This is a genomic window from Ktedonobacter robiniae, from assembly GCF_016587375.1.
Lineage (GTDB): Bacteria > Chloroflexota > Ktedonobacteria > Ktedonobacterales > Ktedonobacteraceae > Ktedonobacter > Ktedonobacter robiniae.
Window position 1 is genome coordinate 3208358 of record NZ_BNJG01000001.1, and the last position, 57671, is coordinate 3266028.

Below are 57671 nucleotides of genomic sequence, written 5' to 3' on the forward strand. Positions count from 1 at the left end.
CTGTTGCTTGATGGAGAGGGATCTGGATTCTATGACAAAGCAAGCAAAAATTATAGTCACAATTGGGTTGATGTTGGGGATGGCGCTGACGGCATTGGATACGACGATTGTAGGAACGGCCATGCCGAGCATTGTGGGAAAGCTTGGGGGCGTCACATTATATGCCTGGGTCATTTCTATCTATTTACTTACATCTACTGTTACGGTACCTATCTATGGGAAGCTCGCAGATCTGTATGGACGCAAACTGCTGCTCCTGGGTGGCACGGCCATTTTCCTGGCTGGCTCAATTGCCTGTGGTCTCTCCCAGAACATGGTGGAGTTGATTATCTTTCGCGCCATTCAAGGCCTGGGGGCGGGCGCGGTGCAGCCGCTGGTCTTGACGATTATCGGAGATATCTTTGCCCTGGAGGAGCGGGCGCGAGTGCAGGGTCTCTTCAGTGGGGTCTGGGGTCTCTCCAGCATCGTCGGCCCCGCCATTGGTGGCGTGATCGTGGATCGCCTCTCCTGGAGTTGGGTCTTCTATATTAATATTCCTTTTGGTCTTCTCTCTGCACTATTGCTGATTATTGCTCTCAAAGAGAATGTCACGCGCTCGAAGCACCAGCTAGACTATCTGGGGGCGGCGACCCTTACTGGTTCGGTGGTGGCGCTCCTCTTTGCTATTCAAGAGGGCGGCAGTACCTGGGCCTGGGGTTCGCCACAGAGTATAGGTCTCTTCGCCGTGGCAGTGCTACTGCTGGCGCTCTTCCTCCGGGTGGAGGCGCGGGCGAGCGAACCTGTACTGCCACTCGCGCTCTTCAAGAATCGCTTTGTCACGCTGGCGAGCATCGGCGGCGTGATTTTGGGAACGGTCATGTTTGGCGTCAGCTCATACCTGCCGCTTTATGTGCAGGGCGTGCGGGGTGGCTCAGCGACCGAGGCGGGCCTGATCTTGATGCCGCTGCTCGTCTCCTGGCCTATTGCCGCTGTCTTGAGTGGACGCCTCGTTATGCGCATGGGCTATCGCTTTCCCGCGATCCTGGGCTCTCTGCTGTCAATGGTGGGCGCGCTCTGTGTCGCTCTCTTTAACATGCAGACCTCATATATCCTGGCGATCTTTCCCATTATCGCCATTGGCGCGGGCCTGGGCCTGATCAGCAATGTCTATATTCTCTCGGTGCAGAACTCGGTGCCCTGGAATGTGCGCGGTGTAGCAACCGCGGCCACGCAGTTCTTCCGTACCATGGGTGGTACAATCGCGATTGCGGTCATGGGAACCGTACTCAACGCGCAAATGGGGGCGCGCTTCGCGACGATCCTAGCCCGCTTCCCTGGAGGGATTAGTCATGCGGCGGCCCAAGACTCTCCAGCCAATCTGCTGGTGCGTCCCGAGACGCGGAGTCTCTTCTCTTCCTCGTTGTTGGTCCAGTTGCAAGATGCTTTGATGCAGAGCCTCTTCTGGGTCTATCTCTTGACTGCGATTGTGGCGGCAGGCGCCGTTATCGTGGCCCTGTACGTGCCGCACGGTCGTGCTGAAGAGCATGCCTATCGTGAGGCAAGCGGAGATGAGGCACCTGTTTCTGCTCCAGTGGTGCATGTAGATATGGGCTAAGGTGTGAGCTGTATAGTAAAGAGGGATTGGTGACGCTGCTGAAGCACGCGTCTACATATGATGGTACGGGGCATATCGCGCCATTATATGTAAGTACGTGCTTCAGCAGCATCGGCCAACACGGCTCAATACTACCATATATTACGTTGAGAAGAGGTGACTTATTGATGAAGACACAGATCCTTGATGCCAACGTGCGCTCGTTTCTGCTGCATGAAACGCGCACAGGCAAACTGGCGACAGTATGCGCTGATGGACGGCCCCATGTCGTTCCTGTCTGGTACCACGTGGACGGCGACGACATTATTTTTATGACGGGCGATAAAACCATTAAAGCAAAGAATATGCGACGCGATGGGCGCGTAAGCATGTGTGTAGATGACGAAAACGCGCCCTACGCCTACGCCCAGGTCGAGGGGACGGTCAGCTTTAACGAGGACCCACAGGAGCTATTACACTGGGCAACCGTCATTGGTGGTCGCTATATGGGTCAGGACCGTGCCGAGGAATACGGCAAGCGCAATGGCGTGCCGGGGGAGTTGGTGGTGCGCCTGCATCCAACAAAGATTCTGTTCGAAGAGAACATTGCCGGGTACTAATCCATAGAAAAAGAGGAGGGGGCCGACGCGTGCGTTTAGCAGCGTCGGCCTCTCTTTGCACTCTATTATAGGCTAATGTGTTGAATGCGTCTTACGCAGGAGCGCGTCTCCCTGATTGAAGAGATTTCCTTGCTGGATATTAGCCTCGTTGTGGTGGCTATTGCCGCCAAACTCGGCGTTTTCAAGCAGGGTAATCATCTGCAAGGCGAGGGCGTCGCGTTGCGTGGTCAGGCTGGTAATGGCTTGCTCCAGATTCTGGTAGGTCTCGTCATTCGTTGAGGAACTGGCGAGAGCTTGCGTGGAGATCTCAAGCGTTGTCAGGCCGAAGTCACCCACTGGCGCGTTGATCTGTTTGTAATACTGGGCCAGCCGAGTGTAGAAGGAGCGGTTATGCTGAATGACGGCTGGGAGCGCCTTCTCGTTCAAGGCTTCGAAGAGTACACGCCCATCATGGCGATAGTCATCTTTGAGGCCCAGTAGGAGCATCATCGTGGGGCGCACATCGGTGTGGTCGGCCCAGATGCTATCGTTGATGCCCAGGTGCGCGACGCCGGGACCCACCAGTCCCAACCAGGTGCGGTTGATGTCTGGCGCGACATCACCATGATTCCAGGCAAAAGCTGGGCTCTCATAGACGCAGGCACTGGTGCAATTGGGCGCGCCCGTAGTCCCGTAGTAATCGGGCTTGGCGAAGAGCGTGAAGTTTGGTGTGCGCGCCGGGTCCGAGGTGATCATATGCAGGGTATTCATCTCGACCGGGTCGGCCAGGTAGTTGGTGAGCTTTTCATCCTGATTGGTAAGCGGATTAGTCACCTGGAGGCTAGCCGTATCCTGCTCCAGCTTACGCGTCACCTGGTCGCCAGGCTTGGGATTGCCGGTGATATAGAAGTTGGGAGCGGAATCCGCGTGTACCAAGAAGGGCGTGGTGTTCTGCTTCTGTGTTGCTAGCAAGCCCGTCAGGTTTACATTGACCTCGCCAATCTGGCTGTAAGAGCACGGGACCGTGACGCCATCGCAGTTGGCGGGCGTTGGCGCGCCACCCACAAAGTGGTCGCCCTCGTCGGCGGTGAAGACGAAGAGGGTATTGTTGGCGTTAATACCATCGGCGTTGAGGCGCTGGAAAAACTTGCCAAAGGCCTCATCATACGACTTCAGCGCGCTAACATAGCCCGCCGAGCCTGGGCCATAGGCCCCTGCGCCTTCGTGGTTGTCATGCGCATCTGAGATATAGGCATAGGTGACGGGAATGTTATGCTCCTGCATCGCGGCCACGTAGGCCAGCGACGTGGAAGCGCTCATGCCATCAAAGCCTGGGAAACCAACGTTTCCCTTCGCGCTTTGAATCACATTGCCATCCAGGTCAGTGAGAGGCTGGTCGGGGCTGATCTGAGGGGCGACATACTTATGGCCAAAAAGCCCCTGATAGTTGGTATAGCCACCCGGCTCGTTAGGGAGTACATCTGCCTGACCTTTCGCGCAGACAGAAGAATCTTGTGCGCAGTGGACGGCGATACCAACGTAGTCAGCGGTGGCCTGGTCGGGATTGGTCTTTACCTCAGTCGCTTCAGGCGAGTTCGCGCCAAAGACGGTAGGAATATCGACGCCAATATTCTCCAGTACCGTATTGGCAGTTGCGACGGCGCCAAAGTTACACCCGGCCCGCGTGTATGATACCCACGGGGCTGGTGTATTATTCCCCTTCTCATCCAGCATAGTGTATTTGGTATCGCTGGGCGTTGAGGTGCTGTAATCGTAGAGGGGCGAGGTCCAGTAGGCAAAGGAGACGGCGGGATTGCTTGTGCCGTTCGGATTAAAGTAACGATAGCTATTGCTGACAGGCACGCCGTTCCGGCTTGGATAGACGCCGGTCAATGTAGTCAGAATATCGGTTGCCGTATGCGCGATGAGAGGTGTATGTTGATTTGAGAGCATCGTGCCATGACTGGTAATGAAGTTGAGGAGATTCGGCATCTGCTCCAGGTCTGAAGGAACATTCTGGTTATCGCGCGAGAGGTGGACATTATCGAATTGCAGATAGATAACGTGTTTGACATTGCCTTGGGGAGAATTAATCTGGCAGGTATTCTCTTTGGCTTTGGCAATCGCCGAAGTGGGTGATGCAAACCCGGCTGCCAGTGATAAGAGACACAGTCCTACGAGTGTGACCAGGTGGGGTAGATGGGCGCGCCAGCTAGATGTGCGCATCGTTCCTCCTCTGTTTTCTCTGCTGTTACTGTGGGTTCTGTCATACAAATGTTAATAAATGGTTAAGTTGTTTTAAAAGAGTATTTTACATTATGAATACTCTTTTACCACTGAAGAGTATAGCATATAAGGGAGAGAAATAGTAGTGTAAAAAGAGAGGGGCATCTGCCTACCCTCTTTTTACACTACTATTTCTCTCCCTTATTTTTCGTCATCATCATCGTCGCCATCGGCATGTCCAGGCTGGCGAAGTGGTTTGGCGGCTTCAGGCGAGGTCCCAACGGGTGGATGGATCCAGGCCTTGGCGCGCAGGTAGAGGGCCATCAGGCCGGTAAACCAGAGGCCGCCATACATATAGCCAGCCATCACATCGCTGGGCCAGTGCGCGCCCAGGTAGACGCGTGAGGGACCAATACAGGCGATGAGCAGCAGGCAGGCTGTAATAAGCGTATTGCGTAGTTTGCCGTTGCGCCAGTTGGAGGCTAGCAGGTAGGTCAGCAGGCCATAGAAGTTGGTATAGTGCATGACGTGGCCACTGGGAAAGCTGGGTTCGTTAATGACGCGCACCACCGTCACAAGCTCATCCGTGGGTCGTGGACGCTTGATCACGCGCTTGACGATCGCGTTGAGCAGCGTCGAGGAACTGGTGAGCAGGATAAAGAGAGCTTCCAGGCGGAAGCGCAAGGCCCAGAAGATACCCGCTGCCGCCACAGTCTGAGGCACGGCCCACTTGGGAAAGCCAATCTCTGAGACGCCATAGAAGAAGCGGCGGAGCCAGGGTTGACGCCGTTTCTGTAGTTGCGCCGTGATTGTCATATCGCCTGGAAAGAATTGTGTGCGTTGGGCGATAAATGAGAGAATGATAACGCCAGAGAGCAACCAGAGATAGAAGGCCATATACATGGTGCCACGTGAGACCGCTTTCCGGCCTGAATACGATGTCTCCGCCGCTTTGCGCTGGGCCTCATTGACCACGGGCGCCAGGTCCGGCAGTGGCGACGGTGGTGGAGCGGCTGCCTCCTTGGGTGGGGTAATATTGGGTATGATCTTATTAGTTTTATCAAAAAGCCTGAACTTGTTGGGCATACAGTATACTCCCCTCTAGATGATGGTGAAGCGTGTGTCCTATGTATAGGCACGTCGAGCAGGCGTCAAAGGTTGATGTTGTGAGATATTTGCGCTATCGATCACTCGCTGGGGTATGCGCACACGTAGCGCCGCCGGGATAATCTCAATTTTGGCTGGCGTCGTGCCAATCTGTTCGCCATCTGCGTGCAGCGACAAGGGTGTCCTGGCTGTAATATACAGCTTTTTGATGCGTCGGCGTTTCACTTTTGGCTCAAATACGCGCCGTCCCTGGCTGATAGCGATGGCGTGTAGTATGTATTCCAGTTTATTAAAGTTCTGGTAAATAAGAATGTCGAGATAGCCATCATCCATAACCGCCTGGGGCGCGAATTGGAGATGTGCACCGTAGAAGGGCGAGTTACAGACGCTGACCTGGAGTGCGCGGTAGCTACGCGTATGCCCATCATCAAAGGTGATTTTCACGCGTTCCGGGTGGAAAGAGAAGAGTGTGTGTATTCCATTGATCATGCCCCGTATCGTCTCGCGAAAGCCTGAGCTTTTGATGTCTTCAGCCGCGGGGAAGAGGGCAGCCTCCAGTCCGATACCAGATACCTCCAGGAAGATCTGGCCATTGATGGAGCCCACATCGATACAGCCGGTTTTCCCTTCGGTAATGATCTGGCAGGCCTCGTCAATATCTTCACTGATATGCAGGCTGTGCGCGATATTATTCATAGTTCCGCATGGAAGTATACCGAGAATGCTTTTACTGCCTATCAGGCCGCTGGCGACCGAGTGGAGTGTACCGTCGCCGCCAGCAGCAATGATGAGCTTAATACCTGCCTGTGCAGCTTCGCGCGCGAGACCAGCGCCAGGATCATCCGCTGTGGTATAGCGTACCTCTGCCTCAATGTGATAGTGACGCAGATTGTTCAGGATGCGATCCTCGATCTCATTCTGTCCTACCGGGGCCGCCTGGTTCGCCATAGGCGAGGAACCGGAGGTCGGGTTGCGTATGATGATAGCGCGCATAATCTTCCCTCTGCCATACGTGTTCTCTTGCTCTCTTTATGCTCTTATGCGGAAACCAACGTCACTGGCGTGGCGAGCGCTTCCCCCATTCGGGGACAGGCGCGCTCAGGTTTCCGAATAGGCAGTATCTAGAAGCTCGCTTAACTCTGCTTATAACACGGATGTGCAGCCGGGTTGGCCTCAGAAAGGCCGGTTTAGCCTTTGCCAGGGGTGGTACGCACGCTGGCCCAGCGAACGCTCTCGCTGAGCGTTGGATACTGGATGGTGGTCAAGGCCAGCTGTTCGACACCCAGGTTATTGCGCATAGCCAGGACAATAGGTGTGATCAGATCGTCGGCACGGTCACCCAGGATATGAGCGCCGAGCACCTGGTTCTGCTCGTCGATCAGGAGCTTGATGAGTCCTGTGGTACGTCCATTGACGATGGCGCGTGCGTTCTCCTTAAACAGGGTACGCCCCACGCGATAGGGGATGCCACTGGTGCGTAGCTGCTCCTCTGTGCTTCCCACATGTGCCAGGGGGGATCGGTAAAGATGACCCAGGGCACCACCTGGAGATTAAAGTTCTGTGGATGATGTGAGAGAGCATTGCGGGCTGCGGCCTTACCTTGCGCGCTGGCGACATGCGTGAGGCGCATCCCTCCGATAACATCGCCTGCCGCCCAGATATGCGGAACGCTGGTGCGCAGGGTTGCATCTACGAGAATGCGATTGTTGTCTGACCGGACATCCGCTGCCTCCAGGTGGAGTGGGGCCAGGTTGGGTTCGCGTCCCGTAGCCAGCAGTATGTCCGTGACATCTAGCTCACGCTGGCGCCTGGACGCGTCTTGAAAACGCAGACGTTTCCCCTGAGGGGTAAGCTCGGCCTGCTGTAGTGTAACGCCCGTCTCGATCTGGACGCCCTCCTGGCGCAACACCTGTTCGAGGAGCTTGACCAGTTCGCTATCCTCGTGTTCTAGGAGGGTTGGCTTGCTCTCCAGCAGCGTTACCTCGACGTCGAAGCGGCGGAACATCTGCGCGAACTCAACCCCTAAGGGGCCACCACCAATGATAGCCAGGCTGTGTGGTAGTTGTGGGAGTTTCATGACATCAACATTGGTCAGGAAACCCGTGTGATCCAGTCCCCGAATAGGTGGGGTAATGGTATGGCTGCCGGCGGTGATAATGATGCGCGCGGCTTCATAGAGGCGACCGCCTATGCCCATCTCATGTTCTGAGATAAACTCGGCCTCGCCCTCGATAACTTCGATGCCACGCTGGCGCAGCTTTTCGCGTGCCTGGATGGGCGTGCCGCCACGGACTTGCTCTATCACGCCCTGGACGTAGCGCTGGATGCCGGGCCAATCTATATCGGCACTGGGTATCTGTATCCCATACATAGCGGCCTGCTGAGCCTGGTGATGGATGCTGGCGATATGCAGGAGGGCCTTGGTTGGATCACAGCCATAATTGAGATAGGTTCCTCCCAATTTGTCACGTTCAATCAATCCAACACGCATGCCGTGAGCCGCCGCCTCGTTCGCTGCACTGCTGCCAGCCGCTCCGGCCCCGATAACCATGAGATCATAGCGCGTAAGGGTCATTGCTGCATCTGCCTTTCTTAGATCTTATGCCGAAACCCAACGTCACTCGTGTGACTAGCGCTTTACCCCCATTCGGGGACAAGCGCTCAGGGTTTCGGAGAAGAAGTAGACGTCGTAGAGACAGAAACGCTTGCTGGCATGCCTCTCGCGTTTCTCAGCAGATGCCAGCAAGCGTTATGTACGGTAGGGTCCTATATCACGACGATACAATCGTTTTACCTAGCGCGGTGGTTGATCACGATAGGGTTGCTGTGAGAATGATCTCCGCTGAAGCTGTTCATCGGCCTGTTTCGCGGCGGCTGCCTGAGCGGGAGTCATGCCACCAGGGGCCATGCCACCAGGTCCGCCTGTCATGCCACCAGGGGCCATGCCGGGGCGCCCTTCAGGACCATAGGCGCCAGTTGGAGGTTGCATCGGCTCCTGTGCTGTAGTGGGACGACCAAACCGACCCTCTGTGCGCTGTAGCAGCTGTTGCGCAGATTCACGCCCACCCAGGCCAAAGGCTAGACCAAAGGCTAGAGCCAGCGCGCCCACGATGGCGGCAAACAGGGTTTGCAGAATGGCTGGTGCGATCTGAAGCTGGTAGAGCGCAAGCAAGGCTGCAAGCGCGATAATAGCTACGCGTGTGATGGTCGAGAAGACGCGCGGATTACCAACACCACTCGATGCTGTCGCTCCTAAAACGATATCTCCCACAAAGGTCGCGAGGAGCGTGCCCAGGAAGAGCGCGAGAATGGCTACAAAGACGTTTGGAATGTAGGCAACAATCGTACTTAGTAGATTGCTGATTGTAGGCAGTCCGAGGCTGTCGGATGCGGGTACAAGGAAGATCAAAAAGACGAACCAGAAGGCAACTCTACCTAGAATTCTGGCTACATTTATGTCTGTATTCAGACGTCGCTCCAAGTTCACAAGACCAGCACGTTCGGATGCCGCGTCGACGTTTGCGCGTTGGCAAAGCCAGACCACGGCCTTCTCCACCAATTTGGCTATGATAAAGCCAATTAAGAGAATTACCAGGAAACCAACGAGTTTGGGGATAAAGGCAAAGACAGCTGCTAAGACTCCCACCAGGGAGTTCCATACTGCCGCACCCCAATTGCCAATCGTGTTCACTGCAAACTCCTTTCTCTCTCTCATGCGAGGATCAGAAAGATGTTGTATACCTATCGATAGCATATTTAGTATAGCCATTATCTTATAGTCGTGTTTATGTTGTATTCCCTCTGGTATGAAGAAACTTTTCCATAAAGCTGCTCGTGATGTACATGATAAAGGAGTTGCTACGCGTCTCCTCTGCCTTGTGATGTGCTTTAGTAATTGCCCACGCAATTGCGTGTACCAAGTTGTTGTGTACGCAAAAAAACAGGCGTTCCCGCCTGGAAACGGGGGAAGGATGTTGTATGTCGTTTGAGGATAAGGCCCTGGTTCACACAAGCACGCTCTTCGCCAATCCCTTTGACCTTGCGGACCTGGAAGTATTTGATGATGCCACGCTGCAAAGGGTATGTGTGGGTGAGCATGCGAGCGTACCTTTTGAGATCCTGGCCTTGAGCTTGCGTGCTGCTCCTGAGAGCCTGTTGCGGCGCATTGCGCATTGTCTTTCACCTGCTCAATGGGCGTACTTTCAGCATGTGCAGCGCCGCTCTTGCCCTTCTCAAGAGGATGTCGAGCACGCGCGACGCCTGCTGCTAGATCGCCTCTTCTGGGAGTTGACATACTGGAAGACGCCCGAACTGTACGAGGAATTGACGGAGGGTGAGCACCTGCACCCAGAGATCTTTCCGCGTCTCGCGCCAGACATTCATGCGAAAGAGGTGCTGGATGTTGGAGCTGGGAGCGGGCGGGCGACTATTGAGTGCCTGCGTTATGGCGCGGCGCATGTCTATGCGGTCGAGCCTTCTCCGGGTCTACGTCGCATTCTAGAGCAGAAGTTGCGGTATATGCCTCAGCCCTCACGCTTTGTCTCGTGTAGTGGCAGTTTTGAGGATCTCCCGCTAGAGGATCAGAGTGTGGACCTTGCGCTTTCCTGTTCCGCCTTTACGGCGTTGCCGGGACAGGGAGGTGAGCCAGGACTGAGCGAATTGAAGCGTGTAACCCGTTTTGGTGGCAAGATCGTGCTCATCTGGCCTCGGTATGAGGACCGCGCCTGGCTGGAGGCGCATGGCTTTATGTACGTTACCCTACCTATGGATCAGGAAATGCGTGTTTGCTTTCGTTCGCAAAAAGCTGCCCTGGAGTGTGCGAGGCGTTTTTATACATACAATCACGAGGCTGCGCGCTATGTCCTGATGCATCAGAGCGCGGACATTCCTTTCTCGGTTATTGGCCTCAATCCCCCATGTGAGTACTGCTGGCTTCAGGTGTAGTGCCAGCTGCGCAAAAATCTTATTCCGAACCGCAACCCCCATTCGGGGGCGCGCGTCACTGGCATGCCTAGCGCTTCCCCCATTTGGGGACCACCTAACCCCATTCGGGGGCACAGCGGCCGCGCGCTCAGGGTTTTCGGAACTAAGAAGTGTATGTTCGAAAGGATGAGAGATACATGGTTGCAGAAACACAGTCCCCAACGACGACAAGCTGGATTGATACACCACCCCGTAGTCCAGCCCTGCGTAAGTACAATGCCGAGCTTATCGAGCATATGCCCTGGTTAGAGAAGGTGGCTAACCCGGTCCAGGGCTGGCTCCATAAGCTCTTCGGTCAGCCAGGTGAGCAGTCCTACAAAGTGAAGGACCTGCTTAACGGTGTCTGGCTTGGTCACCCGGTGCATCCAGCCATTGTCACGATTCCGCTGGGAGCCTGGACTGCCACGCAGGTACTGGACCTTGCCTGGCTGCTGAATGAAGATGATGGCATCGCTCGTAGCGCGGATATCACGCTCTGGCTTGGCCTGACAGGCGCGACTGGCGCAGCCCTGACGGGGGCATCGAACTGGGTAGATACCGATGGCCCGGAGCGCCGTACCGGTATCTGGCACGCCCTGCTCAACAGCGGAGTCACCGTACTCAACATTGGCTCGGCGATTATGCGCGTGACGGGACAACGCAAAACGGCAATTACGCTCTCGTCCCTGGGGCTGACGATCTCGCTCTACTCGGCCTACCTGGGCGGCGAGCTCGCTTATTCCAGCGCGATTGGTGTCAATCGCGTGGCCCCTGAAGGCGGCTCAGATGATTTTGTGCCTGTGCTGGACGCAGAGAAGCTGGAAGAGAATAAGCTGACGCGTGTGGATGCAGCCGGAATTCCCGCCGTTCTCTACAAGAGTAATGGAAAAACCTATGCTATTGCCGCTACCTGCTCGCACCTGGGTGGGCCGCTGGACGAGGGACGCTGTGAGGCTGGCGTCGTCTACTGTCCCTGGCATAATTCAGGTTTTCGCATGAGCGATGGAAGCGTTGTAAATAGTCCCGCGGTCTACGCACAGCCTACCTTTGATGTTCGTGTGCGTGAAGGAAAAATTGAGTTGCGTCGTCGCGAGCACGCCTAATCTGTCTTTTCTTCTCAGCACCTGCGGTACATCGCATAGAGTCAATTGTGGTGACTGGCTGGCTCTGCCAGCCAGTCACCACAATTGACTCTATGTCTTCTCATCTACTCTTATATAACCTCTCTCTACCTGGATTCTCCGGCTTCTCTGGCTGTTTTATATACTATAAATTTTTCTGTTTAAAGTTTAATGTAGAGTTTATATGCAATGAATTCTAAGAAATGTCTTAGATTCAATTTATCTAGTTTAGGATCTGATTATAACTACGTACAGTAGGGGTTATCAGGGGTAATTTCTATTGTATTTCTTGTAAGGAGAGTATACCCTAATTACAGAGAAAGAAAGAAATGGCCATAAATGGTATGTACATAGATGCTTGCACTGTGGCTGACTAGAGAGAAAGAGGAGGATAAGCGTGCAATATAACCAGAGCTCTGCCAGCAATAAACCTTCACTTGAGATGACAGATGCTATTCTTGCAGATATGATCCTTGCTGGCGATAGTCAAGCTTTTGAAATAATAGTGCAGCGCTATCATACATCGCTGTTCAACTTTATTTATCACTTCCTGGGCGACTATGACCAGGCATGTGATACCTTGCAGCAAGTATTTGTGCGTTTCTACACGTCTTTGCCTCGTCTGGGGACGAGTGAACCCTTCAAACCCTGGCTCTTCCAGGTTGCACGTAACTGCTGCATTGATGAACTCAGGCGCCGGCGCCGCTATGCCATTCAGTTTTCCCAGCTTGAGTCCTCGGGCGAGAATGGCGAGAGCGAGACCTCGCTGTTGAGCGAGATTCCCGATACCAATCCTCTGCCCGAAGAGGAGATTGAGCGCCTGGACATGCAGGATATGCTGCAAAGCGCCATTCAATCTCTGCCTCCCAAGTTTCGTTCCGTCGTGCTGCTACGCTACATCTCGCAGCTCAGCTTCTCAGAGATTGGCCAGGCCTTAAGTATGCCAGAGGCGACCGCCAAGACCTACTTCCATCGCGCGAAGAACCTTTTACGCAAGACCTTGGCGCCCCAATTTCAAGCCACTTACGCCAGTTGAGTAACGTCATATATGCATCCGCTTGACCACTCGCGCTTGCAGCGCTCGCGCAGGTAGCAAATGCGAGACACTCTGGCGGGCCGCTGGCCCGCCAGAGTGTCTCGCATTTGCTACCTGGGTGTAGGCTCGTCAGAGAGCCTCACGTTTTCTCCTAAGAATCAAAAAACAATGTGCACATGGGGTTTTGTGTGCGAAAAAAGATAATGGCATGAATACTAAGTATGAAGGGGAAGATTGCATGCAGATCCAGTCCGCGATTTTTGATATTGATGGCACACTGGTGGATACCAATGATGCTCACGCACACGCCTGGGTGCGCGCCCTGGCCGCCTATGGCTATAATGTTCCGTTTGAGAAGGTGCGCCCATTGATCGGTATGGGGGGTGACAAAGTCTTGCCGGAGGTGGCTGGCATCTCCAAGGAGAGTGAGGAGGGGCAGAAGATCAGCGCGCGACGCAAGCAGATCTTTCTCCAGGAGTATATCCCACATGCGCATGCCTTTCCAGGTGTGGTGGAACTGCTGACACGCTTGCGCAAGCAGGGACTGCGCCTGGCTGTGGCGACCTCAGCTGAGCAAGACGAACTGCAAAAGCTGCTCGCTGTCATCGATCCTCATGCCGGAGATTTCTTTGAGCAGATCTCTTCCTCCAAAGAGGCGCAGCAGTCCAAGCCTGATCCCGATGTAATTCAAGCTACCTTGCAGCGCACTGGTTTTGGCCCGGCTCGGACGATTATGTTTGGCGATACCGCCTATGATATTGAGGCGGCGGGGAAAGCTGGTGTGAAGACCATTGCGTTTCGCTGTGGCGGTTGGAGCGACAAAGATTTGCGCGGGGCGCTCGCCATATATGATGATCCGGCTGACCTCTTGCAGCACTACGAGGAGTCTCCCCTGGTAAGGGGTATAGAATAGTGTGATGCGCCCGGGCAGTCGTAGGCTGCTCAGGCGCATCACACTATTCAACTCATATTATTTCTTATGGAGGCTTAGAATCCGAGGTAGGAGCGGTATTTATTCCACTGGGCTACGAGGCGGTTGCGCATCTCTGAGCCGGGATAAGGGGCGTAGAATAGCGCGACGACGATACCTGCGACGAGGCCGAAGCGGAATAGTGCGCGTGCACGTGCGCGCTTGTGCTGGTAGTGTTTATACTGGCCCTGCACGGAGTCTTTGAAGTCTGCCGCGTTGCTGGCTGCGTGGCTCCAGGTATCTCCAGCCTGCTTCGACCCTTTACTAATCAGGTCAACGGTTTTGGAGATCTTAGGGGCGGCTACGCTCCGATACGACTTGTTAAGGTTCTTCTGGGCTTTCTTCAGGTTCTTCTGCGCCAGCCTGGTGTTGTGCGCGAAGACATCCTGAGCATTTTCAAGACCGCTGCTCAGGGCATCCTGGGCGGTTTCAATGCTCGATGTAAGCACGTCCTGTGCCTTCTCCCAGCGGGGCTTAACTTCATGCTTCATGGTCTTCCTGGCATTTTTGCGCGCCTTCTTCAGGTTCTTCTGTGCCTGCTGCTGGTTGAGTTTCATCAACCCTTGCGCCAGGCCGATGCCCGCGATGAGCGCAGTCTGGGTTTTGTTCAGGCCAAAGCTTACCCGGTCCTGTACATCAGCATACCTGGACTGAGCGACATCTTTTGCCGTCCCATACTGGTTCTGGGCTGAATCCTTCAGATTACTCACGACACCCTTGGCTTTGTTTCCAAGCTCCTTCGTCTTATCCTGACTTTTGTTTAAGCCTGTTGCCATCTCTGCTCCCTCCTTTGCTTGTATATCTTTCCGAAGCCTGCTACGTGACTATGCCAGGTACAGCAATGGTGGCCTTAATTCAATGCATACCTGCTGCGCCTGTTACGTAAAGGCTTATCCTTTCTCGTTTGAGGCTGGATAGTTAGATTAACGCACCTCAATTGCTTCTTTACAAAGCTGAGGCGTGTAACCCTTGATCTATTGTTATATAGAGCACGCATGAGATAAGCTACTAGTTTCACCATGCACGGGTAAGAAGAAGTTTCTTTTGTTGGTAGGGTGGGCGAAGCTTTTTTGCTATACTCTTTTAGAAGGTCTATCGATAATTTAAAGGAGTGATATATGGCAATGCAAGATTCTTCTGCCATGATCGCAGGGATGCGCACTGATGCGGTGGTCCCTGGGACACGCATCCCTATTGGGCCGGGGGCGCTCTCCCATTTACGGATGCCCAGCGATGTACATATTAATCCCGATGGGACACGTGTAGCCTTTGTTATTTCTGAATTTGTAGGTGAGGAGGAGCAGCGGCGCAGCCAGATCTGGATGCTGGCGCTCAATGATGCCCAGACCCGCCCCGTCCCCTTACTACGTGACATAAAGCAGGCGAACAATCCACGCTGGTCCCCTGATGGCAGGTGGCTGGCCTTCGCCGGGGTTGCCGAGGGCGAGCGAGAGAAGTCGCAGCTCTACCTGGTAGATGCGCAGGGTGGAACGCCTCGCCGTGTGTGTACGATGCCGAATGGTATTCTTGATCTGGAGTGGTCCCCTGATGGGAGCTGCCTTGCCTTTACCTCCTTCGAGGGCGAGGAGCAGAAACATGATCCGCTCGTATTGAATCTGGGGCGCCATCGTCGCCTCTGGACTATTTATCCGCAGATCTCTATCCCTCAGCCTATTACTTCGCCAGAGTTGAGTGTGTGGGAGTTTTCCTGGTCCCCTGATAGCAACCAGCTTGCCCTGTATTACTCCACATTGCCGGATGAGAATGGATGGTATGGTGGCCAGGTTGGTGTCGTGACGGCCAATGGTGGCGCGGTACGCCAGTTAACGCTGCTGGATCGACAGGCAAGCAACCTGGTATGGCATCCTGATGGCAAGCGCCTGGCTTATGTCTCGGGTGACTGGAGTGATCGCTGTCATGGCGCAGGCGACCTGTTCCTGCTGTCCATGGATGGGATCAGCGAGGTTCGTAATCTGACGCCGGGCGCGGAATATAGCGTGCACTGGTGCCAGTGGTTGGCAGGGGGAGAAGAATTGTTCTTCCTTGCCGTTAAGGACCTGACCTATATTCAGGGTATTCACGTTGTGGAGAGTGGGCAGGTGACTATCCTTGAGGAAGATTTTTCTGTGCAGGGTGGGCGCCTCTCGCTCTCTTCTGATGGCGCCACCTGCATCGCTATTCACTCATCGCAGCAAGCGACCCCTGATGTCTGGGCTGGCAAGGTGCGACGTGAGGAACAGCCTCATATCGCCTGGCGGCGCCTGACCCAGGTAAATGCGGTCTTCGAGGCGACCTATGCCCTGGCTAAGAGTGAACGCCTTAGCTATAGCAGCGTCGATGGCTGGCGTATAGACGCGCTCTTTACCCATCCCCTGGTGCGGAAATTTGAGGGAGACCCGCCCTTGATGGTGCTGGTGCATGGCGGCCCCTCGGGCATGTGGCTCGACGACGCCTCGCTCTTCTGGACACAGCTCTTCGCCTCCGTGGGCTATGCCGTGTTTCGTCCCAATGTGCGCGGTAGCTGGGGCCGAGGCGTGAACTTTACTGATGCCGTCGTAGGCGACATGGGCGGCAAAGATTTTCAGGATATCATGTATGGTGTTGAGTACCTGATTACCGAGGGCATGATTGATCCAAGCCGGATTGGTGTTGCCGGGTGGAGTTATGGTGGCTTCATGACGGCCTGGGCCGTAACACAGACCAACCGCTTCCGTGTGGCGATTATGGGTGCCGGTATTACCGATTGGCATAGCTTCCATGCCGAGTCGAAACTCTCTGACTGGGACCGGCACTTCCTGGGAGCTGATATGCTCGATCAGCCAGAGGTCTACCGTGAGCGCTCCCCGCTGACCTATGCGGGAAAGATTACGACCCCAACGCTGATCTTACATGGCGAAAAAGATACGGTCTGCCCAGTGAGCCAGGCCCACGCCTTCTATCGTGCACTGATGGATGGTGGCGTGCCCGTCGAGGCCGCGATCTATCCGGGCGAGGGGCATGGTGTACGCAGTCGCTCCCACACACGCGATATCGAGGAGCGAATTGTGCACTGGCTAGAGACCTACCTCTAGCAAAGGAACGCTCTCCGAGCGAGCGTCAGCCAAAATAATGTACACTTAAATGGTACGGTATGGTAATCAGTGTGCATGTTGTTTTCGGATTCCTGGTAGGTGGTATGCCCTGACAGCCTGCAGGCTGTCAGGGCATACCACCTACCAGGAGCGAGCGCCGCAGACACAAGTATGAAAGGATGTAGTGCTATGAGTGCAGAGCCGGGCGAGGCGAAACCTATTTTTCTGCCCCTCTTCGAGGAATTGCGCGGGCAAAAAGTGGTAATTCGCCCCTTTCGGGAAAGCGATGTGGCTCCCTATTATGAGGCGATTGAAGAGTCACGGGAGCATCTGGGTCCCTGGCTCCCTATCGCAAACTTTTATCATTGTGAGGCCGATGTGCTTCCCTGGATTCGCCGTGGCATGGCCGACTGGTTCTTGCGCGAGGATTTAAAGCTGCACATGTGGGATGCGCAGACGGAGCGCTTTCTGGGCGGATGTGGCATGCACCCACGCGATTGGCGTATCAAGAGCTTTGAGATCGGTTACTGGTTGCGGGCCAGCGCAACTGGAAAAGGATATATGACCGAGGCGGTGCGCTTGATGGTCGACTATCTCTTTGATGTGCTCCAGGCGCAACGCATTATGATTCGTTGTGAGGAGCAGAATCATCGGAGCGCCGCAGTCCCCAGGCGCCTGGGTTTCGTCTATGAAGGAACAATGCGCCATGTGATTCCTGGTGCTGATGGCACCCTGCGCAATGCGATGATATTTTCGCTCATTCCCTCTGATCGCCAGTAGCGAGCACCTCTTCTTATAGCGAAGCAGGGACATGGTGGTTGAACGCGACCTGGAAAGGAGAGACCCGTGTTCATTGAACACCCGACTTCACTTCCATTGCTGGACGAATTGCGTGGCGAGCGTGTGCTGGTACGCCCATATCGCAGCACGGACGCAGAGGCGCTCTACGCGGCGGTTGAAGAATCACGTGAACATGTGGGGCGCTGGCTTGCCTGGCCGCAGAGCTATAATTCTGTGCATGATGCGCATCTCTCAATTGCGCGCTGGAAGATGCGCCATTTTCTGCGCGAAGATTTTACCTGTTGTATTTATGCCCTGGACGGCACTGAGCATGGAGGCCAGTTTGTGGGGAGCTGTTCCCTGCGCCCGATTGAATGGAGCATCGGCTACTTTGCGCTTGGATACTGGGTGCGAGTCAGCGCCAGTGGCAGGGGCTATGTGACCGAGGCGGCGCGTCTCCTCATTGCCTGGGCCTTTCGGCAGTACCAGGCGCAGCGCGTGGAGATTACCTGCGATGAGCGTAACCTTGCCAGCGCCGCGGTTGCGCGTCGCCTGGGTTTTGTGCAAGAGGCGTGCCTGCGCAATTCTCGGCCCACCATGATGGGTCAACCGCGCAATACGCTGGTCTTCTCGCTCTTGCGCGATGAGCACAACGCCGAATAAGCGTTGCGGCCCCAGAGTTTAGCGTGCTAATCGTTGTGGTGTCTTGCCTGGACTGAGTGGGTCTGGGCAAGATGCGCTGGCTCCTGCTGAGCGAGATGCCAGCAGTCACGCGCAATCTCCCAGTCTTCTTCGGTATGCACGACCAGGACGCGTACCGCCGAGTCGAAACTGGCGATATCTGTATCAACGGGGGAGGCATTGTTTTTCTGTTGATCGAGCTTGAGATGCAGATAGGGGAAACCCGCGCAGGCGCGTGCGCGTATCTCCGCCGAGTTCTCTCCCACGCCACCGGTAAAGAGCAGGGCATCGAGTCCTCCCAGGACCGCGACCATGGCCCCGATAAAGTAGCGCAGGCGATACACATAGATATCCATGGCCAGTTGTGCACGCTCGTTGTGTTGGGCCTCCTCCATGACCTGGCGTACGTCGCCAGAAATGCCCGATATGCCGCGCAGGCCTGATTGTTTGTTGAGTAGGGTTTCCAGGTGATCCGTGTCATAGCCATGCTCGCGCTGGAGATAGAAGAGAATGCTGGCATCGATGGTTCCCGAGCGCGTCCCCATCATCAGACCCTCCAGAGGCGTAAAGCCCATCGTCGTCTCGATACTCTTGCCATCCTGGATCGCTGCCAGCGAGCAGCCATTGCCCAGGTGACAGGAGACAAGGCGTAGTGACTGGGCATCGCGCTGGAGGACCTCGCTCGCGCGTCGCGAACAGTATTGATGGCTGATGCCATGAAAGCCGTAGCGCCGTATTCCCTGCTCATAGAGATCATAGGGGAGTGGGTAGATCGCGCTGTGAGGCGGAAGGCTGCTATGGAAGGCGGTATCGAAGCAGGCGATCTGAGGTACATCTCCCATGAGCTCTTCAATAGCCTGTATTCCCTCGAGATTGGCCGGGTTATGGAGTGGGGCAAAGCTCTTTAGCCGGTCGATAGTCTGTTTGACCTCGCGGGTGATCCAGACGCTTTTTTGATAATGAGGGCCGCCATGTACGACGCGATGACCCACGAGTGTAATCTCGGCTGGCGAATTAATGACGCGTGCCTCCCCTTGCCACAGCGTCTGGAGCAGTTGTTTGACGACCTGTCCATGCGATCCAGGCTTCAGCTTCGAGGTATGCTCTTTGCCTGTGCTGGTCTTAACTTTTAGCTCGACCTGGCCTTTCTCCTTCGTCCAATCGGCGTGTGCCTGCCACAGTGGACGGGGTGCCTCGTGAGGCAAGGCGCTATCCACCTCATAGAGACAGCTCTTCTGGCTGCTGGAGCCCGCATTCATAACCAGGATTTTCATAGCTATGTTTACTCCTTGCTTTGCTCACATGTGCCTGGTAGGTTATGTCTTGTGGCACTGTTCTCAGTACTTGCGGCGCTGAGAACAGTGCCACAAGACATCTTATTATTTATAGCACGTTGAAGTGGTGTATCGGGATGTTGAAGAATATCTGTACGTTACGCATTTACAATCTATAGAGGAGCAAAAATCCGATGTTTTTCTGGTAATTTGACTTATACATGAATTACTCTGTATATATCCGTATCAAATTATCTTAAAATCGCGGTTGGTAAATATTTAGTTTCTGGAAAAGCTGTAACAAAACGACTTGCTGGATTGACTATCTTATGTATCTGAAAATCTTGGAGAAGCAGTATTGGAGAAATAGATTGTGAGATATTGCAATATCTCGTGTTGTTTTCTTTTGTCTAAACGTCAAATGTAATGCTATGTGTGTATATGCAGGTGAGCAAACGTGTGAATCATGACTGGATTTGCTGATCGCATATTTTCTATAGATGTGGTTGGGTAAAGACATGCTACAATCGGAACACCCATTTGTTGAAGCGCGAAGGAAGGGGGCGCGGGTCACGGCGCAACAGCGTCGCAAGCGATTTTCTCCAGTCCTCATCTGTATGATTGGTGTGACGCTGCTGGTCATCGTGGGAATTATTTATAGCTCTGCTGAGGCATTAAACGAAGAATTCTTTCATTTGCCTGTGTCTCAGGAAGAGGGGCTGACGCAGCCGTTTTTGCCAATTACGCAAGAGCGCGTCATTGATGGCTACCATGTTTCGCTGTTGAAAGCCTATGCCGATGTCAACCAGGTCGTGGTGCTCTACCATGTTACGGATGCGAAGGGTAATCCCGTGGCGGCGCAGGATCTGCTGCCTACGTTGAGCGCTGCCGGGCAAGAGAAACTCCCCTGGCTCTCCCACGCCGAGGAGGAATGCAAGTACCTGTTGGCCGGACGTAGCGCATTTATTTTTGACGCAGCGCGCCTGCCCGCGACTGGCGGAATGCTGCAATTTCACCTGCAAATCAAGCATGTTCCACCTCCGGCTTCTTTAGTGCAAGTTGACGATGCGTTAAAGGTTCCAGTCCCAGTTGCGGACTTTGATTTTACCCTTCCAGTCCATACGGGGCAATTGTTACAGGTCAATAAAAGCTTCACGCGTGATGGAGAGACCCTGACCTTGACACATGTATTGTTGACGGAGACAGGAGCGCGCCTCTTCCTTACACTCTCTTCAGCCCGCCCGGGACAGAAGATGCAGCTTACGGAGAAGGGGGTGCAGGTTCAGGTGGATATGAGATACTTTGATGGCTTTCCATCTCTGGTGAGTGGAAGTCCCGGCGAGACCTCCTACCTCGTAGAGGATATTTCACGGGATAAGCTGGGTCTCTGGGTGTTGATGGCACGCCCTCGCTTTCCTCATAGCGAGGATGTCATTCCCTTGAGCCCTACCTGGCGGATCTCCTTTGAGATGCAGTATCCCTGAGGAAACGCTACAAAGCAGGTGCCAGCGTGCTTCTACGCTGGCACCTGCTTTGTGTCTGGAGACATGGGTTGTGTATTTTTAGGGCTAGGGTTGCTGAGGATTTTGCGGGTCGGGTGGATATTGCCCCTCTGGCTGCGGTGGATACTGTCCCGAGGGTTGTTGTGGATACTGCGGAGTTGGCGGTCCATACTGCTCACCTTGGGGATACTGTGGGTATTGAGGGTACTGGCCCTCTGGCTGCTGTGGTGGATAGCCAGCAGGAGGGTACTGGCCTGATGGCTGTTGCGGTGGATAGCCAGCAGGAGGATACTGTCCTGGCTGCATGTGTGGCTGAATTGCGGTCCGTGGTATCAGTGGGAGTGCGCCACCAGCGATAACCGCGAGCATGCCAACGATAAAGATCCAGCCACCAGTCAGGAGACTGGCCGAGATATCGATTGAGAGAAATGCCTCCATCAGGCTACTCAGACCTCCCAGGCTGTTTTTGAAGGCATCGATGAAGGTATTGACACCAGAGGTCACAAGGGATGGGACGAGAAACTGGAAGAGCAGACCAACGACACCCAACCCGATAAGGAGGTATTGGCCCCAGCGTGTCTGCGTCTCGGCATTTACTCTCGCTATACCGAAGGGGTTCTGACTACGATAGATAAGGAGCGCGACCACAAGTAGGATCAGGGCGATGAGCAAGACGTTGATCCAAATGCCACCATTGACGCCCGTAAGGATAGCTCCATGCAAATCAGTGCCGCTTGATGTCGTCTGCTGAGGGGAGGTAGACGACGACCGCGCGCCGATATTTGCCTGTAGGTGGACGAAGGGAATAAACAGGAAGGCGATTAGTGCCAGGAGCGCGCCCCCGGCCGCGATGAGATATGAGCGATTCGCGGGTTGCGTTAAGTTTTGCATATGATGATATACCTCTTCTTTAAGACAGCGCTACGTACCGTGTTCTCTGCCATACAACCTTGCGGGACATGCGTTCTATGCCTCTATGCCAAGCTGCTAACGGTAGTCCGCCGGAGGCTGCTGCCCAGGATTTTGAGGGGAGGCATAGGGATTGGGTTGTGGCGCGGGTGGATAGTTATACCCACTGCCCGGTTGCTGAGGAGTGGAGGGTGGTTGTGGTGGATAGCTATACCCACTGCCCGGTTGCTGAGGAGTGGAGGGCGTTTGTGGTGGATATGGATTGGCCTCTTGCGGAGGGTAAGCAGGAGGATAGCCAGGTTGTCCCTGGTAGGGATTGGGCGCTGAACCAGGCTGGGGCGAGAGCGACTGAAGCAGTCTAGGATTGCGCTGCAAGATCTCTATACCTGCCCCAACAATAACGGCTAACATGCCTAGTAAAAAGAGCCAGGCTCCAATGTTATAGGATGCGCTGCTATCGGTAATACTGGTCAGAAGGCTATTAACACTTGATGAAGAAGACGAACTATCGATGCTATTGAGTGCATTGAAGATCGAAGGATTACTCTTGATACTGGAACCAAGATTACTGACCACGATGAACTGAATAATGAGTGCCAGTACGCCCGCGCCCGCCAGCCCATAGAGACCCCACTGTGTCTGCGTCTCTACTGGTGTCTGCCCACCAAAGGGACGAGAGCGATAGATGAGCAAGCAGGAAACGATTAAAGCTCCCAGGGCTAGAATGGCACAGAGCCAGATCGCGGCAGCTTGCTGACTGATAAATGTCGCGTTTAGGGGGAACGCGAAGGCCAGCGAGATGACTGACGCGTTAATGCGGATATTCCAGGTCACAAACGGGAAGAGCAAGAATGAGAGCAACGCGATCAACGCGCCGATTGCGGAGACAAGAAAATAGCGATTTTTCCGCTCTTTGAGAGCATCCATGAATGCAAGACCTCCAAACTGTCAAATTCAATTGGCGTTGGATGATATTCTACAAAGGTTGTGTAGGGGAGATGTGGATGGAAAACATCTCCAGATGACGAGTTCTGCTTGGAAGCGCGTATCCTCCTTGATGGCGTTTGTTGGATAAGGATTTATGCTTTTGATGCAATAAATGCTTTATCGTTACGCTTCTCGATTATAACTTACTAATAGGTAAATATCAATGAACTGCATCACTATTTGCAGGAAAGAGTAAATGTGATGACAGTAGTGATGGCGGTCTGGCAGAGCCAGACCGCCATCACTACTGTCATCACATCCCTTAAGAAGCGCGGGAGAGCAGGAGACCTTGAACGGAGGGGAGGGCGGTGATGGCGTGTAGCTCGTGAGCTAGAGAGACGACCTCGCCGATGATCGTGAGGGCTGGAGAGGTAATGTCCTGCTCAAGGGCCTGAAGGGCGATAGATTCCAGGGTGGCAACCAGGACGCGCTGACGCGAGGTCGTGCCCTCCTGGATGATGGCGGCGGGCGTCTGAGGATTCATCCCGGCCTCTAGCATCTGCTGGGTAAAGCGTGGCAGGGCACGTACTCCCATCAGGACCACGATGGTGCCCCCTAGTTTTGCCAACGCCTCCCAGTCGATAGCAGGAGCTTCGTCTCCACCACGAGCTTCATGACCAGTCACAATGGTCAGGGAGGAGGCATAGTCGCGATGCGTCACTGGAATGCCTGCCGCTGCTGGCACGGCGATGGCGGAGGTAATGCCGGGGATGACCTCAAAGGAGATACCGGCCTCTCGAAGTGCCAGGGCCTCCTCGCCGCCACGTCCAAAGACGTAAGGGTCACCCCCTTTGAGGCGTGCCACGACCTTGCCTTCGCGGGCGTACTTAATGAGCAATGCGTTGATTTCATGCTGCTTGAGGGTGTGGTGCTGTGGCTGTTTCCCCACGAAGATGCGCAGGGCCGAGGGAGGGGCCTCTTCCAGGAGTTCAGGCGCGACCAGACGATCGTACAGGATTACCTCCGCTGCGTGTAGACAGCGCAGACCTTTGACTGTAATCAACTCCGGGTCGCCTGGACCTGCCCCGATTAAGAAGACGTGACCGATGTCTGATTGGACCATGCTTCGTTCCCTCCTTCTTGCAATGCCTGGAAGAGTGTCTCTATTGTCGTTGTGATGCCATATGGCTGGAGTAGCGCGACGGTATTGCTTAAGGCCTCGCTCTGTTCGCCCTTTTCCAGGTGCTGGAGAATAGGTGAGCCATAGAAGGCGCCAAAGAAGTCATCGCGCTGGTCATAGCTCACGCCCTGTGCACGCAGGAGTGCGCGCGCCACGGTTGCCAGTTGCAGATAGAGCTCATAGGCTGAGGGAAAGAGCTTTTCCAGGTGCTGGCGGATGCGTTTAGAGAGACTTGGGCTGGCTCCCTCCGTCGAGACGCTAATGGTGAGTTGACCGCGTCGCAAGATCGAGGGGAGAATAAAGTTGCAGCGTGCGGGCACGTCCACGATGTTGAGCAATTGCCCGTGTGCCGTGGCCTCCTGCCAGAGAGCTTCGATTAAGTCCTGGTCGTTTGTCGCCGCGACCACTACAAAGAAGCCTGCTAGGTCGCCTGCCTGGAAGTCTCTGGCCTGGAAGGTGACCTGAGTTGGATAGTGTTGGGCCAGGGCCTGCATTTCTGGGCAGATGTTTGCGCTGAGAATGGTGACCTGGGCACCGCAGGCAAGAAGCGAGGTGGCTTTCTCCATCGCGATACGATCACCACCGATAACGAGGACTGGACGCTGGCGAACATTGAGCATAATGGGGTAGTAACCGGGCATGAACGCTCCTGTGGTCAAAATAGGGTTACGACTGATTGCTAGCTCTCTCTCGCCCGGGGAGCGCCTTTGCGGCCGAGCGAGAAGGGATACGGTTGTTAGCATTAACGCGGAAGCGAGGGCGAGGCCACGGAGGCCACGCGCTCACGTAGCTGCTCTACCCCGATGCGATGGCAGAAGTCACCAAAGCTTTCCTGAGGCTGGCGCTCCGCTTTCCAGAGCGAGAGCAGGGGCTTGAGTGTCTCCACGATCTTATCAGTGTGAATCGATGTAGCATAGAGTGTGTTGAGACGTGCATTGGGACGATCGCCACCGATATACACATTATAAAGGTTTTTTGAGCGGCCGACCAGTCCGATGTCACCCATATAGGGGCGCGCACAGCCATTGGGGCAGCCCGTCATACGCACGCTGAGCGGCTCTCCATCCAAGCCAAGCTCGCGCAGGGGGACATCAAGCTGTTGCATGACGTCTGGTAGTGCTCGCTCGGCTTCAGCAAGCGCCAGGCCGCAGGTGGGCAGGGATGGGCACGCCATGGCGAAGCGATAGGAGCCTACCTTACTGGGATCGGTCTCGATCCCATATGAGCGCAACTGATCCTCCAGTGCCTCACGGTCCTCTGCCTGGATATCTGTCAGCAAGATGTTTTGCTGGCCCGTGAGCCGGACGCCTGGCTGGTAGCTGTTGATAACGGCGCGCAAGCCGCTCTTGAGCTGGAGCTGCTCGATATCGCGAATACGTCCATTCTGGACATGCAGGCCCAGGAACCAGCGTCCATCGGCCTGCTGGTGCCAGCCCAGATGATCTTCAACGTCATGCAGGTGGACGGGGCTGGGTTCGCGAAGTGTGTAGCCCAGGCGATCCTCAACCTGTTGCTTAAACCAGGCGATGCCGCGCTCCTCAACGACGTATTTCATGCGCGCATGCTTGCGATTCTTGCGGTCACCATAGTCGCGCTGCACGGTGACAATCGTCTCGATGACTTTCAGGGCCTCCTCCGGCTTGATATCGCAGAGCGGGGTCGCCAGGCGAGGATAGGTCTCTGTCTTGCCATGAGTCATACCCATGCCGCCGCCGATGACCAGGGTAAAGCCGGCCAGGTCTTCGCCATCCAGGATCGCGATCAGGCCCACATCCTGGGTGTAGATGTCGACACAGTTGTCGCCGGGGAAGGCGACGGCTATCTTAAACTTGCGTGGCAGATAGGTCGGCCCATAGATGGGTTCTACTTCTTCAGGTGTAGTGGTAGGTGTCTCAATCTTCTCGCCATCGATCCAGATCTCGTGATAGGCCTGGCTGCGCGGGGCCAGGTGCATCGCGATCTTGTGAGCGATCTCCTGCACCTGCGCCTGGGCGCGACTGCTTGTGGGAGCCGGGCAGGCCATAACGTTGCGGTTAACATCGCCACAGGCCGCGAGGGTGCTCAGCAAAGCCTCATTGATGCTGGCGATGGCTGGCTTCAGGTCACCCTTGAGAATTCCATGCAATTGCAGACCCTGGCGCGTTGTAATGCGGATCGTTCCATTGGCGTATTGATTCGATATATCATCGTGCGCCAGGTACTGTTCGGCTGTTATTGCGCCCCCTGGGATGCGTGTACGCACCATGAACTGATAGGCTTTCTCGGTGTGGGCTGCCTTGCGCTGCTGACGCGCGTCGCGATCCTCCTGCTGATAAATGCCATGAAATTTGATAAGCTGAATCTGATCCTCGGAGAAGTGCGAGCTCTCGCTTGCCAGTTCCTCGGGGAGCTGACCCCGTAGATGCTGGCTCTCCAGCTTGATATGCTCGACTTTACTACCCTCACCTGGACCAAGATGCTTGAGATCGTTCGCCTGTATTTCATCCTCGTGGCCTATCGACATAGCTCTTCCCTTCCTGAAAGTGTCCAGCAACCAATAAATACCTGCTTCGCAAAGTTGATATATTAGATCAACAAAATAGATTTAGTCTTGTTTACACTATAGGCTCTAACTATAGGTAATGTCAAGTGTAAGAAAACGAGTGCCGTACACAGCGTCCATGGACGCTGTGTACGGCACTCGTTTTCTTACACTTTTTTAGACGGTGGCGTGTTTGCGGGTGCGCGTGCTTGCCTGGGGCTTGCAGCGGAAGGCGAAGAAGGGGCTGCTATGATTTTCGGGCATATAGCCGCGAATATGCGTGCCCCCCTCTTCATACTCCTCGTACTCTATGGTGCCAAACTGGTGGAATTGTGCGACCAGGTCGCCCCGGTCGTACGGAATCAGCACGTCGAGTGACACAAACTGGCTGACCAGGGCCTGGCTGATGCAGCGCAACAGGTCGGAGATGCCAGTCCCTTTGAGGGCCGATACCTGTACCTGTGGTAGGGTAGCGGCAATGCCCTCCAGCGGGGGAAGGGTAGCGCCGGGCTCCAGGTTGTCGCTCTTGTTGAGCGCGATAACCATGGGCATGCCCCCGGCCCCAATCTCCTCCAGAACCTCCTCCACGGCCAGGATCTGGTGGTTGACATGTGGATGTGAGCTATCCACCACGTGGACCAGCAGGTCGGCGGCATTGACTTCTTCCAGGGTCGCGCGGAAGGCCGCGACCAGCGTGTGTGGCAGGCGCTGGACAAAACCCACGGTGTCGGTCAGAAGGAACTCCTGTCCGCCCTCGATGCGTGCGCGGCGCGTGGTTGGATCCAGCGTGGCAAAGAGTTTATCCTCGGCGAGCTTCTGCGCCCCAGAGAGACGGTTGAGCAGCGTTGACTTGCCTGCGTTAGTGTAGCCGACGAGGGCCACGACGGGCGCGCCTGCATACTTACGACGATCCCGGTGAAGCTGGCGCTGTGAGCGTACCAGCTCAAGCTCTTCCTCAAGCTGCTCCTTCTGGCGGCGCAGCAAGCGGCGGTCGACCTCAATCTGTTTCTCACCTTCACCGCGTTGCTGTGTGCCACCGCGCTGGCGGGAGAGGTGGGACCACTGGCGAGCCAGGCGCGGCAGATCATACTCAATCTGGGCCAGCTCAACCTGTAGACGGCCCTCACGTGTCTGGGCGCGCTGGCCGAAGATGATCAGAATGAGGGCGGTGCGGTCGAGTACCTGAACCTCCAGCTTGCGCTCCAGGTTGCGGTGCTGCACAGGTTTGAGTTCCAGGTCAAAGATGACGGCATCGCAGTCGTGGAACTTGACAAGTTCCGCGATCTCATCCACCTTTCCTGAGCCCACAACGGTGCCTGGATGTGGATGGGGGAGACGCTGTACGGCGCGGTCAACGCAGTTGACACCCGCGGTCTGCGCGAGCTGCTCCAGCTCATCTAATGACTCCTCGACGGGCCAATCATTCTCTGGCGTGTCCACACTCACCAGGATCGCGCGCCTGGGGGCTTCCGCTAGCAGCCCTGACATATGTTTCTCTTCGTATACGTTGGCATTATTATATTCTTCGGGCATCGTTGCTCCTTCTCTTCTGCTCTCTACCTTGTTGTTTGTTGTGAAATTTTCTTTGCGCTTTGGCGTGTCAAGCAAGCGTTATATTCCTCTGTGAATGGGCGAAACGCCGGTATAGTTGTGTCAAGTGTGGGGATGCCTTGTATGCGCTGGCGATCCAGGCAATAGATGCCATGAGGAGCGACAGGGCCAGGGTAGGATGGAGGAAAGAAGGTGGCTTTGTAGAGAGACAAAGGGAAAGCGAAAGAAAGAAATGGATCAGGTCTCTTGCGTTCGTTCGCGACAAAGCCTTCTTTACCATCTACCAATATGTGTCTTAGCGCTCGTTTACTGTTACCAGTAATCGGCAAAAAAGATGCCCTGTTAAAAAGCCAGGTCAGCATCCCACGTGGTAGATAAGGTTTAGATGAAGGCGTTTATCACTATTAAGCACTCTCCTGATGTGTGTTGATATCTATCATTTATACCTGAAATGGCGGGAAAAGTCAAGTGTTACAAGGGAGCAGTTTTTATATGGTGAGGTACAGTTGACAGCCTGCGACCGTCAACTGTACCTCACCATATACTCCAAAAAGTTTTTTCATGCCAGGACAATGGGAAGTTTACCCAGGCCGCGGAAGACGATGCCTGAAAACCACTGGACTGCTTGCTCATCGGTGATCTTGGCCTGGCTCAGGCGGCGCGCCAGGGAGGCAAAGGCGATCTCGGCCTCCAGGCGGGCCAGGGGCGCTCCCAGGCAATAGTGAATGCCCTGACCAAAGGCCAGGTGATGGTTCTCTTTACGGTCCAGGTGAAGGCCATCGGGATCGTAGAATTGTTCAGGATCATGGCTGGCCGCTCCGAGGCACATAATGACGTTCTGCCCGGCGGCGATGTGCTTGTCGCCGATCTGCATATCAGCGGTGGCGACGCGCGAGGTGGCCTGGACCGGGCCATCATAGCGCAGGAGTTCCATAATGGCCAGGGAAGCCTGCTCTGGGTGCTCTTTGAGCCAGGCGAACTGCTCCGGGTGACGCGCCAGGGCGAGAAAGCCATTGCCGATCAGGTGGGTGGTTGTGCCGTGTCCCGCGGCCAGCAGTAGTACACAGTTGCCCAGCAGTTCATCTTCACTCAGCTTATCCTGTCCCTCATGCGCGTTGATGAGCGCCTGGAGCAGATCTTCGCGAGGAGCCTGAGCACGTTGGGCGATCAGATGGCGAAAATATTGAATGAACTCGTTGACGCCATAGAGGCCGCGAATAGCATCATCGGCGGAGATGTCTGTGGCTTCAAGAAGTGCCCCAAAGTCGCCTGACCAGATAATAAAGCGCTCACGATCTTCGGGTGGGACCCCAAGCAGTTCGGCGATGACGATGGCGGGTAGGGGATAGGCGAAATGCTCGATTAAGTCGATATGGCCCCCAGTCTGCATCGTGTCTAAGAGTTGATCCACAAGCTGTTGAATATGTGGGCGGATGGCTTCAACGACGCGCGGCGTAAAGGCCTTGGAGACCAGCCCGCGCAGGCGTGTATGGTCGGGGGGATCCAGGAAGAGCATCTGGCGTGTGAGTGCACGTATGGGTGGCTCAATCGCCTGCTGAAACTCAGCAGGGAATCCGCTGGTATCAAAGGCGAAGCGAGCGGCGGTGAAGTGTGGATCGCGTAACGCGCTCAAGACGTCTTTATAGCGCGTCAAGACCCAGCTATGGGCCGCTTCATCCCAATACACGGGATCGTGTTCGCGTAACTGATGATAGAGTGGATAGGGGTTCTCCTGGTAACGTGTTTGCATGACCTCCACCAGGCTGAGGCTACTTGCGTTTTGAGATGACACCGTCTCTTCCTTCCTTTCGCAGATATCCAGTCTGTCAATTGTCGCTTGGGTGTCTTATCTCTTATACGCGCCTGGTAAATCACAGTTGCAGTCTTTTTCTGGGATAAGTGATGTGCTGCCCTGTGGCCGCAGGCCGTCAGGGCAGCACATCACTTATCCCAATAGAACTACGCTCGCTCAAGGAGTTCGTCATAGCGCTCGTCGTAGTGGACGATGCGCCCTTCGGGCATCAAGAGCAGCGTATCTGGCTTCAGGTCGCGTACAAACTCGACATCGTGGGTGACGGTCATGATGGTGCCGTTATAGGTGCCAAGCGCCTCACCAACGATCTTACGCGATGAGGCATCCAGGTGGCTGGTAGGCTCGTCGAGCACGAGCAGGTTAGGGCCATCCAGGACCATCTTCGCCAGGGCCAGGCGCGTCTTCTCGCCTCCACTGAGGGTTTGGATCTTCTGGAAGACACGCTCGCCATTGAAGAGGAAGCGTCCCAGAACATTGCGTACACGCTTCATATTATCCGGCAAGATCTCGCTTGCCTCGTGGAGCACGGTGTTCTCGTAGTCAAGGCCCTCGTTCTCCTGCGCATAGTAGCCCAGGCGCACGCGCTCTCCCTGTATCGCTTTCCCTGCATTGAGAGGGGTGAGACCAAGAAGTGTACGCAGCAGCGTCGTCTTGCCTGCGCCATTGAGGCCGACGATGACCAGGCGCTGCCCGCGCTCCACCTCAAAGTTGATATCGCTGAAGATGACCTTGCTGCCATAGCTCTTGCTGAGCTGATCGGCCTTGAGCACGAGCTGGCTACTTGGATAGCGCACCGGAAAATCGATCTTGATGCGGCGACTCTCCTGTGGTAACTCGGACTTGCTGGCCTCCAGTTCAGAGATACGCCTATCAAGCGAGCGGCGCTGACTCACGCGTGTCGCACCGAAGCGGCGCAGGCGATCGGAGGTCTTGCGCAGGCGATCAATCTCGCGCTCCTGCTGCTTCTTGTTCTTCTCCAGCAGTGCCAGGGCGTCGCCCGTGACTGAGAGGTAGTGAGTATAGGTTCCCTTATACTCCTCAAGGACGTGCGAGAACTCGTTCAGGCGCAGAATCTTGGTAATGCTGCGGTCCAGCAGGTCCAGGTCGTGCGAGATGATAAGCAGCGCGCCACGATAGTCCTGTAGAAACTCCATCAGCCAGCCGGCGGCCTCCACATCCAGGAAGTTGGTAGGCTCGTCGAGCAGGAGGAGCTCGGGCGATTGGAAGAGGAGCCGGACCAGGGCCAGCTTGGTCTTCTGTCCACCGCTCAGAGTGTTTACGGAGCGGTCAAGCGTCAGGCCACCAATATTCAGGCCCGCGATCAGCTCCTCGCAACGCGCGTCGGCCTCGTAGTAACCCAGGCGTTCCAGGGCCTCCTGTGCCAGCGAAAAGTGCTCCAGGAGCGTCTCCAGTTCATCGCCAGCGGCGCTGGCGATCTGCCCGGAGAGCTGTTCATACTGCTCGATGGCGCGATCCAGGCCTGTGCTATTGAAGATGAAGTCACGCACGGTACCATTTCCGGCTGTTCCCTCTTCGTGGGCGATATCCTGCGAGAGGTAGCCAAAGGTGCGTGGGCGAGCGATGGTGCCGCTATCGGCCTCCTGCTGGCCCGCGACAATTTTGAGCAGTGAGCTTTTTCCGGCACCATTGACGCCGATCAGGCCAGCTTTCTCGCCAGGTGCGACCGTAAAAGAGACATCATTGAGGATTAAGCGTGCCCCATATGAAAGTTGTAGATGATTGACTTGCAGCATAGCGTTTTCTTATTTCTCCTAAGGCGCTTCGGTTCTATATTTAGACAAGATGATCAGTACTTGTTGTTGTAGGCTGGCGTAGGCACGATCTACCAGCGGCAAGAAAAGGGGCAGGGCATGTCTCACCCATGGATGTACGGGAAGCGCAGGCCGCGAGTAAGCAGCAAGACGATCCGCTGCCCAGCGACACACGCCATGGCGAGAGAAAAGGGAGGAAGGAAAGAAACTGGAGGTAAGCCAGGTGAAGACAACAGCAATAAAAAACCTCTTTAGAGTGAGAGGTCAGCTTCTATGCTGTCGCGTGCCACTTTCCTACCGCATGAGCCCGGCGTGGTCGCTCATGCGGCAATTACTATTGCGAGAGATACACCTGTCATAAGATTAGCTCGTCCTTGCAGTGCCAGATAACAAAAGTTGAGGTATCTTTTCAAGAATACCATCGGCGCTTCCGAAAGTCAATCGCTTCAAAGCTTCTCAGAAGTTACCTATTACTTTCTATTTCGGCTCGTAAGCTTGCCAGGGATAGGGTGTATGGACATATGGCACCGGCAAATTCCGGCGCCATATGTCCATACACCCTCCTGAGCGCCGCAGGCGCGAAGCGACTTTGGGTAAGCCTGGAAATTGCACCATATTGCACCCTAAAAATGCTTGAAAATATTCTTGAGATCAGGTATACTTCTATATGTTGTTGCGAAAGCGAACACATATGGGCTTGTAGCGCAGCTGGTAGAGCGTCTCCATGGCATGGAGAAGGTCAGGGGTTCGAGTCCCCTCTGGTCCACTAACAGAAAAACCCGTTCAGGATATCCTGAACGGGTTTTTTATTTGTCCTCCATTGTTTGAGAAACATCAGCCTCATTCATCACCGTAAAGTCCTGTTGATTTGGCCCTGACGTAGATTTTCTTACCATGTATAGTGGCAAATATGCAAATAATAAGATGGAAGCGTGTTTGGGAGATGCAAGATGCGAAAAGGGCTGTATGTGATAAGAAATAGGCTAGCCTGGATGATTGTTGCGGGGCTGGTAGTATGGGGCATATTCTTCTGGTCCGGTCAGCTATGTACTGGAAAAGTGTTTGCGCGAACAACGCAACCGCGTGTCTTGCCATACAGTGCCACGGCCCATGGACCATATAGCGTGAAGGGGAACCAGATTCTAGACGCGGATGGCAAGCCATATCTCTTTCATGGCGTGGCTCGTGATGGGTTGGAGTACGATTGCGAAGGGCAAGCTGGTCCATACACCAGGCAGTCTCTGGCCTTGATGGGTACGCCCTCGGGGAAGGACCTCGATATCAATGCCGGGTCATATTGGGGTGGCAACACCGTGCGTCTACCCCTCTCGCAGAACTTCTGGCTCAAGGGCGGAAGTGGTGACGCGAACTGTACCTCGGCCAGGTACCAGGCCCTGGTGAAGCGCATTGTGGATGACCTGGCCAGCCTTCAGCTCAATGTCATTCTCGATTTGCACTGGGTAGGAGCTAATGGGCAGGTGGGCAAAGGTGGCGCGGAAGCTGCTATGCCTGACACTGACAGCGTCACCTTTTGGCAGCAGGTTGCGAAGGTCTATAAGGAATATCCTGATGTGCTGTTCGAACTCTACAACGAACCCCATATCAGTCCTCAGAAAGCGGTTTGCTGGTTGCATGGCTGCATGATTACGAACGATAAGGCGCGCTCAAATGACTGCAATGGCTGTTTTAAATACCTCACCTACCAGGCTGTTGGAATGCAACGCCTGGTGGATGCTGTGCGCCAGGTTGGAGCTAAGAATCTCGTGCTCGTTGCAGGCACTAATTGGGGCTATGATCTGACCCATCTGCCTACGTATGCTGTGCAAGGCGAGAATATCGTCTATGACGCACACCCCTATAACTATTGGGGGAAGCAGCCTGCCGACTGGTACGCTGGCTTTGGCAAGTTTGCTGCTGCCTACCCACTCATGGTAAGCGAGTTTGGCTCGTATGACTGTGGTTCAAACTACGTAGAGCAGTTGCTAGCCTACCTGGATACGCTCCACGTGGGCTGGGTGGCCTGGACATGGGCAGTGGCCGCAAGTAGTGGCGACCAGGTGTGTAGCATCCCGCAGCTTGTTACCGATTATCGCGGCACACCAAGCAAGTCCATGGGAAGCGCTATCTATCAGCATCTGCATAGCTATGTGCGCGATCCCGGCACGCAATGGCTCCTGATGATTAGCGACCTGCGTGCCTTCAAACGTGGTGCCCCCAGGTAAGGAAGGTAAATTGTAATTTGCACAGATTTGCATTTACATACCACTGCTCGTAGTGTCTTCAAGGGTAATGGGCGTGTGGGTGCAGTCAGTTTGCCACCTACACGCCCATTACCCTTGAGCGCCGCAGGCGCGAAAAGAACAAGGCAGGCAAATTGCTGAAATCTTCACAAAAAAAACCTTGACAAAGTGCGGATGAGCATGTTATAAATATTTCCAGTACAAACAATCGCATATGCAAGCGTTGATGGGACGAGTAACAGTTGTCTCTCATGTACAGAGAGTGGGCGGTCGGTGGAAAGCCCATACGTTGAAGAACTGTGAAAAAGACCCGGATGCTGCGAGAAGAAATCACGTGATGACGTGAGAATAGACCTCGCCGGAGCCCCCGTAATCAGGCAGTGAGCTAACCGTCAGGTTTGCCCCAGGAGGTTGCCATTGAGAGATGGCAGCGAAAGAAGGTGGTACCACGGGAGCCTTTACGAGAAAGTAAGTGCTCTTCGTCCTTTAGAGAAGGATGGAGGGCTTTTTTGTTTGCCTGAATATCCTGATTATAGTGAGAGACAGACAATCGCATACCAACAGGCGTTGATGGGACGAGTAACGGTCAACTAGTGTAGACAGAGAGCGGGTGTTTGCTGAGAAGCCCGCATGCCTGAGCCGCGAAAAAGACCCGGATGCTGCGAGAAGAAATCGCGCGAGAGCGTGAGAATAGACCTCGCCGGAGCCCCCGTAATCGGGCAGTGAGCTAACCGTCAGGTTTGCCCCAGGAGGTTGCCATTGAGAGATGGCAGCGAAAGAAGGTGGTACCACGGGAGCCTTTACGAGAAAGTAAACGCTCTTCGTCCTTTAGAGAAGGATGAAGGGCTTTTTTATTGGCAATTTTTAGCACTTTGATGAGATGTGTACAGGCATGAGAAAGATCCTGACTTCTCATTGAGCCATGTTGAGTTACGATAACATTGTAAGTTTTGCTAGAAAACATTAAAAGGAGACCAACCATGATTTCTAATCCTGTATTAACTGCTGCTTGCCCCGAGTGTGCCGGAGAGGTGCCGTTGCAGAATGTCCTGGTGGGCGAGATCATCTACTGCCCCGATTGTAGCGCGGAACTGGAAGTGCTGAACCTTGAGCAGCCTGAGCTTGGCCTTGCTCCTGAGGTAGCCGAGGACTGGGGCGAGTAAACGCCTGGCCAGAGAGTAGAAAGAAGGAGTATATCACATATGCGACTGGCAATTCTGACTTCGCGTATTCGCGTGGAAGAGAAATTGTTGATAGAGGCCTTGCAGAAGCGCGCCATCGCGTTTGACGTGATTGACGATGGAAAGCTCTTGCTTGACCTTGAGCGTGGGCGTGAGGAGTGGCGCAAATACGATGCTGTGCTCTGTCGGAGCCTGAGCCAGTCGCGCGGGCAGGCCGTGCTACAGGTCCTGGAGACCTGGGGCATTCCCACCGTCAATACCGCGACAGTGACCGCGACCTGCAATGATAAACTCGCGACCACCCTGGCGCTTGTACGTGCTGGCGTGCCAACGCCTCGTACCCTGCTTGCCTTCGAAGAGGCAACCGCTCTACAGGGAGTCGAAATGCTAGGTTATCCGGTTGTCCTAAAGCCAGTGAGTGGCTCCTGGGGCCGCTTGCTGGCACGTATCAATGATCGCGATGCCGCTGAGGCCGTGCTTGAGCATCAGGAGACCCTGGGCGGGTATCAGCACCAGATCCACTATATCCAGGAGCATATTCGCAAGCCGCAGCGTGATATCCGTGCCTTCGTCGTTGGCGAGCGCACCATCTGTGCCATCTATCGCTCCAGCGAGCACTGGGTGACGAACACAGCTCGGGGAGCGGTGACGAGCAACTGTCTCGTAACGCCAGAGCTGAACGCGCTCTGCCTGCGGGCTGCGCAGGCAGTTGGTGGCGGCATCCTGGCGGTAGATGTCTTTGAAGATGCCGAGCGTGGCCTGCTAGTGAATGAGATTAATGCCACGATGGAGTTTCGCAATAGTATCGCCCCTACAGGTGTCGATATTCCTTCTGAAATGCTTGAATATGTGCTGGAGCGTGCTGGCGCGCGCGTGGAGGTGCTGTAATGAATCGTATTCGTGCCACGATTGTCGGTGGTTCAGGCTATACCGGTGGCGAAGTAGCTCGCCTGCTGCTCTTTCATCCAGAGGTTGAATTGGCGCAGGTGGTGTCGAGCAGTCGCGCGGGCCAGTACCTCCATAGCGCCCATCCCAACCTGCGTGGATTGAGTACGATCCGCTTCTCTCATCCAGACGACCTGATGCCCTGCGACGTGCTTTTGCTCTGTCTCCCTCACGGGGCGACAATGGGCGAGATCGCACGCTACCGCCAGCTTGCTCCCAGGGTGATTGACCTCTCGGCCGATTTTCGCCTGCGTGATCCCCAGCTCTATCAGCGCTGGTATGGAGACGTCCACCAGGCCCCTGAGCTGCTGCCAGAGGCTGTCTATGGCCTTCCTGAGTTGCACCGCGAGGAGCTACGCGAGGCCACGCTGGTCAGCGGAACCGGGTGTATGGCGACAACCGCCATCCTGGGCCTGGCTCCCCTCTATCGCGCGGGCCTGGTGGACGCGAATATACCGCTGGTGCTGGAGGCCAAGGTTGGTTCATCGGCCGCTGGTGCCAAGCCGGGAAGCAGTAGTCACCATCCTGAGCGCAGCGGAGCGGTCCGCTCATTCCAGCCCACGGGCCATCGCCATAGCGCCGAGCTGATTCAGGAGCTGGGCTTGCTTGGCGGCCATGGAAACTCTGGCCTGCCGCAGACAGTGGCCTTCTCCGCGACCTCCATTGAACTGGTGCGCGGCATCCTGGTGACGGCGCATGTCTTCACTAAAGAGCGTATTGACGAGCGTCAGCTCTGGCGTATGTATCGCGAGGCCTACCAACGCGAGCCATTTATTCGCATTGTCAAGGAGCGCACAGGTGTCTATCGCTACCCCGAACCCAAGATCCTGGCGGGTAGCAACTACTGCGATGTTGGCTTTGAGTTGGATGTGGAGCAGCAGCGCATCGTGGTCATGGCAGCGCTGGATAACCTGATGAAGGGCGCGGCAGGCAATGCTGTCCAGGCCCTGAACTGTATGTTTGGCTGGGATGAGACGCTAGGGCTGACCTTCCCCGGCCTACATCCAGTGTAGTGGCGTAGGGAGAAGGATTATGACGCTGGTAATTAAGATTGGCGGCGGTGCGGGCGTCGCGACGGAGAATATTCTGCGCGAAGTCGCGGAACTGGTGCGCACTGGGCAGCAGGTCGTGCTCCTACATGGAGGCTCCGACCTGACCAATACTCTCTCTCAGCAGCTTGGGCACGAGGCGCGCACCATTACCTCTCCCAGTGGTATGACGAGCCGCTACACCGATAGCGAGACGCTGAGCATCTTCGCCATGGCGGTCGCGGGCCAGATCAATACGGAGCTGGTGGCGCAGCTCCAGGGGCAGGGTATCAACGCCCTGGGCCTGGCGGGTATTGATGGGCGCTTACTGCAAGCGCGGCGCAAGGCCGCCATTCGCTCGATCACGCCCGAGGGACGCGTACAGATTATTCGCGATGACTATACGGGCCAGATTGAGCAGGTGAATGGCGATCTGCTCCGCCTGTTGCTGGGAGCCGGATATACGCCCGTCATTGCTCCCCTGGCGCTCAGCCACGAGGGCGAGCGGCTCAATGTCGATGGTGACCGCGCCGCCGCCGCTGTAGCTGCGGCTCTACAGGCCGGAACCCTGGTCATTATGACCAATGTGAGTGGTCTGCGACGCGATGCAAACGATGCCAGTACGGTTATCGAGCATATACCCGCTGAGAGCGTCGCGGACTATATGGAATATGCGCAGGGGCGCATGCGCAAGAAGATGCTGGGGGCGCAGGAGGCTTTGCAGGCTGGTGTGCAACGTGTCTGCATTGGCTGCGAGAGCCTCACGAATGTGCTTAATGGTGCGGGAACGATAATAGAACAGACACATCAACTGGTAGGAAGGAGAGACGTATGACAATCATAGATGCCACGCAGGCCGAGACGAGTATGGAACAGGAGAATCGCTATACCAGTGGTGTGTATGGTAAGCGTCCCGTGACGATTGTGCGCGGAGAGGGAGCCACGCTCTGGGACGCCGAGGGGCGCGCATACATCGATTGTGCCGCTGGCCACGGTGTCGCCAATATCGGACATGGGCGTCCTGAGATCGCAGCCGCGCTCTCTGCCCAGGCACAACGCCTGGTGACGTGCCCCGAAATCTTCTACAACGACACGCGGGCGCGCCTCCTGGAGCGCCTGTCCCAGGTCACCCCTGCCGGGATAGAGCACTTTTTTCTCTGTAATAGTGGAACCGAGGCTGTAGAGGGAGCCTTCAAGTTCGCGCGCCTGGTCACGGGGAGAACACAGATCATCGCTACGTTGCGCGGCTTTCATGGCCGAAGCATGGGCGCGCTCGCAGCAACCTGGGAGCCGCACTACCGCGAGCCCTTCGCACCGCTGCTTCCTGATGTAACACATATTCGCTACAACAATCTGGAGGCCGCCGAGGTTGCGATCAGCGAACAAACTGCGGCGGTCATTATCGAGTTGGTACAGGGCGAGGGCGGTGTGCATAGCGCTACGCCTGAGTATGTCGCGGGCCTGGCTCGCTTCTGCCGTGAGCGCGGGGCTTTGCTGATCGTGGACGAGGTTCAGACGGGCTTCGGCCGCACTGGCAGGCTCTTTGCCTGTGAGCATTATGATCTGCAACCCGATATTCTCTGCATGGCCAAGTCCCTGGCTGGTGGCGTGCCGATGGGAGCCGTTGGCCTGGGGCCGCGTGTCATGGAGAGCGGTCGCGTCGGTCGAGGCGCGCATGGCAGCACTTTTGGTGGCAACCCCCTTGCTTGCGCGGCGGCTCTGGCGACGCTGGATATTCTTGAGCGCGAGAGCTTGCCCACGCGCGCGGCCCGCCTGGGTGCGTATGCCCTGGGACGACTCCGTGGCATGCGCTCGCCGCTGGTGCGCGAGGTACGTGGCCAGGGTCTCTTGATTGGTATCGAGCTAAAGCGTCGTGCCCAGCCGTATCTTGAGCAGCTATGCGAGCGTGGCATCCTGGCCTTGCCAGCCGGACCCAATGTCATTCGCCTCCTGCCACCGCTCGTGATCAGCGAGCACCAGCTTGAGCAGGTTCTAGATACGCTCGAGGAGGTTCTGGAGGGAAGCCGGGCGCTCAGCGAGCGTGCCCAATTGATTCAGGAAGAGGCTGCGTCTACCAAGCCACACCTGGCTGATCCAGAGGTTGCACTGTTGCATAATATGCTGACCATTCCCAGTCTCTCGCGCCGTGAGAGCGCCCTGGCGCACTATCTCGCCGGGCAAGCTCGTCAGCTAGGACTGTACGCCTCTGTCGACGAGGCGGGGAACTTTGTCGCCAGCACGCACGAGAATCTGGAGGAGCAGCATCCCATTGTCCTGCTCGGGCATATGGATACCGTGCCCGGCAATATTCCTGTGCGCTTCGAGGAAGGTCTGCTGTACGGGCGTGGCGCGGTTGATGCCAAGGGACCTCTGGCAGCCTTCATCTCCGCTACCGCAAGGGTCCAGCGCGCGGGTACGCCTGCGATACCAATTGTGGTCATTGGTGCGGTCGAAGAAGAGGCCGCGACCTCGAAGGGAGCGCGAGCTGTGGTTGGGCATTACCAGCCCCAGGCCTGCATTATTGGCGAACCCAGCAGCAGTACTGCCGTCACCATCGGCTACAAGGGGCGCTTACTGGTGGAAGGACGCGTGGCGCGTGACTCCAGCCATAGCGCGGGTCCTCAGCGAAGCAGCAACGAGATTGCCGCCGCCTTTTGGGAGCGTATCCGAGCACATGCCGAGCAGTGGAATGCCGAGTACGCTGGTAGCTCTGCCTTTGCCGCCCTGATGCCCTCGTTGCGCAGCATTAATAGCCTGCAAAACGGTATGGAGGATCAGACGCAGTTCCTGATCGGCTATCGCCTGCCGCCACGCTTTGATATCGCGGAGCTTCGCATTCAGCTACAAGAGTGGGCCGATGCTGATGAGGTGCAGATTAGCTTCTCAGGTGAAGAGGTTGCCTTCCAGAGTTCGCGCGCGACTCCCCTGGCTCGCATCTTTGGCCGTGTCCTGCGTGCTGGCGGGCACGCGCCGGTCTTCAAGTATAAAACTGGCACATCGGATATGAATGTCGTAGCGCCTATATGGGGCGAGAACATTGTCGCCTATGGTCCAGGCGATTCTAGCCTGGACCACACACCCAACGAGCATATTGCGGTTGCCGAATATCAACACGCGATCACTGTCCTTGAGCAGGTGCTTCAAGTGCTAGGACGTGAGCCACATGCATCCCTGGAACACACAAGTGTCTCGGGCACCCAGGAGAGTAGCGTGGAAGTGGGAGCGGAGTCATGAGAAGAGATATACGTATCGTCGATACTACCTTGCGCGAGGGCGAGCAGTTCTCGGGAGCCTACTTTAGCGCGGAACAGCGGCACGAAATTGTGCGCCTGCTGGACGCAGTCGGCGTGCCAATGATCGAGGTGCCCTCGCCCATCGCCTCGCCGGAGACCCAGCAGGCGGTGCGCGACCTGTGCGCGCTCAATACCCGCGCGCGCATCGTTGCTCATGTGCGCTGTGCCCAAGCGGATGTCCAGGCGGCCCTGGCGACCCCCGTACATGGAATCAATCTCTTCTACGGGACCTCAACTGAGTTGCGTTCGTATAGTCACGGGAAACGCATCGAACAGATCATTCATGATGCCGTGCCCTTGATCAAGCATATACGCCAGGAGGGGCGCTACGTGCGCTTCTCGGCTGAGGATGCCTTTCGTAGCGACCTGGTGGACCTGTTAACGGTCTTTGATGCCGTGGTGGACGCTGGTGTATTGCGCATTGGTCTGCCTGACACGGTGGGTATCGCTAAGCCACGCGAGGTTGAGCGCCTGGTTCGCCTCTGCACCGAGCGCTACCCCGGGGTGGGCATCGAGTTCCATGGCCATAATGATACAGGTTGCGCGATCGCCAATACTGTGGCTGCGCTGGAGGGAGGTGCCGATTGCCTGGACACAACCGTGCTGGGCATTGGTGAGCGCAACGGTATTGCCTCGCTCAGCGGCCTGATTTCACAGATGTATATTCATTATCCCGAAATCTTGCGCAGATACGATCTCACCAAACTGCCACTACTGGATCAGTATGTGGCGGACTGCGTGCATATCGCGATCCCTTTTAATAGTCCAATCACCGCCCCGGGCGCCTTTACGCACCGGGCGGGCATTCATACCAAAGCCGTTCTTAACAATCCACGTGCTTATGAAGTCCTGAATCCCCAGGATTTTGGCCTGGTGCGCAATGTGGAGGTCGGAACGCGTTATACCGGGCGCTATGCTGTTGGGCATCGTGCCGCCGAGCTGGGCCTGCAATTGGAGCGCGAGGCGGTTGCCAGCCTGACCACTGCGCTTAAAGCCCACGCTGAACAGGGTTCAATGAGTCAAGACGAAGTTGACACGTTTATTCTTGCCTGGCAGCAGGCACATACATCAGAGGAGGAACATCTCATATGGGAACACTAGCCGAAGAGATCTTTAGCTACAAATTGGGGCGTCCCGTGGAACAGGGCGAGACCGTCGTGGTCGAGGTAGACCATGTTATGAGTCATGATACTACTTCGCCCCTGGCCATCCAGGCTTTTCGCAAGCTGGCAGGCGTGAGCGGTGGACGCGTCTTTAATGCTGAGCGTGCCCACGTCGTCTTTGATCATATCATCCCTGCCTCGACCGTTGCCGCTGCCACCCTTCAGCGTGACGTACGCTCGTTCACACGTGAGCAGGACATTACCATTTTGCAGGAAGGCATCTGCCACCAGGTCATGCCCGAGAAAGGCTTTGTCGTTCCTGGAGCCATCATCGTGGGCGCGGATAGTCATTCCTGCACCTATGGTGCCCTGGGAGCCTTCGGAACCGGCATGGGTTCGACCGACATTGGCGTGGCCTATGCCACCGGGCGCGCCTGGTTTCGTGTGCCCTCGACCATCAATGTGCGCCTGACGGGCGAGCTACAGCCCGGTGTTTATGCCAAGGATGTGACACTGGAGATGGTGCGTCAGGTGGGCGTCGATGGCGCGAATTATCGTGCCATTGAGTATACCGGCGACCTGGTGGAGCGTATGTCGGTCAGCGAGCGCTTCACCTTCTGCAATATGGCCATCGAGATGGGTGGTAAAGCTGGCCTGGTGGCCCCTGACGAGACGACCCGCGAATGGCTACGTGGACGTACCGACCAGGAATATCCCATGTTGGCGCCGCACAATCCACGCTATGAGCGCGTCTTTGAGATTGACGCTTCGCGCCTGGAGCCGCAGATCGCCTGTCCTCCCGACGTAAATAATGTTGTGCCCGTGGGCGAGGTCGAGCACGTCAAAATCGACCAGGTCTTCCTCGGCACCTGCACCAATGGTCGCCTGGACGACCTGGCGATTGCCGCCTCGATTCTCCAGGGACGTACGGTTCACCCCGAGACGCGCATGGTCGTCATTCCGGCGTCGCGCGAGGTCTACCGCGAGGCGCTACGCCTGGGGTATATCGATACCTTTGTCCAGGCCGGAGCCTCGGTTGGCACCCCTGGATGTGGACCCTGCATTGGCCGCCATTTTGGCGTCCTGGCTCCAGGCGAGCGCGCCCTGACAACGATGAACCGCAATTTCACCGGGCGCATGGGCGACCCCACAGCCGAGATCTACCTGGGAAGTCCCGCCACCGTCGCTGCCACCGCCCTGACCGGCCACATCACCGATCCACGTGAGTTTCTAAGTTAGTGTGTATTGGGTTGTGGCAGCCTGCGGTTGCCACAACCCAATACACACTAATACTTATGTGAGCGCCGCAGGCGCGAGAAGTAAAAAGAACACACCCGAAAGGATAAACATACATCATGGGACGCATCTGGAAGCTTGGTGATAACATCAACACCGACATTATTATCCCTGGACGCTATAACGTAACCACCGATCCCGCGCAACTGGCGCGCCACTGCCTCTGCGAGGTACTACCCGAGTTCGCGCAGGAGGTGCAGACGGGCGACATCCTGCTCGCCGGGCATAACTTTGGCTGTGGTTCCTCCCGCGAGCACGCTCCTACCTCCATCTTGGCCAATGGCATCAAAGTCGTGATCGCACGCAGTTTCGCGCGCATCTTCTATCGCAACGCCGTCAATATCGGTCTACCGGTTTTGATTAGTGAGGAGGCGGTTCTGGCTGGCGAGGATGGCCAGCAGATGGATGTAAACCTGGAGAGCGGCCTCATCACCAATCTCACGACCGGGCAGCAGTTCCAGTCTGAGCCGCTTGACCCCTTCGTGGCGCGTATCGTAGCAGCTCATGGCATCGTCAACTATATTCAGCAGCAAGGGACCCTTCGATGAGCAGTGAGCACGTAACAACGCCACGCTCCGGCTTGCGGGTGTGCGTGGTCGCGGGCGATGATGCCGCGCCTGAGGTCGTGTTACCAACAGTGGCGCTTCTGCGCGAGCTGGTGCCCGACATACAATTTACGCAGGCCCTCAGTGGGCGTGAGGCCCAGGAGCGCTATGGCGAGGCTTTCCCAGCTGAAACGCGCGCCGCGATTGATAGCGCAGACTGCACCCTCTTTGGTGCCAGTGGTGGTCCAAGCCGCCCCGTGCTCTGGTACCTGCGTTGGGGGAAACAGACCTACGTCAATATCCGCCCGGTACGCTGGCTCCCTGGCTATCAGAGTCCCATGCGCCAGCCCGAGCGTATCGACTATGTGATTGTGCGCGACAATCTGGAGGGGATGTATCCGCCACGCGAGGGCGCGCTCTCAGAGCTTGGAGCTCTCACCAGTAGTGGCTCCTGGTGGCAGGCGCCTCCAGTACAGGAGACAGGCGCGTATGCCGTACGCGTCAGCACAGATACGCAGGCTCGGCGTGTCGCCGAAGCCGCCTGTAACCTGGCCTTACAGCGCTTAGCCGCCGGATATCCTGGTTGTGTAACCCTGGGGGCCAAGTACTCTATTCTGCCGCAGACGGATGGTCGCTTCCGCGAGATCGTGCGCGAAATGGTGCGTGAGCATCCGGAACTGAGTTACCAGGAGTTTTTAATTGATGATCTTGGGCGCAGAATGATTGCCGCGCCTGAAACGCTGGATGTCGTCGTGCTGGGTAACGAGCACGGCGATATCCTGGCCGATGTCGCCAGTGGCTCTATCGGCGGCCTGGGACTCTCGCCCAGCGCCTGCTATGGCGCGGAGTATGCCTACTTCGAGCCCGTACACGGCTCGGCCCCTGATATCGCGGGTAAGAACACCATCAATCCCACGGCCATGCTGCTCTCAGGTGCTATGTTCCTGGCGCACTATGGATATCGTGAACAGGCCACCCGCCTTGAGAATGCCATCGCTCATGTCTACAGCGAGGGCCATACGCTACCCGTGGATCAGGGAGGCAGCGCCAGCACCAGCGACTTCATCGTGGCTGTGCGTTCTTCCCTCTAAATCAATACGGATAGTGTAAGAGGGAGGTCCTGGCAGTCTGCGACGCCAGGACCTCCCTCTTACACTATCCGGGCGAGCGCCGCAGGCGTGAGGAGTTAAGCCAAAGATATATCTTCCTGTGAGCGATAGCGCCCCTTGATGCACTCGAATCTCGGGCGATAGCGTCCCTCGTGATAATCTGCCGGGTCGACCCTTCGCGCCGGAATCGCTTTCGATGGGATATCCGTACAGATAAAATCGCCGTTGTGGAACGCGGCCATGACCCCGCTCATTCCTTCGGCTACGCTGTTCATGATGACATTAGCAAAATAGATAGATGCATGCTTGTCGTACACTTCCGGCTCCCCGCTACGCAGCACATATGTGAGATCGATTGGCAGGAAGCGTACCTCGGGTATGCGTTCGCTCAACTGCTCGGCCAGAATCTCGGCGACATTGGCCTTCTTCTTATGCACAAAGGGATCGCTATGCTCATTGCTCTCATTTGCCCTGTCCAGTACGACTCCTTCAGATGCCAGGACAAGCGAGTAGTTCTTTGGATTGTGCTCCCTATCCCGTATTACGAGCCTGCTGAGCCGCTCAATATCGATAGGAACCTCCGGTATAACCAGCCGGTCAGCCCAGGTGACGACTGCCGTCTCAAGTGCGGTAAAGCCAGCATCACGTCCAAACAGGCGGAAGATCGCCGTCTGTCTATGTGAGCTCACAGTCGAACGCACACGGTTGATAAACTCAGCAGCCCGGCTAATAGCCGTTTGAAAGCCAATACTGTACTCCGTCCCGGGTACGTCGTTATCCATGGTCTTCGGAATTGCCCATACCGGAATACCAGCGGCGGCTAGCTTTGCGCCATAGCTCAAGGTTCCATCACCACCCAATACAATCAGGCCATCTAAACCCAGGTGATCCATGTTTGCGATGACTTCTTGCGTTAGATCCACACGCTCATGAGGCTGCTTCCCCTCACCGTATGACTTCAAGTGTTGTGGCAGGTTGGCTACCCGTGTCCCCAGTGGATTGTAGCGCGTCGAATGGAGGATGGTTCCTCCAAGACGATCAATATCGCGTGTGTTTAACCTGTTCAATGGCATGATATAGCCATTCTTCCAGGTTGCGCGATCGTCTTCACGAAAAATAATTTCTTCCCTGTCAAGGTCACGGTTCAGGAACGTAATCCCTTCCCAACCCGCACGAATCCCCACTACACGTATCCCCAGAGGTTCAGCACGATACACCAGCGCCTTGATTGCGACATTAAGCCCGGGCACATCCCCCCACCGGTCAACACCCCCAATGAACGAACAGGATTTTGCACGTGTCCTGGCATAGACGGTCCTCTCCCTTTTGTACAGTGGATTTCAATTTGCTCTTCGATCAGTTCCCCGTTGAAAGAAGGAAGAATTGTGAAAATTATACCATCCTTCTACCCCAGAAATTTGCTATTTTACACAAAAGTGTGCCAAAAAGGGGAGGTATGGATTGAAAATGTCTGGACTTGTGCAATGAGAGACGGTTTTGTATACTGCTTTTACTGATTGATTGCTTATTTGCTGAAGGGGGTGCTGCTTTGGCATATGTAAAAAAGTTTGAGAGCATCAAGGGGCTGAGTGGGGATGAGCGCGTGCGTGTCTTTCGTTCTGCCTTTGCCGAGAGCGAGGAGAAAGGCTTGATGGAGGTGGACGCATACGCTATCATCACGCGCGACTATGTAGTGGTGTGCGATACCTTGCTCTGCCCCGAGGATATGCAGGCTGTGCTAGGTGAGATACAGAGTGAGCTTGCGGGGCGGCAGCTCCTGGTCGTCAATAGCCATGCCGATTGGGATCACACCTGGGGCAATAATTATTTTCAGGGCCGCCATGCCGCGCCGATCATCGCTCATGCCTCCTGCCGTGAGCGTATGTTGACCAAAGAGGCACAGGAGGGCCTGGATGAGTATCAAAAACGCTTTGATTGCTTCCAGCATGTCGTACTGCGCCCGCCTAAGCTGACGTTCAACGATCAGTTGACTATTGAGGGCGGCGATCTGACCCTGCAACTCTTGCATACGCCGGGGCACCAGAGGGACCAGGTCTCGCTCTGGATACCTGAGCTACGCCTCTTGCTGGCCTTCGACGCGGCGGAGTTTCCTCTGCCCTCTCTGGAGAGCGCCCAGGCCGTGCCCCTTATGCTAAGCTCGCTTGAGCGCCTGAGCGCGTTGCAACCTGAGCGTGTTCTCTGTGGGCATGGCAAACGCAACAGCATTGCGACGCTGACCGGGAACCTCGCCTACTTCCGCGAAATTGAGCGGCGAGCGCGCCTGCTGCTCTCGCATTCGCCTCGCACATTCACTGAAGATGAGCTCAAAACCGCCTCGAACCTGCTGGGCTTCTCCTTTGAGGAGGCGATTGCGACCCTGGAGGAACCATGCGAGGATGACAAGTTCTATCGCTGGGTCCATGATCAGAATAGCCGCCATATCTTGCAATGGGTGAGCCAGCAACAATAGTAAGATTAGTAGTGGTAGACTTGTGGGCTGGTATGGCCGATGTGGGCGCTTAGCTGACAACTTGCCAGGGCCGTGTTCAGCGCGTATTAGATTGGGTGCTGGCTGTATTCGTCGATTTGCCAGGAGCCATTTGCGAGGCGCGTCATGGTACCCTGCCAATCATAGGTACGTGTACGGCTTACTTCGGTTGCTGTAATGATTACCTCGACGCGAAACTGGTTCGGGTTCGCGCCTGGCGCAACTTGCGTAAAGGCGATGGACTGCCTCTTCGTATTTGTGAAGCCATCTGTGAATTGTTGAAGGGATAGTTTCTGCTTCTTTTGGGGTCCTAACATCTGATAGGCCTGGTCAAACTGCCGCTGATTGATGTAATCATTGTATTGACTGAAGGCGTTCTTTGCATCGTCTACGGTTGGCGCGACTGGCGCCTGGACGTTTGTAACCGTGGTAGGCGTGGCGGTGGTTGGCGTTGTGGCTTGGATGGTGCTGTCTTGTTGATGCCCACTAAACGCATAGATGCCAATACCCACTACCAAGATCAAAGCTACGCTAAGCCAGAAGGCGTCCACGCTTTTGCGTTTGGGCGATGTGCGTTGCGCCGGTGGCCTGCTCCTGCCTGGCTCTCTCTGTTGGCCTCCAGGTGGCTTAGAGTTATGCGCTCGTGGAGGAACGGAGACTGGCGGCCGGCTGTTGCCTCTATTGCTGATAGGCTCGTTGCGGCGCGGCGCTGCTGGACGCAGTGGGAGATCTTGCATACCCCCTACCTCGCCATGCAGGTGATGTGGAGGTCTTACGGCCTGGTGCTTGTTGGAGGAGCGCTGGCCTGGGTAAGACGGTGGTGGCTCGTAGGTAGTAGCCGCTGGACGCGACAGGGGCTGGATGGCCCGGTGAAAGTCACGCGCTAATTCGCTGGCCCGCAGATACCGATCTCCTGGGCGCTTAGCCGCTGCTTTGCTCAGGACCTGGTCCACTGCTCTGGGAATCTTAAAATGGCGCTCATACAAGGAGGGGAGCGGTTTCCGCTCGTGTTGCTCCATCAGGTCAATCTCTCTCCCTTTGAAAGGGAGATCTCCACTCAGCATCTCATAAAGAATGATGCCCAGTGCATAGATGTCCACGCTGTAGTCGAATTCGCGCGTTCGAAACATCTCTGGTGCCATGTAGGCAGGTGTGCCCAGGACAATATCCGTGCCCGTCAGTGTGACCTGGTCATAAGGATTATTGCTGATGCGGATGCGCGAGATACCAAAATCCGCTAATACTGCCTGGTTATTTTCATCCAGCAGAATATTGCTTGGTTTGAGGTCACGATGAATAATGCCCTTGTCATGCGCATAATCGAGCGCCTCACAGATCTGTGCGAGATAGGTGCTGGTGCGCTCAAGCGAGAGAGAGCCTCGCGTTTTGAGAACTCCTTCCAGGCTGCTCTTCTCATACTGCATCACGATATAGGCTAAATCATCCTCTTCGCCATAATCATAAATGGGCACGATATGTGGATGCCTGAGCCTGGCAATGATGCGGGCTTCGCGGCGAAAGCGCTCTCGGAAGGTGGCAAAATCCTCGGCATTCTCGCGCCTGGGTGGTCGCAGTATCTTCACTGCCACAAAGCGCGGCTGTGTCGAGAGCCACTTGGCTAGGTAGATCACACTCATTCCACCCTGCCCCAGGCGCCTGGTCAACTGATAGTCGCCAAGAGTTCTCCCCAATAAATCGTCCTCTGTAATCATTGCACCCACCTTTACCGTAACAAAAGCTCTTTAAAAAATTAGCTAGAGAATAAGTGAGCCTTCTTTAAAGAGCATATGTCATTTTCTCCTCTATACACGGTTTCTCTTTGTGGTTAGTAGATGTGGAATTCTACCTCTCTCCTACTAAATAAGACGTAGAATGCGCCAGATTATCCAAAAGAAGTACTGTAGGACTATGAAATGTTGAGATAATGTAGATTATTTTAAGTCATTCTAAGCATCCATAAATTTTCTGATAATATCCTAATCCAACATTCATCTTCTCTTTATATTCACTTGCTATACTAAGACTGTCGAAAGCTTCTCGACGATACATAATTCACAATGGTAGGTGTGATTCAGAAAGGATACTGGTCATGAGTCAACAGGTATTTGTGCAAGAAGATTTCTTTATGTATATTCCTGCATTGGATGCTTTGAGGGAGCCTGCGCTCATGACTCGCCTGGGTGTGGATCACCAGTTGGAGCGAAACCAGCGCCCGCTTAATACCGAAGAGTGGGTCAAAATTCCGCTTGACGAGTCGCTCGTTGTGTATGCGCATATGTGGGATGAGGAGCAGTAGCATACGATCTGCTATTCTATTTGAGGTAATAGTGTGGGGAGCCATGGCAGCCGCAGGCTGCCATGGCTCCCCACACTATTACCTCTTTTCTTCTCACAGTCTCATACCTTCCGTAAGAGTGATATGATAGGAAATAGGGGGATTTTTCCTCTCAACGCACTCTAGCAAAAAGCTAAAAAGCTCTTCCCAGGTGGGATAAAAGTAGATTGGAAGGTATAGATATGAGCCAGATCGTCGTCACAAATGAGCGTATTGTGAATGCGAAACCCGCCGATGTGTATGCTATTCTTAGCGATTATAAGCGGCGCGAGCAGTTTCTACCCGAGAACTTCCAGGACTACCGGGTCGAGAAGGGGGGACAGGGCGAAGGGACGGTCGTGCAGTATCGCCTGCACGCGGCCAATCGCGAGCGCAACTACCGTATGAAGGTCGAAGAGGTCGTGAAAGGCAAGGTCCTGCGCGAGCGTGATTATGATTCCTCGTTTGTTACCACCTGGACCGTCTCGCCTGAGAGCGGTGGCACACAGACGCGTGTGGGGGTTGCCAGCGAGTGGAGCGGTAGCAGCGGTGTTGGCGGCTTCTTTGAGCGTACCTTTGCACCACTTGGCCTGCGCAATATCTATAGCGATGTCCTCGCTCGCTTGAACAGCCGTATCACGGGCGAGAACCTCCCCGCTGTGAATGCAAAGTCATATAAAAACCTTTACATTCTCCTGCTGGCTGTAGGCGTGGTCATTGGCTTTATCATCAGCCGCAAACGCGAGAAGTAAGATTCTATCGAGCAACAGAAGAGCCGTGGGACGAACGCGTTCGTCCCACGGCTCTTCTGTTGCTCGATAGAATGAATGAGATGATTTTATTGAGTAACTGCGCCTTCGGAGGCGGAGGTAACGAGTTTGGCGTACTTGGCGATAACGCCGGTTTTGTAGCGTGACTCGGGTGCCTGCCAGTTCTTAAAGCGCGCGGCGATCTCCTCATCGCTGAGGTCGAGAGCAAGCAGGTTGTTGTCCGCGTCGATGGTGATGATGTCGCCATTTTGCACGATAGCGATGGGACCGCCAACCTGGGCCTCGGGAGCGATGTGTCCGACGACCATACCGTGTGTGCCGCCCGAGAAGCGTCCATCGGTAATCAGGCCAACCGTCTCGCCATAGCCCTGGCCAACGAGGGCCGCGGTTACCGCGAGCATCTCGCGCATGCCGGGACCGCCCTTCGGACCTTCGTAGCGGATCACAACTACGTCGCCATGGGTGATTTTATGGTTCATGATGGCCTCAAAGGTCTCTTCCTCAGAGTTGAAGACTTTGGCGGGACCACGGTGGGTTGTGACCTTCAGACCGGCAATCTTACAGACCGCGCCCTCGGGAGCTAGGTTGCCCTTGAGGATGACCAGGGGACCACTGGGATGTAGTGGCTGCTCAAGCGGCATGACAATCTCCTGGCCCTGTGCCAGATCGGGGGCGCTCTCCAGATTCTCCGCCAGGGTCTTACCCGTCACTGTCAGCACGTCGCCATTGATGAAGCCAGTGTTCAGGAGGTATTTCAGGACGGCCTGTACGCCGCCGACTTTATCCAGGTCCGCCATGGCGAAGCGTCCGCCTGGCTTGAGGTCGGCGAGGTGAGGAACCTTCTTGCCGATGCGTGTAAAGTCGTCGATGGTCAGGGGAAGGTCCATCTGGCGCGCGATGGCGATCAGGTGGAGAACGGCGTTGGTTGAGCCACCCAGGGCCATGACTAGCGTGATCGCGTTCTCAAAGGCCGCCCTCGTCATGATCTGGCGTGGCGTCAACTGGCGCTCGATCAGGCGTACCACAGCCTGTCCCGCCTCGTAACAATCCATGGCCTTGCGCGCGGTGACGGCGGGCGCGGACGAGCTGCCGGGGAGAGACATACCCAGGGCCTCAATTGAGGAGGCCATGGTGTTGGCGGTATACATGCCGCCGCAGGAGCCAGCGCCGGGAATGGCGTTGCACTCGATCTCCTTCAATTCTTCGCGACTGATCTGCCCGGCGCTATATTTGCCGACCGCTTCGAAGACGCTCACGATATCGACATCATGCCCGCGACAGGTGCCGGGAAGGATGGTGCCACCATAGACAAAAATACTGGGAATGTCGAGACGCGCCAGGGCCATCAAACAGCCAGGCATATTCTTATCGCAGCCGCCAAGGGCGATAACGCCGTCAAAACGCTGCGCATTGCTCACAAGCTCGATAGAGTCGGCGATCACCTCGCGGCTGGGAAGCGAGTATTTCATGCCCTCGGTGCCCATGGAGATGCCATCGCTAACGGTAATGGTGCCGAAGATCTGGGGGGCGCCTCCGCCAACGCGTACGCCTTCCTTGACCTTCTCCGCCAGGCGATTGATATGTGAGTTGCAGGGCGTAATCTCGGCCCAGGTGCTGGCGATGCCGATCATTGGCTTCTGGAAGTCCTCATCGGTAAAACCGACCGCGCGCAGCATAGAGCGGTTGGGGGCGCGTATCTCGCCCTCAGTAATGGCCTTGCTGCGGCTATTGAGTTCCCTGGAGGTCGTATGCGTAGATTTCTCGGTCTCTGACATGCTGGCAACGCATCCTTTCATGTGGATCGGCTATGACTTGCTGACCAGGAGGATAGGGTGAAGAAATACTGCGTTGTATCCAGGCTGATAGAAAAGCAGGTAGACGTATCAGCAACTTTCCTCATAGGCTGTTTCACACCAGAAGGCCATCATTGGCACAAAGCAATCACTTTAACATTGTGATTGCCAGGTCAGCAAAAAGATATCCGACGGATATACAAACTGAAAAGTGCTTGGACGCGGGATCGCGCCCTCCTCTGGATTATTGCTGATTATTATACTCCATTTAGCAAAGTATTCAATGATGTCAAGATATTCTGGTGTATATGGACATGGGGCGTGGGCATTCGCCCACGCCCCATGTCCATATACACCAGAATATCTTAAGGGCTGTTATCCCCCTATAGGCTGCTGTTGGAGGGTCTCCTTGCGCAGGCGTTCCGACTCGGCCAGGCTGAGCAGGGTCTGGCGATAGTAGGCGGGGAAGGTGTTGCTGGTGAAGATGTGGAGCGCGCTACGGAAGCACCTGGAGGCCTGTTGCAGGTTATGCACACGGTCACCGCTCAGGCGCTGCTTATGCGTATAGCCCAGGCTGACGAGGGTCGAGGCGTATTCGACAAGGTAGACATCGGGGTGATAGGTGCGGAGCGCCTCTTCATAACAGACAATGGCGCAATGCAGGTTGCGGTCGTGTTGCTGCTCATCCTGCCAGGGAAGGGCCTGGAAGATAGCCGCCAGGCGGATATGGGTCGTGGCCCATTCCTCTGGTGTCTGGCTGGGAGAGAAGATGTGCAAGGCCTGGCGATAACAATTCTTAGCCTGGATGAGGTTCTCTGTGCGCTCGCCTGCCTGGCGTAGGTAGTAGCAGTCACCCCGATGCACATGGATAAGGGCAAGCGTTTCAGAGGGTGTATCAGAGGTAATGTGTTGAAGCGCCGTCTGTTGATACTCAAGGGCCTGCTCGATGTTCTGCGCGGGCTTCCCTTTGGGGCGTTTGAGCAAGGCCTTGCCAAGCAAGGTCTGGAGCTTGAGCCATTCCTCGGGATGCTCCTTCAGCGTGAAGGTGCGCTGGGCTACCTGGAACGCGGTCATGGCCTGCTCAAGCATTTTCTCCTGGCTACTGAAGCCATATTGCAGGTAAGAGGTTCCCAGGAGCAACTGAGTTTTGGCATGCTGGAGAGGGTAGCGCGCCGGGGTAAAGGTCTTGAGGGCCAGTTTATGCAGGACGATGGCGTCCTCAAGGGCTTTGACCTGGAGCTCCTGCGTGGCATATTGCGCGCCCGAGATGAGGAGCATTCCGATTTCGTTGCGCAAGGCCGCGCAGATCTCGGCGCGTGCCTTGGCGTCCGCCTCCGTACGCTTTAAAGCCTCCTGTAGGATCTCCGCCTGCCGCCTGCGCGTGCGTTCAGGCCGGTTGAGGAGAACCAGATAGCTGCGTTGCTCAAGGTAGACATGTAGCCAATCCGGGATATCAAGCACCAGGCCACCATAGTGATTCACATAGGCGTCGCGTACCGCCTGGCGTGTGCCACCGCGCCTGCGTACCTCCTGGAGCAGTTGCAGGTGAAATTCTAGCTGTTGCTTGAGCTCGGTATGCTCTTCTACATGAGCTCTAATCAGGCGTTCAAGCTCTTTGTCACTATGATCTTCGGCTAGAGGGAGGTGTCTTTCGAGGTAAAAACGCCCCTTATGCGTATCCTGCTGGTTGCAGTGGAGCCACTCAACAAGCTGCTGAAACAGATTGAAGCGAACAAGGTCATGTGAGTCGGTCATAATGCGATTCCCTCTTCTATCTACCAACGCGGCATCGCCATCATCTCTCTTTGTATGACACCGCCTATCCTCTTCTCTACGAACGTTTCCCCAAGGGAGAGCATGCGTAAACCGGGCTGACCATGGAATAGGGGCTTACCCTTCTTGCTGTTTGCATGAAGAGTACCTTGCTCTAGTATAACGTATAAAAGGTCATAATGGGAATATCTTGATACAAAAATTATGTGGAGAAGTTGAAGCGTGAGTTCGAAAAGAGCGATTATGGGATGCACCAATGAGTGTGTACTGGTTCATAGTTTGTCGCTGACACCTTCATTTATGATCTTCTATGGAAGAAAATGTAAACCCACTATGTGGCGCCTTTGAAGGCAAAAAGCGAATGGCTTTGAGGTAAGAATGAGTATTGAAACCGATCTTTGAAAGTATAGCGAATTCTTGACAATCATTGAGTAGCATAGTATGATTTGAGCATGAAACTCAGTGATTACGCGAAACAACAAGGGGTCCGCTATGAGACAGCCTGGCGTTGGTTCCGGGACGGGAAAATCCAGGGGCGGCGCGTAGGGGCTCACACGATTCTCATCGACGAGCCAACCAGGGTGTCAGTCCCCTCATCGAAGCCTCAAACCGTGGTCTACACGCGGGTGTCTTCCGCAGAAAACAAGACCAACCTGGACAGTCAAGCTGAGCGGTTGGTTGCCTACTGCGCTGCCCGTGGCTATCAAGTGGGCAAAGTTGTCAAGGAAATTGGCTCTGGCGTCAATGACAATCGGCCGAAGTTTCTGGCTCTCTTGGCCGATCCAAGTGTGGGCCGTATCGTCATTGAACACAAGGACCGGGGGACCCGCTTCGGGTTCCGTTACATCGAGACCCTGCTTCAAACCTATGGGCGTGAGATCGAGGTCGTCAATCAGGCCGACAATGGCACAGAAGACCTGCTCTCAGACCTCACCAGCATCGTGTACTCGTTCTGCGCCCGGCTCTATGGGCAACGGCGTGCCAAACGCAAAACAGAGCGTCTTGTGCAGGAATTGGAGGCCGACCGTGCACCTGGTTGAAAAGCACATCATTCTTCGGAGTGATCCACGCTATGCCACGCTTGACGCGGCCTGTTTTGCTTCCAAAAATCTCTACAATACGGCGCTGTATGAGATCCGTCAGGCCTTCATCTTTGAGGGAAAACACCTCAACTACAATGAAATGGATCGGCGGATGCAGTCGCATGAAGCGTACAAAGCACTGCCTGCGAAAGTGGCCCAACAGGTATTGCTGCTGCTCGAACGCAACTGGAAATCCTTCTTTGAAGCGCTCGATGCCTACAAGCGCGATCCCTCAAAATTTCGCCGACGCCCCCAATTCCCCAAATACAAGCACAAAACGACAGGCCGCAACGTACTCATCTACACGATGCAGGCCGTAAGCCGCAGCAAACGGACCCTTGGACGACACCTCATTCAGCCTTCGGGACTGGGCATTCAGATCAAAACCCAACAAGATCCCAAGGCGATCACTCAGGTCCGTGTGGTTCCCAAACACGGTTTTGTCGTCGTTGAGATCATTTATGAACAGGAGCCGAGCCGCTCCGCCGTCGATCCCGCGCTCATCGCTGGCATCGATCCTGGTCTGGAAAATCTGATCGCACTAACTTCAAATAAACCGGGTTTTGTCCCGGTCGTCGTTAACGGGCGCGGTCTGAAAAGTACGAATCAGTTCTACAACAAGCGGCGAGCAGAACTCCAACAAGCTCTTGGTCGTCCTGGAAACACGCGGCGCATGGAGCGCTTGACTCTCTGGCGCAATCGGCGGATTGAGCATGATCTGCACACCATCTCGCGTTTTGTGATTGATGTGCTGGTGGCTGAGGGGATCGGAACGCTCGTGATTGGTCGCAACGTGGGCTGGAAACAGGAGATCAACCTGGGGAAACGGACAAATCAGAACTTTGTTCAGGTGCCTCATGCCCAGTTCATCCAGATGCTCACCTACAAAGCTGAGCAAAAAGGCATCCAGGTGATCCTCACCGAAGAAAGCTACACCAGCAAGGCCAGTTTCCTGGATCGCGATCCTTTGCCGATCTACCAGCAAAGCCAGGAGCATGCGCCTGTTTTCAGCGGCAAACGGATCACACGGAGGCTCTATCGGGCATCCAATGGCCAACTCATTCACGCCGATTGCAACGGGTCCTATAACATCATCAGAAAAGCAGCTCCTGATGCCTTCGGGTCGGAGGGAGTAGAGGATGGGGAGCGCAGGGTTCATCTGCCGGTAGTCCATCCCGTGAGGCTGTCATTCCCTCACAAACCCGCTCGCGAGAAAATCCTGGCCTCTGTCAGGATTCGCTAGTCACGACGGAACTATGTTTAATCAGTTTGCGGATGCGGCAAAGGCTCTCATCAATAGTGCTGAAAAAGAGGCGCGGGCGCTGGGCTCTACTGAGTTGGAGCCAGATCATTTCTGGCTTGGTCTGCTGAGTGAGCGCGAAGGGCGTGCGGCTGAGATTTTGAGTCATTTGACGCTTGAACCCGCCAACCTCTATGCTAATCTGCATGCCCGCTTGACCCAGGAAGAAGGAGCGTCAACGGAGGGGAAATTTGGGTTGTCCGAGCGTAGCCGGATCGTTGTAGGGCGAACAGTACGTTTGAAGGATACGGCGCTTGGCGTCGTGATCAATCCAGAGCATTTCTTGCTGGCACTCTGGTATGAGGAGCAGAGCCAGGGGGTGAAGATGCTCCAGGAGGCAGGACTGACGCTTGAGAACATGCTGAAGCCGTTAGGACTCTCCGCTACTGACCTGGTCTCTCTCAGATTGGAGGCGCAGGAAGTGCCACCCGCGAAGCCTGATGAAGCTTCCAGGCGTCGTATGCGCAGGCTTAACCTGGCCCGGCGGTATTACATCCCTTTTGCCTGGTTGGGCTGGGTCATTCTTGTTTTTGTGCTGCTCCTGGTCTTTGTCGATTCACACATAGGCTCCATTGGATATGTGCTGCTGGCGCTCTTTACCTCTGAGCCATTTCTTTTTGCCCAGCCACGCCCCGAGTGGTTTCCCTGGCTTGCTCTGGGAATTGTCATGCTTGGCTACGGTCTCTGGTATTTATTGTGTCTGCCATTGCACTGGGTATATGCTACTGTGCTGCCTCGGTTGGTACGCAAGAAGGCATCGCGCTCGCTTCTCTCCTCCACGCTGCGCTGGTTGATGGCGTATAGCCTAAATCATGCTTTCCAGTTGGCGCAGTTTCTGCTTTCATTCGAGGTGGTCTACGCGCTCTTTATCCTGTTCCCATCCACCTGGTGGCTGATGAGTACGCTCTATTTCGCGCTCTTTTTCCTGGCGCGGGTCTATGTTCTGTCGCGATTTCCTATTACCCTCTTTACCAGATTGGTTCCGGTTCCAGAGGGGCCTTTGAATGAGCGGCTATCGGCGTTGCTCACGCGCACGGGAACGCGTGTCGCAGGCTTTTATGTAAAAGAGACGAAAGATGCCAAACCAGGGAGCACAACCCTGGCCGCCAATGCGCACCTGGTCCAATGGGGTCTGCAAAAGCGTATCATCCTTACCGACACATTCTATCAAAAGTTTCCTCTCGATGAGCAGGAGGTGATCCTGGCGCATGAACTGGGACACCTGGTTCACCAGGACATTCTGCGGCGTGTGGGTTGGAGAACGCTTTTTAGCGGCCTTACCTTGCTTGCCTGCCAGCAGATACTGTTCGTTACGTTTCCCGCAACCACGCGCCTGTACCTTTTCTTCTTGCAATTTGATGGGCAAAGTATGGCGAGAGTGGGACTCTGTTATGGCATTGGTGTTGGCTTTTTTGTGCTGCATCGCTGGCTACGGCGACGCCAGGAATATCGGGCAGACGAATAGGCTTTACAGACAACGCAGAATGTAGAGGCCTTTAAACGTTCGGAGCAGCGCCTGGCCCACTATCGTGTCTGGCCCATCAGTCACTCCCGACTCCAACGGTTAACCTCAACGCATCCTACCCCTGAATCCGAAAACAATGAGTATGAGCAATTAGTTATTTTGAAGCAAGAAGAAACATTTTAAAACAGAAAAGTGTATAGAAAAGTATGTAGAAATATATTGGAATTGTGGACTTAGAAGATACATAAAAGAGATAGCCTAATCGTCCTAATCAATAAGTCTTTACAGCTATTATATTGATTAAACGCTGCTTGTTGAATTAATATTAATTCGTACATTTACCAATATACTTGCTGTAATAATTTTTAAAT

At 55.3% G+C, this 57671-nt stretch carries 47 protein-coding genes and 1 tRNA gene; 27 read left to right on the top strand and 21 right to left on the bottom strand.

Annotated features, from left to right (window positions below; genetic code table 11):
• The first annotated feature begins 31 nt into the window (after window positions 1–31).
• Both JMJ04_RS13460 and JMJ04_RS13465 read left to right on the top strand, forming a co-directional pair.
• Complete coding sequence (locus JMJ04_RS13460) at window positions 32–1594, top strand: MDR family MFS transporter (protein ID WP_201370985.1); 1563 nt, start codon at window positions 32–34, stop codon at window positions 1592–1594.
• A gap of 167 nt (window positions 1595–1761) precedes the next feature.
• Window positions 1762–2193: a PPOX class F420-dependent oxidoreductase gene (locus tag JMJ04_RS13465; protein ID WP_201370986.1), complete on the top strand. Its 432-nt coding sequence runs from the start codon at window positions 1762–1764 to the stop codon at window positions 2191–2193.
• Between the two features lie 72 nt (window positions 2194–2265).
• Here the strand turns inward: JMJ04_RS13465 and JMJ04_RS13470 are convergent, their stop codons facing one another.
• The 6 genes from JMJ04_RS13470 to JMJ04_RS13495 form a co-directional block, all read right to left on the bottom strand.
• Complete coding sequence (locus JMJ04_RS13470) at window positions 2266–4398, bottom strand: LTA synthase family protein (protein WP_201370987.1); 2133 nt, start codon at window positions 4396–4398, stop codon at window positions 2266–2268.
• Window positions 4399–4599: 201 nt separating this feature from the next.
• Window positions 4600–5484, bottom strand: a complete 885-nt coding sequence (locus JMJ04_RS13475) for a phosphatase PAP2 family protein (protein ID WP_201370988.1) — start codon at window positions 5482–5484, stop codon at window positions 4600–4602.
• A gap of 39 nt (window positions 5485–5523) precedes the next feature.
• Complete coding sequence (locus JMJ04_RS13480; protein ID WP_201370989.1) at window positions 5524–6498, bottom strand: diacylglycerol/lipid kinase family protein; 975 nt, start codon at window positions 6496–6498, stop codon at window positions 5524–5526.
• A gap of 194 nt (window positions 6499–6692) precedes the next feature.
• Window positions 6693–6959: a hypothetical protein gene (locus tag JMJ04_RS13485; protein WP_201372398.1), complete on the bottom strand. Its 267-nt coding sequence runs from the start codon at window positions 6957–6959 to the stop codon at window positions 6693–6695.
• Window positions 6884–8080, bottom strand: a complete 1197-nt coding sequence (locus JMJ04_RS13490) for a dihydrolipoyl dehydrogenase family protein (protein ID WP_201370990.1) — start codon at window positions 8078–8080, stop codon at window positions 6884–6886. The genes JMJ04_RS13485 and JMJ04_RS13490 overlap by 76 nt, the downstream gene beginning before the upstream one ends.
• 219 nt (window positions 8081–8299) lie before the next feature.
• Window positions 8300–9196 carry a mechanosensitive ion channel family protein gene (locus tag JMJ04_RS13495; RefSeq protein WP_201370991.1) on the bottom strand — a complete coding sequence of 299 codons (897 nt, stop codon included), beginning with the start codon at window positions 9194–9196 and terminating at the stop codon, window positions 8300–8302.
• A 287-nt stretch (window positions 9197–9483) separates the two neighbouring features.
• Between JMJ04_RS13495 and JMJ04_RS13500 the strand changes: the two genes are divergently transcribed.
• From JMJ04_RS13500 to JMJ04_RS13515, 4 genes are all read left to right on the top strand, one after another.
• A complete protein-coding gene (locus JMJ04_RS13500) occupies window positions 9484–10449 on the top strand; it encodes a methyltransferase domain-containing protein (protein WP_201370992.1) in 966 nt (321 codons plus the stop codon).
• A 176-nt stretch (window positions 10450–10625) separates the two neighbouring features.
• Window positions 10626–11570, top strand: a complete 945-nt coding sequence (locus JMJ04_RS13505; RefSeq protein ID WP_201370993.1) for a Rieske (2Fe-2S) protein — start codon at window positions 10626–10628, stop codon at window positions 11568–11570.
• A gap of 415 nt (window positions 11571–11985) precedes the next feature.
• Window positions 11986–12624 (top strand): RNA polymerase sigma factor, encoded by a 639-nt coding sequence (locus JMJ04_RS13510; RefSeq protein WP_201370994.1) that lies wholly within the window; start codon window positions 11986–11988, stop codon window positions 12622–12624.
• Window positions 12625–12862: 238 nt separating this feature from the next.
• Window positions 12863–13537 carry an HAD family hydrolase gene (locus JMJ04_RS13515; RefSeq protein ID WP_201370995.1) on the top strand — a complete coding sequence of 225 codons (675 nt, stop codon included), beginning with the start codon at window positions 12863–12865 and terminating at the stop codon, window positions 13535–13537.
• A gap of 74 nt (window positions 13538–13611) precedes the next feature.
• Here the strand turns inward: JMJ04_RS13515 and JMJ04_RS13520 are convergent, their stop codons facing one another.
• Entirely contained in the window at window positions 13612–14370 is a 759-nt protein-coding gene (locus tag JMJ04_RS13520; RefSeq protein WP_201370996.1) for a YtxH domain-containing protein, read from the bottom strand.
• A 342-nt stretch (window positions 14371–14712) separates the two neighbouring features.
• Here JMJ04_RS13520 and JMJ04_RS13525 point away from each other — a divergent pair, with 342 nt between their 5' ends.
• The 3 genes from JMJ04_RS13525 to JMJ04_RS13535 all read left to right on the top strand — a co-directional run bounded on the left by JMJ04_RS13525 (window position 14713) and on the right by JMJ04_RS13535 (window position 18108).
• Window positions 14713–16665 (top strand): S9 family peptidase, encoded by a 1953-nt coding sequence (locus tag JMJ04_RS13525; protein WP_201370997.1) that lies wholly within the window; start codon window positions 14713–14715, stop codon window positions 16663–16665.
• Between the two features lie 189 nt (window positions 16666–16854).
• Window positions 16855–17445 carry a GNAT family N-acetyltransferase gene (locus tag JMJ04_RS13530; protein WP_201370998.1) on the top strand — a complete coding sequence of 197 codons (591 nt, stop codon included), beginning with the start codon at window positions 16855–16857 and terminating at the stop codon, window positions 17443–17445.
• 66 nt (window positions 17446–17511) lie between these two features.
• Window positions 17512–18108: a GNAT family N-acetyltransferase gene (locus tag JMJ04_RS13535; RefSeq protein WP_201370999.1), complete on the top strand. Its 597-nt coding sequence runs from the start codon at window positions 17512–17514 to the stop codon at window positions 18106–18108.
• A 26-nt stretch (window positions 18109–18134) separates the two neighbouring features.
• Here JMJ04_RS13535 and JMJ04_RS13540 read toward each other — a convergent pair whose 3' ends face one another.
• The gene (locus tag JMJ04_RS13540) at window positions 18135–19400 is read right to left on the bottom strand and encodes an acetate/propionate family kinase (protein ID WP_201371000.1); all 1266 of its coding nucleotides are present in this window, start codon (window positions 19398–19400) and stop codon (window positions 18135–18137) included.
• 518 nt (window positions 19401–19918) lie between these two features.
• On the opposite strand from JMJ04_RS13540, the gene JMJ04_RS13545 reads away from it, so the two are divergent.
• A complete protein-coding gene (locus JMJ04_RS13545; protein WP_201371001.1) occupies window positions 19919–20884 on the top strand; it encodes a hypothetical protein in 966 nt (321 codons plus the stop codon).
• A gap of 84 nt (window positions 20885–20968) precedes the next feature.
• Here JMJ04_RS13545 and JMJ04_RS13550 read toward each other — a convergent pair whose 3' ends face one another.
• The 8 genes from JMJ04_RS13550 to JMJ04_RS13585 form a co-directional block, all read right to left on the bottom strand.
• Window positions 20969–21793, bottom strand: coding sequence for a DUF3824 domain-containing protein (locus JMJ04_RS13550; RefSeq protein ID WP_201371002.1), 825 nt, complete (start codon window positions 21791–21793; stop codon window positions 20969–20971).
• 96 nt (window positions 21794–21889) lie between these two features.
• Window positions 21890–22738, bottom strand: a complete 849-nt coding sequence (locus JMJ04_RS13555) for a hypothetical protein (protein ID WP_201371003.1) — start codon at window positions 22736–22738, stop codon at window positions 21890–21892.
• Between the two features lie 322 nt (window positions 22739–23060).
• On the bottom strand, window positions 23061–23861 hold the full coding sequence (gene cobA / locus JMJ04_RS13560) for a uroporphyrinogen-III C-methyltransferase (RefSeq protein WP_201371004.1): 801 nt from the start codon (window positions 23859–23861) through the stop codon (window positions 23061–23063).
• Entirely contained in the window at window positions 23828–24559 is a 732-nt protein-coding gene (locus JMJ04_RS13565) for a precorrin-2 dehydrogenase/sirohydrochlorin ferrochelatase family protein (RefSeq protein ID WP_201371005.1), read from the bottom strand. Before JMJ04_RS13565 ends, cobA begins: the two co-directional genes overlap by 34 nt.
• Window positions 24560–24660: 101 nt before the next feature.
• Entirely contained in the window at window positions 24661–26421 is a 1761-nt protein-coding gene (locus tag JMJ04_RS13570; protein WP_201371006.1) for an NADPH-dependent assimilatory sulfite reductase hemoprotein subunit, read from the bottom strand.
• Between the two features lie 195 nt (window positions 26422–26616).
• Entirely contained in the window at window positions 26617–27972 is a 1356-nt protein-coding gene (gene hflX / locus JMJ04_RS13575) for a GTPase HflX (protein ID WP_201371007.1), read from the bottom strand.
• 577 nt (window positions 27973–28549) lie between these two features.
• Window positions 28550–29782 carry a cytochrome P450 gene (locus JMJ04_RS13580; protein ID WP_201371008.1) on the bottom strand — a complete coding sequence of 411 codons (1233 nt, stop codon included), beginning with the start codon at window positions 29780–29782 and terminating at the stop codon, window positions 28550–28552.
• A gap of 167 nt (window positions 29783–29949) precedes the next feature.
• The gene (locus tag JMJ04_RS13585; protein WP_201371009.1) at window positions 29950–31557 is read right to left on the bottom strand and encodes an ABC-F family ATP-binding cassette domain-containing protein; all 1608 of its coding nucleotides are present in this window, start codon (window positions 31555–31557) and stop codon (window positions 29950–29952) included.
• 711 nt (window positions 31558–32268) lie between these two features.
• Here JMJ04_RS13585 and JMJ04_RS13590 point away from each other — a divergent pair.
• Window positions 32269–32341 (top strand) — tRNA-Ala (locus tag JMJ04_RS13590).
• A 202-nt stretch (window positions 32342–32543) separates the two neighbouring features.
• The gene (locus tag JMJ04_RS13595) at window positions 32544–33797 is read left to right on the top strand and encodes a glycoside hydrolase family 5 protein (protein ID WP_201371010.1); all 1254 of its coding nucleotides are present in this window, start codon (window positions 32544–32546) and stop codon (window positions 33795–33797) included.
• Between the two features lie 745 nt (window positions 33798–34542).
• On the opposite strand, the gene JMJ04_RS13600 is transcribed toward JMJ04_RS13595, so the two are convergent.
• Complete coding sequence (locus tag JMJ04_RS13600) at window positions 34543–34797, bottom strand: hypothetical protein (RefSeq protein WP_201371011.1); 255 nt, start codon at window positions 34795–34797, stop codon at window positions 34543–34545.
• Here JMJ04_RS13600 and lysW point away from each other — a divergent pair.
• The 9 genes from lysW to JMJ04_RS13645 all read left to right on the top strand — a co-directional run bounded on the left by lysW (window position 34796) and on the right by JMJ04_RS13645 (window position 44297).
• Window positions 34796–34978 (top strand): lysine biosynthesis protein LysW, encoded by a 183-nt coding sequence (gene lysW, locus JMJ04_RS13605; RefSeq protein WP_201371012.1) that lies wholly within the window; start codon window positions 34796–34798, stop codon window positions 34976–34978. The two genes, JMJ04_RS13600 and lysW, sit on opposite strands and share 2 nt — an antisense overlap.
• A 39-nt stretch (window positions 34979–35017) precedes the next feature.
• Window positions 35018–35884 (top strand): lysine biosynthesis protein LysX, encoded by an 867-nt coding sequence (gene lysX / locus JMJ04_RS13610; RefSeq protein WP_201371013.1) that lies wholly within the window; start codon window positions 35018–35020, stop codon window positions 35882–35884.
• Entirely contained in the window at window positions 35884–36954 is a 1071-nt protein-coding gene (gene argC, locus JMJ04_RS13615) for an N-acetyl-gamma-glutamyl-phosphate reductase (RefSeq protein WP_201371014.1), read from the top strand. Before lysX ends, argC begins: the two co-directional genes overlap by 1 nt.
• A gap of 19 nt (window positions 36955–36973) precedes the next feature.
• Complete coding sequence (locus tag JMJ04_RS13620; RefSeq protein WP_201371015.1) at window positions 36974–37804, top strand: [LysW]-aminoadipate kinase; 831 nt, start codon at window positions 36974–36976, stop codon at window positions 37802–37804.
• Window positions 37801–40203, top strand: coding sequence for a [LysW]-lysine hydrolase (locus tag JMJ04_RS13625; protein WP_201371016.1), 2403 nt, complete (start codon window positions 37801–37803; stop codon window positions 40201–40203). The genes JMJ04_RS13620 and JMJ04_RS13625 overlap by 4 nt, the downstream gene beginning before the upstream one ends.
• Window positions 40200–41363 carry a LeuA family protein gene (locus JMJ04_RS13630; protein ID WP_201371017.1) on the top strand — a complete coding sequence of 388 codons (1164 nt, stop codon included), beginning with the start codon at window positions 40200–40202 and terminating at the stop codon, window positions 41361–41363. Before JMJ04_RS13625 ends, JMJ04_RS13630 begins: the two co-directional genes overlap by 4 nt.
• Window positions 41351–42604 (top strand): 3-isopropylmalate dehydratase large subunit, encoded by a 1254-nt coding sequence (locus tag JMJ04_RS13635; protein WP_201371018.1) that lies wholly within the window; start codon window positions 41351–41353, stop codon window positions 42602–42604. The genes JMJ04_RS13630 and JMJ04_RS13635 overlap by 13 nt, the downstream gene beginning before the upstream one ends.
• A 116-nt stretch (window positions 42605–42720) precedes the next feature.
• Window positions 42721–43209, top strand: a complete 489-nt coding sequence (locus tag JMJ04_RS13640) for a 3-isopropylmalate dehydratase small subunit (protein WP_201371019.1) — start codon at window positions 42721–42723, stop codon at window positions 43207–43209.
• Complete coding sequence (locus tag JMJ04_RS13645; RefSeq protein WP_201371020.1) at window positions 43206–44297, top strand: isocitrate/isopropylmalate family dehydrogenase; 1092 nt, start codon at window positions 43206–43208, stop codon at window positions 44295–44297. The genes JMJ04_RS13640 and JMJ04_RS13645 overlap by 4 nt, the downstream gene beginning before the upstream one ends.
• Window positions 44298–44392: 95 nt before the next feature.
• On the opposite strand, the gene JMJ04_RS13650 is transcribed toward JMJ04_RS13645, so the two are convergent.
• Window positions 44393–45565: a 6-phosphofructokinase gene (locus JMJ04_RS13650; protein ID WP_236038017.1), complete on the bottom strand. Its 1173-nt coding sequence runs from the start codon at window positions 45563–45565 to the stop codon at window positions 44393–44395.
• A gap of 299 nt (window positions 45566–45864) precedes the next feature.
• On the opposite strand from JMJ04_RS13650, the gene JMJ04_RS13655 reads away from it, so the two are divergent.
• Window positions 45865–46785, top strand: coding sequence for an MBL fold metallo-hydrolase (locus tag JMJ04_RS13655; RefSeq protein ID WP_201371021.1), 921 nt, complete (start codon window positions 45865–45867; stop codon window positions 46783–46785).
• An 86-nt stretch (window positions 46786–46871) separates the two neighbouring features.
• On the opposite strand, the gene JMJ04_RS13660 is transcribed toward JMJ04_RS13655, so the two are convergent.
• On the bottom strand, window positions 46872–48515 hold the full coding sequence (locus JMJ04_RS13660) for a serine/threonine protein kinase (RefSeq protein ID WP_201371022.1): 1644 nt from the start codon (window positions 48513–48515) through the stop codon (window positions 46872–46874).
• Window positions 48516–48892: 377 nt separating this feature from the next.
• Between JMJ04_RS13660 and JMJ04_RS13665 the strand changes: the two genes are divergently transcribed.
• Window positions 48893–49099: a hypothetical protein gene (locus tag JMJ04_RS13665; protein WP_201371023.1), complete on the top strand. Its 207-nt coding sequence runs from the start codon at window positions 48893–48895 to the stop codon at window positions 49097–49099.
• Window positions 49100–49320: 221 nt separating this feature from the next.
• On the top strand, window positions 49321–49869 hold the full coding sequence (locus JMJ04_RS13670; protein ID WP_201371024.1) for an SRPBCC family protein: 549 nt from the start codon (window positions 49321–49323) through the stop codon (window positions 49867–49869).
• Window positions 49870–49955: 86 nt separating this feature from the next.
• Here JMJ04_RS13670 and ilvD read toward each other — a convergent pair whose 3' ends face one another.
• Window positions 49956–51662, bottom strand: a complete 1707-nt coding sequence (gene ilvD / locus JMJ04_RS13675; RefSeq protein ID WP_201371025.1) for a dihydroxy-acid dehydratase — start codon at window positions 51660–51662, stop codon at window positions 49956–49958.
• A gap of 393 nt (window positions 51663–52055) precedes the next feature.
• The gene (locus JMJ04_RS13680; RefSeq protein ID WP_201371026.1) at window positions 52056–53435 is read right to left on the bottom strand and encodes a hypothetical protein; all 1380 of its coding nucleotides are present in this window, start codon (window positions 53433–53435) and stop codon (window positions 52056–52058) included.
• Between the two features lie 470 nt (window positions 53436–53905).
• Between JMJ04_RS13680 and JMJ04_RS13685 the strand changes: the two genes are divergently transcribed.
• From JMJ04_RS13685 to JMJ04_RS13695, 3 genes are read left to right on the top strand one after another with little or no spacing between them, the layout of a single operon-like run.
• Window positions 53906–54493 (top strand): IS607 family transposase, encoded by a 588-nt coding sequence (locus JMJ04_RS13685; protein WP_201370004.1) that lies wholly within the window; start codon window positions 53906–53908, stop codon window positions 54491–54493.
• Entirely contained in the window at window positions 54480–55778 is a 1299-nt protein-coding gene (locus JMJ04_RS13690; RefSeq protein ID WP_201369097.1) for an RNA-guided endonuclease InsQ/TnpB family protein, read from the top strand. The genes JMJ04_RS13685 and JMJ04_RS13690 overlap by 14 nt, the downstream gene beginning before the upstream one ends.
• Before the next feature lie 13 nt (window positions 55779–55791).
• Window positions 55792–57300, top strand: coding sequence for a Clp protease N-terminal domain-containing protein (locus JMJ04_RS13695; protein WP_201371027.1), 1509 nt, complete (start codon window positions 55792–55794; stop codon window positions 57298–57300).
• Window positions 57301–57671 lie beyond the last annotated feature (371 nt).

Excerpts from the sequence above, each read along its gene's own strand:
- JMJ04_RS13460 (WP_201370985.1), top strand. The coding sequence starts at position 32 with ATGACAAAGCAAGCAAAAATTATAGTCACAATTGGGTTGATGTTGGGG.
- JMJ04_RS13465 (WP_201370986.1), top strand. The coding sequence starts at position 1,762 with ATGAAGACACAGATCCTTGATGCCAACGTGCGCTCGTTTCTGCTGCAT.
- JMJ04_RS13470 (WP_201370987.1), bottom strand. The coding sequence starts at position 4,398 with ATGCGCACATCTAGCTGGCGCGCCCATCTACCCCACCTGGTCACACTC.
- JMJ04_RS13475 (WP_201370988.1), bottom strand. The coding sequence starts at position 5,484 with ATGCCCAACAAGTTCAGGCTTTTTGATAAAACTAATAAGATCATACCC.
- JMJ04_RS13480 (WP_201370989.1), bottom strand. The coding sequence starts at position 6,498 with ATGCGCGCTATCATCATACGCAACCCGACCTCCGGTTCCTCGCCTATG.
- JMJ04_RS13490 (WP_201370990.1), bottom strand. The coding sequence starts at position 8,080 with ATGACCCTTACGCGCTATGATCTCATGGTTATCGGGGCCGGAGCGGCT.
- JMJ04_RS13500 (WP_201370992.1), top strand. The coding sequence starts at position 9,484 with ATGTCGTTTGAGGATAAGGCCCTGGTTCACACAAGCACGCTCTTCGCC.
- JMJ04_RS13505 (WP_201370993.1), top strand. The coding sequence starts at position 10,626 with ATGGTTGCAGAAACACAGTCCCCAACGACGACAAGCTGGATTGATACA.
- JMJ04_RS13515 (WP_201370995.1), top strand. The coding sequence starts at position 12,863 with ATGCAGATCCAGTCCGCGATTTTTGATATTGATGGCACACTGGTGGAT.
- JMJ04_RS13520 (WP_201370996.1), bottom strand. The coding sequence starts at position 14,370 with ATGGCAACAGGCTTAAACAAAAGTCAGGATAAGACGAAGGAGCTTGGA.
- JMJ04_RS13525 (WP_201370997.1), top strand. The coding sequence starts at position 14,713 with ATGGCAATGCAAGATTCTTCTGCCATGATCGCAGGGATGCGCACTGAT.
- JMJ04_RS13530 (WP_201370998.1), top strand. The coding sequence starts at position 16,855 with ATGAGTGCAGAGCCGGGCGAGGCGAAACCTATTTTTCTGCCCCTCTTC.
- JMJ04_RS13540 (WP_201371000.1), bottom strand. The coding sequence starts at position 19,400 with ATGAAAATCCTGGTTATGAATGCGGGCTCCAGCAGCCAGAAGAGCTGT.
- JMJ04_RS13545 (WP_201371001.1), top strand. The coding sequence starts at position 19,919 with ATGCTACAATCGGAACACCCATTTGTTGAAGCGCGAAGGAAGGGGGCG.
- JMJ04_RS13550 (WP_201371002.1), bottom strand. The coding sequence starts at position 21,793 with ATGCAAAACTTAACGCAACCCGCGAATCGCTCATATCTCATCGCGGCC.
- JMJ04_RS13555 (WP_201371003.1), bottom strand. The coding sequence starts at position 22,738 with ATGGATGCTCTCAAAGAGCGGAAAAATCGCTATTTTCTTGTCTCCGCA.
- cobA (WP_201371004.1), bottom strand. The coding sequence starts at position 23,861 with ATGGTCCAATCAGACATCGGTCACGTCTTCTTAATCGGGGCAGGTCCA.
- JMJ04_RS13565 (WP_201371005.1), bottom strand. The coding sequence starts at position 24,559 with ATGCCCGGTTACTACCCCATTATGCTCAATGTTCGCCAGCGTCCAGTC.
- JMJ04_RS13570 (WP_201371006.1), bottom strand. The coding sequence starts at position 26,421 with ATGTCGATAGGCCACGAGGATGAAATACAGGCGAACGATCTCAAGCAT.
- hflX (WP_201371007.1), bottom strand. The coding sequence starts at position 27,972 with ATGCCCGAAGAATATAATAATGCCAACGTATACGAAGAGAAACATATG.
- JMJ04_RS13585 (WP_201371009.1), bottom strand. The coding sequence starts at position 31,557 with ATGCTGCAAGTCAATCATCTACAACTTTCATATGGGGCACGCTTAATC.
- lysW (WP_201371012.1), top strand. The coding sequence starts at position 34,796 with ATGATTTCTAATCCTGTATTAACTGCTGCTTGCCCCGAGTGTGCCGGA.
- JMJ04_RS13600 (WP_201371011.1), bottom strand. The coding sequence starts at position 34,797 with ATGGTTGGTCTCCTTTTAATGTTTTCTAGCAAAACTTACAATGTTATC.
- lysX (WP_201371013.1), top strand. The coding sequence starts at position 35,018 with ATGCGACTGGCAATTCTGACTTCGCGTATTCGCGTGGAAGAGAAATTG.
- argC (WP_201371014.1), top strand. The coding sequence starts at position 35,884 with ATGAATCGTATTCGTGCCACGATTGTCGGTGGTTCAGGCTATACCGGT.
- JMJ04_RS13620 (WP_201371015.1), top strand. The coding sequence starts at position 36,974 with ATGACGCTGGTAATTAAGATTGGCGGCGGTGCGGGCGTCGCGACGGAG.
- JMJ04_RS13625 (WP_201371016.1), top strand. The coding sequence starts at position 37,801 with ATGACAATCATAGATGCCACGCAGGCCGAGACGAGTATGGAACAGGAG.
- JMJ04_RS13630 (WP_201371017.1), top strand. The coding sequence starts at position 40,200 with ATGAGAAGAGATATACGTATCGTCGATACTACCTTGCGCGAGGGCGAG.
- JMJ04_RS13635 (WP_201371018.1), top strand. The coding sequence starts at position 41,351 with ATGGGAACACTAGCCGAAGAGATCTTTAGCTACAAATTGGGGCGTCCC.
- JMJ04_RS13640 (WP_201371019.1), top strand. The coding sequence starts at position 42,721 with ATGGGACGCATCTGGAAGCTTGGTGATAACATCAACACCGACATTATT.
- JMJ04_RS13645 (WP_201371020.1), top strand. The coding sequence starts at position 43,206 with ATGAGCAGTGAGCACGTAACAACGCCACGCTCCGGCTTGCGGGTGTGC.
- JMJ04_RS13660 (WP_201371022.1), bottom strand. The coding sequence starts at position 48,515 with ATGATTACAGAGGACGATTTATTGGGGAGAACTCTTGGCGACTATCAG.
- JMJ04_RS13665 (WP_201371023.1), top strand. The coding sequence starts at position 48,893 with ATGAGTCAACAGGTATTTGTGCAAGAAGATTTCTTTATGTATATTCCT.
- JMJ04_RS13670 (WP_201371024.1), top strand. The coding sequence starts at position 49,321 with ATGAGCCAGATCGTCGTCACAAATGAGCGTATTGTGAATGCGAAACCC.
- ilvD (WP_201371025.1), bottom strand. The coding sequence starts at position 51,662 with ATGTCAGAGACCGAGAAATCTACGCATACGACCTCCAGGGAACTCAAT.
- JMJ04_RS13680 (WP_201371026.1), bottom strand. The coding sequence starts at position 53,435 with ATGACCGACTCACATGACCTTGTTCGCTTCAATCTGTTTCAGCAGCTT.
- JMJ04_RS13685 (WP_201370004.1), top strand. The coding sequence starts at position 53,906 with ATGAAACTCAGTGATTACGCGAAACAACAAGGGGTCCGCTATGAGACA.
- JMJ04_RS13695 (WP_201371027.1), top strand. The coding sequence starts at position 55,792 with ATGTTTAATCAGTTTGCGGATGCGGCAAAGGCTCTCATCAATAGTGCT.